The organism is Mesorhizobium sp. M0159 (assembly GCF_040322295.1).
Lineage (GTDB): Bacteria > Pseudomonadota > Alphaproteobacteria > Rhizobiales > Rhizobiaceae > Mesorhizobium.
In genome coordinates this window covers 113,356-168,337 of record NZ_JAMYTF010000010.1, presented here as the reverse complement: position 1 = coordinate 168,337, position 54,982 = coordinate 113,356, and the positions used below count along the sequence as shown (strand labels likewise).

Below are 54,982 nucleotides of genomic sequence, written 5' to 3'. Positions count from 1 at the left end.
TATAATAGCGCCGATGGATTCCACCACGCATTCTGCCGAAGGCAGCCGTCGCCGCGAGCTTGGCGCCTTTCTGCGTTCGCGGCGCGAAAGGCTGACGCCATCGGCCACGGGCATCTCGACCGGCCTGCGCCGGCGCACGCCCGGGCTGCGGCGCGAGGAGGTGGCGATGATCGCCGGCGTTGGCACGACCTGGTACACCTGGCTAGAGCAGGGGCGCGACGTCAGGCCATCAGTGGAGGTGCTGACGGCGCTCAGTCAGGCGTTGCGCCTGGACACGGCCGAGCAACGGCATCTGTTCATTCTTGCCGGCCGCCCGCAGCCGGAGCGTCGTCTCGATGCGCCGGAAAAAGTCGATGGCCCGTTGCTGCACATGCTGCAGAGCCTGGTCCTCCAGCCGGCCTATGTCCTTGGGCGGCGCTGGGACGTGCTGGCCTGGAATTCTGCCGCGGCAGCCGTGTTCGGCGACTATGGCCTGCTGGAGGGCGATGCCCGCAACATCGTCCATATGATTTTCACCAATCCACATCATAGGCGCCTGCTCGTCGACTGGGAGGAACTGGCGCGTGCCGTGCTGGCGTCATTCCGGGCGGAAAGCGCCAGATATGTCGGCGACCCGGATTTCGAGCGGCTGATCGCGCTGATGACACGTTCAAGCCTGGAGTTTCGGGCATGGTGGCCGCTGCGCGATGTGGCCCGCAACCTGTCGGGTGTGAAGCATGTCAGGCATCCGACGGCAGGCGCCATGGCGTTCGAGCATATGAGCCTGTCGATCGACGACGGCTCGGACATGAAGCTGATCGTCTACACGCCGCTCGCCGAGCAGAACTCGATCGCCAAGCTCGAACAGCTGCTGGAGACGCTTCCGGCCGAACGGCGCAGCGCGTGAACCCAGCTTCGTCATCCCAGGGCGTAGCAGCCGCGAAGCGGCGTCGCGGAGACCCTGGGATCCATGCCGTAACCTTAACGGCAGAGTGCAGCGGAGCAGAATCCTGCAGCGCAGGGGCGTTCTGGCGTAACGGCATGGATCCTGGGGTCTGCGCTGCGTCGCTCCGCTCCTTGCTGCGCCCCAGGATGACGAAGCGATGGGGGAGGTTTGCGACAGCCGAGCTGCCTCAGCCCTTCGGCTTCAGCCCGTCGATGAACAGTTGCTCGAGAAACCTTGCGGCGTCCTCGAAGCGGCCGTCGCCGCCGCGGTCGGGGCCGAGCACGGCGCGGACCTGGACGTCGAAATCGGCGTAATGCTGCGTTGTCGCCCAGATCGAAAAGATCAGGTGCCAGGGGTCGGTGCGGGCAATCTTGCCGGCGCGCATCCAGCCCTTGATGACGTTGGCTTTCTCGTCGACCAGCGTCTTCAACTCCCCTTCCAGCATCGGCATGATGCGCGGCGCGCCCTGCAGGATCTCATTGGCGAACAGCCGGCTCTCGCGCGGGAAATCGCGCGCCATTTCCAGCTTGCGCCTGATGTAGCTGCGCAGTTCGGTTAGCGGATCGCCGATGTCGTCGAGTTCGCGCAGCGGCGCCAGCCAGGTGTCGAGAAGCCGCTGCATCAGCGTCTCGTGGATGTCCTCCTTACGGCGGAAATAATAGAGCAGGTTCGGCTTCGACATGCCGGCGGCTTCGGCGATCTGGTCGATGGTCGAGCCGCGAAAACCGTTGGTGGAGAAGACTTCTAGCGCCGCCTCCAGGATGAGCTCGCGCTTTTCCAGCTGAATGCGGGTGCGGCGAGGAGGGGAGCTTTCGACCGCCCCCGTCACCCCGCAAAACCTTCGCCGTGAGGAGTGTCTGGACCAATTCTCTGGACCAGTTTTTCCTCGCCCTGTGGAGCGCACTTCGAAAGCCGCATTTCCGCTAGTAATCCCTTGACCGCTGATAAGGCGGTGCTAACGTTTGTCCAACCGGTCAAAAATTTGCGTAGCACGAAAACGTCGCGAAGACCAAGCGTTGGAAAGACCAAGCGTTAGCCGCACCGAAACAGGTTACAAGGGGAAGTCTTGGTCATGTCCAACCGGCTGAAAGTCACGCCGAACGATCTCAGCGCATTCTGGATGCCGTTCACGGCAAACCGGCAGTTCAAGCAGGCGCCGCGCATGATGGTGTCGGCCAAGGACATGCACTACACGACCAGCGACGGGCGCAAGGTGCTCGACGGCACCGCCGGCCTGTGGTGCGTCAATGCCGGCCACTGCCGCCCGAAGATCACCGAGGCGATCCAGAGCCAGGCGGCAGAGCTCGACTACGCACCCGCGTTCCAGATGGGCCATCCGATCGTGTTCGAGCTGGCGAACCGGCTGGTCGACATCGCGCCGAAGGGCATGGACCATGTGTTCTTCACCAATTCCGGCTCGGAATCGGTCGAGACGGCGCTGAAGATGGCAATCGCTTATCACCGCGTAAAAGGCGAGGGCTCGCGCACCCGTCTGATCGGCCGCGAGCGCGGCTATCACGGCGTCAATTTCGGCGGCATCTCCGTCGGCGGCATTGTCACCAACCGCAAGATGTTCGGCACGCTGCTCGGCGGCGTCGATCACATGCCACACACGCATCTGCCGGAAAAGAACTCTTTCACCAAGGGCGTGCCGGAGCATGGCGCGGAACTGGCGAACGAGCTGGAGCGCATCGTCGCACTGCACGACGCCTCGACCATTGCCGCCGTCATCGTCGAGCCGGTGGCCGGTTCCACCGGCGTCATCCTGCCGCCGAAGGGCTATCTCGAGAGGCTGCGCGAGATCTGCACCAAGCACGGCATCTTGCTGATCTTCGACGAAGTCATCACCGGTTTCGGCCGTCTCGGCACGCCGTTCGCCGCCGACTATTTCGGTGTCACGCCGGATATCATGACCACCGCCAAAGGCGTCTCCAACGGCGTCATCCCGATGGGCGCGGTGTTCGTAAAGAAGGAAATCCACGACGCGTTCATGACTGGGCCCGAGCACATGATCGAGTTCTTCCACGGCTACACCTATTCGGGCAATCCGATCGCCTGCGCGGCGGCGTTGGGCACGCTCGACACCTACAAGGAAGAGGGGCTGCTGACGCGCGGCGAGGAACTGGCGCCGTACTGGGAGGACGCGCTGCACTCGCTGAAGGGCGAGCCGAACGTCATCGATATCAGAAACATCGGCCTGATCGGCGCGATCGAGCTGGCGCCGATCACCGGCCAGCCGACGAAGCGGGCCTTCTCGGCTTTCGTCAAGGCGTTCGAGCGTGGTGCATTGATCCGCACCACCGGCGACATCATCGCGCTATCGCCGCCGCTGATCATCACCAAAGGTCAGATCAACGAATTGATCGACCATGTGCGCGAAGTGCTGAGGGCCGTGGATTGACGAATTTGCCGCAGCTTTCCCTCCCCCTCGAGGGGAGGGTGGCCGCGAAGCGGCCGGGTGGGGTCGGTGCGGCAGTGCGCCAGCCTGACCTTCGGCCGCATAGGTGCCTATGATGCCCCGGACCCGCGTGAGCTTCGAAATGCGCCAAAAGGCGCGCGCGCTTCGAGTTCATGCGACCAAAGGCGAATCCCTGCTGTGGTATGAACTGCGCGAATTGAAATCGGCCGGCATCAAGTTCCGCCGCCAGTGTCCGATCGGGCCTTATATCGTCGACTTTGCTTGCCTTGCGGTAAAGCTGGTCGTTGAAGTCGATGGTGATCTGCACGAACAGGAGAAGGGCAAACGGCACGACGCCGTCCGTGATGCCTATCTGCGATCGCTCGGGTTCGATATCTTTCGCGTCGATGAGCCCGATGTCATAAACAGCGCCTGGCATGTCGCACAGGTGGTCAAGGAGAAGGTCGCGCGCATGTCAGCCGACCCCACCCGACCGCTTCGCGGCCACCCTCCCCTCGAGGGGGAGCGGGACGCTGGCGTGCCACAACCAATGAGGTTTTAGAATATGGCCGCCCCCGGCGAGAATTTGCGAATCAATTCAGACCGTTTGTGGGATTCGATAATGGAGATGGCGAAGATCGGCCCCGGCATTGCCGGCGGCAACAATCGCCAGACCGTTACCGACGAGGACGGCGAAGGGCGGCATCTGTTCAAGCGCTGGTGCGATGAGGCGGGGCTCGAAATGGGCGTCGACGAGATGGGTACGATGTTTGCCCGTCGCGAAGGCACCGACCCCAGCCTGCCGCCGGTCTATGTCGGCAGCCATCTCGACACCCAGCCGACCGGCGGCAAGTATGACGGCGTGCTCGGCGTGCTCGGCGGCCTGGAGGTCGTGCGCTCGCTCAACGATCTCGGCATCAAGACCAAGCACCCGATCGTCGTCACCAACTGGACCAACGAGGAAGGCGCCCGCTTTGCGCCGGCGATGATGGCGTCCGGGGTATTCGCCGGCGTGCTCGACCAGGCCGACGTTTATTCGCATGTCGACAAGGACGGCAAGAAATTCGGCGAGGAGCTCGAACGGATCGGCTGGAAGGGCACCGAGCAAGTCGGCGAGCGCAAGATCCACGCTTTCTTCGAATTGCACATCGAGCAGGGCCCGATCCTTGAGGACGAGGGCATCGATATCGGTGTCGTCACCCACGGGCAAGGGTTGAAATGGCTGCAGGTGACGCTGACCGGCAAGGAGGCGCACACCGGCTCGACGCCGATGCCGAAGCGGCGCAATGCCGGGCTCGGCATGGCGCGGGTGATCGAACTGGTGCACGAGATCGCCATGGACTATCAGCCCGACGCCGTCGGCGCGGTCGGCCATATGGAGGTCTATCCGAACTCGCGCAACATCATCGCCGGGCGCACCGTCTTCACCATCGACATCCGCTCGCCGGAAAAGGAGGTGCTGGACGCCATGGACGGGCGCATCCGCGAAGGCATCGACACGATCTGCGACGCGCTCGACATCAAATATCAAATCGAGCAGGTCGGCCATTTCGACCCGGTCACTTTCGACGCGGGCTGCGTCAAGGCTGTGCGGGATGCGGCGGAGCGCCTGGGATATACGCATCGCAACATCGTCTCCGGCGCCGGCCATGACGCCTGCTGGATCAACCGCGTCGCACCCACCGCAATGGTGATGTGCCCCTGCGTCGACGGTCTCAGCCACAACGAGGCCGAGGAAATCACCAAGGAATGGGCAGCGGCCGGCGCCGACGTGCTGTTCCATGCGGTCGTCGACACGGCGGTGATTGTCGAATGATGGGATAGCCTCGCAACGCCGCTCACAAGAAGCGCGAAGAGAACAAAGGGAACATGAAAATGTCCAAAGTCATCAAGAATGGCACCATCGTCACCGCCGACCGCACCTGGAAGGCCGACGTGCTGTTCAAGCACGGCAAGATCATCGGCATCGGCTCGGATTTGCATGGCGACCATGAGTTCGACGCCAGCGGCTGCTATGTGATGCCGGGCGGCATCGACCCGCATACCCATCTCGAAATGCCGTTCATGGGCACCTATTCGGCCGACGACTTTGAATCCGGTACCCGCGCGGCCCTTGCCGGCGGCACGACGATGGTCGTCGATTTCTGTCTGCCGGCGCCGCAGCAGTCGCTGCTCGAGGCCCTGCAGATGTGGGACAACAAGACCTCGAAAGCGTCCTGCGACTATTCCTTCCACATGGCGATCACCTGGTGGGGCAAGCAGGTGTTCGACGAGATGGCCACCGTCGTCGACAGGGGCATTACCTCGTTCAAGCATTTCATGGCCTACAAGGGCGCGCTGATGGTCGATGACGACGAGCTCTATTCGTCGTTCCAGCGCTGTGCCGATCTTGGCGCGCTGCCGCTGGTCCATGCCGAGAATGGCGACGTGGTGGCGGCGCTGTCGCAGAAGCTGCTTGCGGCGGGAAATAGTGGTCCGGAGGGACACGCCTATTCGCGCCCGCCGGAAGTGGAAGGCGAGGCGACCAACCGCGCCATCATGATCGCCGACATGGCCGGCGTGCCGCTCTATGTCGTGCATGTCTCCTGCGAGCAGGCGCACGAAGCCATCCGCCGGGCGCGCCAGAAAGGCATGCGGGTATTCGGCGAGCCGCTGATCCAGCACCTGACGCTGGACGAGAGCGAATATTTCAACAAGGACTGGGACCACGCGGCGCGCCGGGTGATGAGCCCGCCCTTCCGCAACAAACTGCACCAGGATTCGCTGTGGGCCGGCCTGCAGGCCGGGTCGCTGCAAGTGGTGGCGACCGACCATTGTGCCTTCACCACCAAACAAAAGCGCAACGGCGTCGGCGACTTCACCAAGATCCCGAACGGCACGGGCGGGCTCGAGGATCGTTTGCCGGTGCTGTGGACGACCGGCGTTAAGACCGGCCGGCTGACGATGAACGAGTTCGTCGCGGTGACCTCGACCAACATCGCCAAGATCCTTAACATGTACCCGAAGAAGGGCGCCATCGTCGAAGGCGCGGACGCCGACATCATCGTCTGGGACCCGAAGCGCAAGAAGAAGATCACGGCCAAGAAGCAGCAGTCGGTGATCGACTACAATGTCTTCGAAGGTTTTGAGGTAACCGGCCTGCCGCGCTTCGTCTTCTCGCGCGGCGAACTGTCGATCGAGGAAAACGAGGTCAAGGCGAAGCCCGGCCATGGCGAGTTCGTCGCTCGCGAGCCGAACGCGGCGGTCAACCGGGCGCTGTCGACGTGGAAGGAAATTTCCGCGCCGCGCAAGGTGGAACGGACGGGCATCCCGGCGACGGGCGTTTGAGCTTGGCGAGCCACGGAGCGATTATCTCAATGGCCGCGGTGATCCTTGCCGCCGGGCCGGCGGCGGCTGACGTCCTTGCCGGCTCCTTTGGCAATGAGGTCGGTTGCGCTGGTGTACGGCTCGGTTATCAGGACAGCGACGATTATGTCGTGCTGACCGCCGACGGCGTCGAAACCTATGGCAGCGGCTGCCAGTTCGCACAGCGACTGACGACAGCGCCTGGCACCTTGTTGTTGAGCTCCACCTGTTTCGCCGAGGGCGAGGAGGGCACGACCACGGATGTCGTCAAGGTCATCAACAGAGGAGGGGACGGTTTCTTCGTGACCATTCCCGGCCTTGAGGAGATAGGGCCGCTGAAATCATGTTCGTGACGGTGCCGATGACGACCGCTGCCTCGATGCCGGCGTCAGGCGACCAACCCGTCCAGTTCCGGCAGCAGGACGACGCTTTCCTGTTCGTTGGGATCGGTTCGGGCAATGACCGCCGAGGCGGGGCCGTCGCTCAGATTGGCCGGCAGATGCGGCACGCCGGGGGGAATATAGAAAAGATCGCCGGCCTTGACCACGATATGCTGTTCGAGCCGGTCGCCATACCAGGTATGGACTTCGCCGGAGAGCACATAGATCGCGGTTTCATGGTTTTCGTGCATATGCGCCTTGGCGCGGGCACCCGGCGGCATGGTCAGCAGATGCATGCAGATGCCGGACGAGCCGACTGTTTCGGCGGCGATACCGGCGAAATAACTCAGGCCCTGCTTGCCTTCATAAGAGCTTTCAGGGCGGATAAGATGGCAAGTCGGTTTGGGCGACATCGGGGCAACTCCGGGCGTCTATCTGATGGGACAAGGGCGCGTAGAACTGGGGCGAGTAAAACTGGGGCGAGTAGAACTGGGGCGAGTAGGACTGGGCGAGTGGAAAGCAACATCAGGGTAAAATCAATGGGATTCCGGCCGGCGCCGCAGTGGCCGGAAGCGACAGGCTACGGCCGATGACGGGAGTATCGCCAGCCGTTGTTTCGGCAAGCAAGCTTGGCCTGACCTTCCAGACCAATGATGGTCCGGTGCAGGCGCTGTCGAATGTCGACCTGACCATCGGCAAGGGGGAATTCGTGTCCTTCATCGGGCCCTCCGGCTGCGGCAAGACGACCTTGCTGCGCGTCATCGCCGATCTGGAGAAGCCGACATCGGGAGCCATCTCCGTCAACGGCATGACGCCCGAGCAGGCGCGCCAGAGCCGCGCCTATGGCTATGTCTTCCAGGCGGCCGCACTTTATCCGTGGCGCACGATCAAGCGCAATGTGGCACTGCCGCTGGAGATCATGGGCCTGTCCAGGGCGGAGCAGGCGGCGCGCATCAAGCGCACTCTCGACCTTGTCAACCTCAGCGGCTTCGAGAAGAAATACCCCTGGCAGCTTTCGGGCGGCATGCAGCAGCGCGCCTCGATCGCGCGGGCGCTCGCCTTCGATGCCGACCTTTTGTTGATGGACGAGCCGTTCGGCGCGCTGGACGAGATCGTGCGCGATCACCTCAACGAACAGTTGCTGGAGCTTTGGGAGCGGACCAACAAGACTATCTGCTTCGTCACCCATTCGATCCCTGAGGCGGTCTATCTGTCGACGCGCATCGTCGTCATGTCGCCGCGCCCGGGGCGTGTCAGCGACGTCATAGAATCGACGCTGCCGAAAAAGCGGCCGCTCGATATCCGCGAGACGCCGGAGTTCCTGGCCATCGCGGCACGCGTGCGGGACGGGCTGAGGGCAGGGCACAGCTATGATGATTGAGGCGGCGGAAGATGAGCTCCCTCCTCTCCCCAACGGGGAGAGGGTGGCCGGAGCGAAGCGGAGGTCGGGTGAGGGGGCCTTGGCGGATCCGACCAAAAGAAAGATCGGGGCGACCGCTCGCGCTCGAAAGCTGCGGTTTGACGAGACCGAGGCTGAATACAGGCTTTGGGGGGAACTAAGAGGGCGCCATCTCAACGGCTACAAATTTGTGAGGCAAGTGCCGCTTGGGCCGTTCTTTGCAGATTTCGTCTGTCGTGAGAGCGCGCTGATCGTGGAAATCGACGGCAGCCAGCACGCGGAATCTCCAACCGATGCCGCGAGAACTGCTTGGCTGAATGGTCACGGGTATTCCGTTCTTCGGTTCTGGAACCATGAAGTCTTGGCCGAACGCCGAGCGGTCCTTGATACGATCTTGGCTTGCCTCGACGGAAAGATTTCTACCCCCTCACCCGGCCTCCGCTTCGCTCCGGCCACCCTCTCCCCGTTGGGGAGAGGAGGGCACCCATCCTGCGAGGCCTGCTAGATGGACTCGTTTCGCGACAAGATCGTTCCGGTGACCTCGATCCTCCTGGGCGTCGTCGTCGTCTGGTACGTCATGGCTGTCATCCTCAACGCGCCGTTCCAGCGCGATCTCGACCGCCGCGCCAATCAGACGCCGGGTTTTGTGGAATTCATCGGCAAGACGCTGGTACAGCCGAAGCCGACGCTGCCGGCGCCGCATCAGGTGGCGGTGAATTTTTTCGAAAACACCTTTCTGCGTAGCATCACCTCGAACCGCAGCCTTGTCTACAATGCCTGGGTGACGCTGTCGTCGACGCTGCTCGGCTTTGCTTTCGGCACGGCGCTCGGCATCGTCATCGCCGTCGGCATCGTGCATGTGGCGACGCTCGACCGCAGTCTGATGCCGTGGATCATCGCCTCGCAGACCATTCCGATCCTGGCGGTGGCGCCGATGATCATTGTCGTGCTGGCGGCGGTCGGCATCACCGGGCTTATCCCGAAGGCGCTGATCTCGACCTATCTGTCGTTCTTCCCGGTGGCGGTCGGCATGGTGAAGGGACTGCGCTCGCCCGAGCTCACCCATCTCGACCTGATGCACACCTATAATGCCAGTGCCTCGCAGACCTTCTGGAAATTGCGGGTGCCGGCCTCGGTGCCGTTCCTGTTCACCTCGATGAAGGTGGCGGTGGCCGCCAGCCTGGTCGGCGCCATCGTCGGCGAGTTGCCGACCGGCGCCGTCGCCGGCATCGGCGCCAAATTGCTCGCCGGCGCCTACTACAGCCAGACCATCGACATCTGGTCGGCTCTGGTTGCCGGGTCGGTGGTCGCGGCGCTGCTGGTGATGGTCGTCGGCATCGCCGGGCGCCTTGTCGACCGCGCCATGGGCGGGAGGCCGGCATGAGCTCCATCCTGAGCCTTTCCTCAATCACGCCTCGATGCTGGCAGGGGTATGCCGCGCTTGTCCTGCTTGTCGGCGCGCTGCTTCTTTGGCCGCTCGTCAGTGCTACGCCCGGTTACGGCATGGCGACTACGGTTTTGATTTTCATTTTGCTGCTCGTGGCAATCGAGGCCGACAACTTTCCACCGATGATCGGGGTGGTGTTGCTGTTCCTTGGCGCGCATGGCGCAGCGTGGATGCTGCTCGCCGGCATAACCGGCAATGAGGGCAGCGCTCGCGCATCCTTCTATCTGCTGCTCGTCGCGGCGTGGTTTTTGGCCTGGCGCTACGTAACGGTCCTGTCGTCGTTTCGCCCGACATCGCGCTGGGCGTCAACCGCCCTGCGCCTGATCATTCCGGCCATCTTCGGCGCCTGGATCCTGATCATCTGGGAGGCGGTGACGCGTGGTGCCGGCATTCCCTTCATCCTGTTGCCGCCGCCAAGCGCCGTCGGTGCACGCATCGTCGGATCGCTGCCGGTGCTGGGGGCCGATGTCAGGCAGACCATCTTCAAGGCGGTTATCTTCGGCTATGTGGTGGGGAGCAGCGCCGGCTTCCTCGTTGCCATCGCCGCCGACCGCGTGCCGTTCCTGCGGCGCGGGCTTTTGCCGATCGGCAATATGGTGTCGGCGCTGCCGATCATCGGCGTCGCGCCGATCATGGTCATGTGGTTCGGCTTCGACTGGCAGTCGAAGGCAGCGGTGGTCATCATCATGACCTTCTTCCCGATGCTGGTGAACACCGTCGCCGGGCTTGCCGCCTCCGGCCATATGGAGCGCGACCTGATGCGCACCTATGCCTCGAGCTACTGGCAGACGCTGTTCAAGCTGCGGCTGCCGGCGGCCGCGCCCTTCATCTTCAACGCGTTGAAGATCAATTCGACGCTGGCGCTGATCGGCGCCATCGTCGCCGAGTTCTTCGGCACGCCGGTGGTCGGCATGGGATTCCGCATTTCGACGGAAGTCGGGCGGATGAACATCGACATGGTGTGGGCGGAAATCGCAGTTGCAGCACTTGCGGGTTCGGTCTTTTATGGCGTGGTCGCTCTTTTCGAGAGAGCAGTCACGTTTTGGCATCCCTCTGTCCGTGGTGGATAGGGGCGGTGGGTTTAGGGCGCTAACTTCAGAGGGTAAAAACATGAAAAGACTTGTTGTTTCGATGCTGGCCGGCGCGATGTCGCTTGCCGCGTTCCAGGCGATGGCCGCGGACAAGGTGACGCTGCAGCTGAAATGGGTCACCCAGGCACAGTTCGCCGGCTATTATGTCGCCAAGGCCAAGGGCTTCTATGACGCCGAGGGCCTCGACGTCGACATCAAGCCCGGCGGACCGGACATTGCACCGGAGCAGGTTATTGCCGGCGGCGGCGCCGACGTCATCGTCGACTGGATGGGCGGTGCGCTGGCTGCGCGCGAGAAGGGCGTGCCGCTGGTCAACATCGCCCAGCCGTTCAAGAAGGCCGGCATGGAGCTGGTCTGCCCGAAGGACGGTCCGATCAAGACGGAAGCCGACTTCAAGGGCCACACGCTCGGCGTCTGGTTCTTCGGCAACGAGTATCCGTTCTATGCCTGGATGAACAAGCTTGGCCTCAAGACCGATGGCGGGCCGGACGGCGTCACCGTGCTCAAGCAGAGCTTTGACGTGCAGCCGCTGATCCAGAAGCAGGCGGATTGCATTTCGGTCATGACCTATAACGAGTACTGGCAGCTCATCGACGCCGGCTACAAGCCGGAAGAGCTGACCGTCTTCAACTATTCCGCCATGGGCAATGATCTGCTCGAAGACGGGCTCTATGCCCTGGAGGACAAGCTCAAGGATCCGGCCTTCGAGGATAAGATGGTGCGTTTCGTGCGCGCTTCGATGAAGGGTTGGAAATACGCCGTCGACAATTCCGACGAAGCGGCCGGCATCGTCATGGACAATGGCGGCCAGGACGAGAATCACCAGAAGCGCATGATGGGGGAAGTCGCCAAGCTGATCGACAATGCCGATGGCAAGCTCGATCCGGCGACCTACGAGCGCACCGCCAAGGCGCTGCTCGACCAGAAGATCATCAGCAAGGAGCCTACCGGCGCCTACACGACGGCGATCACCGACAAGGCCATCAAATAGGGCTGTCAAACTGGCTTGTAGCGGAAAAGGGGCGGGCGACCGCCCCTTTTTAGTGGGAGGTAAAATGAACGTTACCGGCGGAAACATCCGCTCGCAAAATCGTTGTGCCGGTGCACCCGCCCAAGGGTGTCACAACGGAGGTTTCCATGCGCATCCAGTCCTTCACGCCGATGCTTTCGGCGCTGGCCATTTCTGCAGCCATCTTCTCTGCTTCACCGGCCTTGGCCGAAACCATAAAGATGACGGCGACGCTCGATGGTGCTCAGCAGAACCCGCCCGTCACCACGAAGGGCAAGGGCACCGCCACGCTCAGGTTCAACACCGCCACCAAGAAACTCAGCTGGACCGTGAGATATTCCGGCCTCAGCGGGCCGGCGAAGGCCGCACACATTCACGGCCCAGCGGAAAAGGGTCAAAACGCCGATCCAGTGGTGCCGTTCGAAGGCAAGCTGAAGAGCCCGATCAAGGGTTCGGCGACATTGACTGATGCCCAGGCCACCGATCTTGAGGCTGGCAAATATTACGTCAACATCCACACCGCGGCCCACGCGGACGGCGAGATCCGCGGCCAGATCGAGAAGGCCAAATAGGCAGATCACGACGACAAAACAGGGCAATCATCCTGTTTTGTCAGGCCTTGTCGCGAATCTGGGTCATCGTGCGGGTCGGCGTGATGGCTTCAGGGTCGAGCCTGATCTCTACGATCGACGGCTTGCCGCTGGCCCGCGCTCGCTCGAAGGCCGCGGCGAAGTCGGCGGTCTTTTCCACCGTCTCGCCATGGCCGCCATAGGCACGGGCCAAAGCAGCAAAGTCGGGATTCTTCAAGTCCGTGGCGACGACACGGCCGGGATATTCGCGCTCCTGATGCATGCGGATGGTGCCGTAGATGCCATTGTTGACGACGATGACGATGATCGGCAGCCCGTATTGCACGGCGGTGGCGAATTCCTGGCCGTTCATCAGGAAACAGCCGTCGCCGGCGAAGGCGATCACGTCGCGGTCGGGGAAAAGCTGCTTGGCGGCGACCGCCGCCGGCGTGCCGTAGCCCATCGAGCCGGATGTGGGTGCTGCCTGCGTGCCGAAACGCCGGAAGCGATGGTAGCGATGCACCCAGGTGGCGTAGTTGCCGGCGCCGTTGGTGAGGATGGCGTCGTCCGGCAGCATCGTTTCGAGATAATTCATGATCGGCCCCATCTGGACGGCGCCGGGGCCGCTCTCCGGAGGCGTCGACCAGTCGAGATAGGCGGCGTGCAGCTTCGCTGCCTCAGCCGCCCACACCGGCGTTGCGGCCGGCTTGCGTCTGGCAAAGGCTTCGACGAAAGCGGCAGGCGAGGCATTGATCGCCAGCGCCGGCCGGTAGACGCGGCCGAGTTCGCCGGCGTCGGCATGGATATGGACCAGCGTCTGGTCGGGGTAGGGACTCTTCAGCAGCGTGTAGTCGGATGACGGCATCTCGCCCATGCGGCCGCCGATCAGCAGCACAAGGTCGGCCTGCTTGATGGCGGTTGCTACCTTGGGATTGATGCCGATGCCGACATCGCCGGCATAGTTCGGGTGGAGATGGTCGAACAGCATCTGGCGGCGGAAGGAGCAGCCGACCGGCAGCGACCAGGCTTCGGCTATCGTCCGCATCCGTGCAACGGCCTCCGCGTCCCAGCGCGTACCGCCGAGGATGACGAAGGGCCGCTTTGCCTTGTTGAGCAACACTTCCAGTGCGTCGAGCTCGACTTCGCCAGGCCGCGTCTCGACAGGGGTATAATGCCGGGCGTCCGGTGCCTCGGCGAGGCTGGTCAGCATGTCCTCGGGCAGCGAGATGACGACCGGGCCCGGGCGACCGGACGTCGCCACCGCAAAGGCGCGTGTGACGAATTCGGGTATGCGTGCGGCGTCGTCGATCTCGACCACCCATTTGGCGATATCGCCGAAGAACCTGACGTAGTCGACCTCCTGGAAGGCCTCGCGCCCCTTGGCGTGGCTGGCGACCTGGCCGATGAACAGGATGAGGGGGACTGAATCCTGCATCGCGATGTGGATGCCGGCCGAGGCATTGGTGGCGCCTGGGCCGCGGGTGACAAAGCAGATGCCGGGCCTGCCGGTCAGGCGGCCGTGGCAGTCGGCCATCATTGCGGCACCGCCCTCCTGGCGGCAGACGATTGTGCGGATCGGTGAATCATGCAGCGCGTCGAGCACCGCCAGATAGGATTCGCCAGGTACGCAATAGATACGGTCCGTTCCGTTGGCTTCGAGCGCATCGACGATGAGTTGTCCGCCGGTCTTCATTTTCCTGACCTCTCCAGTTCGGCAAGGATTTCTTGGGTGTGTTCGCCGAGACGCGGCGACGGGCGCTCATAGACCAGCGGCGTGCCGGACATGACCATCGGCGCCCGCACCGAGGGCAAGAGATTGCCATGGCCGTCATCGAGGTCGAGCCGCATGCCGCGCGCTATGGTCTGCGGGTCGGCAAACATCTGGCCGATGTTGTTGATCGGGCTGGCCGGCACTCCGGCAGTCTCAAGTCTGGCCAGCAACGGGTCGCGATCGAAGGCTTTCAGCGCCTCGATCATATGCTCGCGCAGCTTCGCCCGGTTGGCGACGCGGGCGGGATTGGTGGCGAAGTCAGGGTTCGACGCCAGCTCATCGAGGCCGACGGCAGCGCAGAACTTTGCGAACTGGCCGTCATTGCCGACCGCCAGGATGATGTGGCCATTTTTCACCGGCGCCACTTCGTAGGGCGCGATGTTCATATGCGCATTGCCCATCTGCACCGGCGACTGTCCGGAGACGAGATAGTTGAGGTTCTGGTTGCCGAGCGTCGAGATCTGGGTGTCGTAGAGCGCCATGTCGATATGCTGGCCTTCGCCGGTCTTCTCGGCATGGCGAAGCGCCGCCTGGATGGCGATGACCGAATAAAGCCCGGTGAAAACATCTGAAATAGCGACGCCCGCCTTTTGCGGTTCGCGGCCGGCTTCGCCGGTGATCGACATCATGCCGGCCATGCCCTGGATGATGAAATCATAGCCGGCACGCGGCGCATACGGTCCCGACTGGCCAAAACCGGTGATCGAGCAATAGATCAGCCGCGAGTTGATTTTCCTCAGGCTGTCATAGTCGAGGCCGTATTTCTTCAGTCCGCCGACTTTGAAGTTTTCGATCAGCACATCCGATGTCGCGACCAGCCGGCGCACCGTCTCGGCACCCTCGGGCGTCGAGAAGTCGATGGCGATGGAGCGCTTGCCGCGGTTGCAGGAATGGTAATAAGCGGCCGAAAGGTTCTCGCCGTCATGGCCGATGACGAAGGGCGGTCCCCATTTGCGGGTGTCGTCGCCGCCGTCCGGGCTCTCGACCTTGATCACGTCGGCGCCGAGGTCGGCAAGCAGCTGTCCGGCCCATGGCCCGGCGAGGATGCGTGCGAGTTCGATGACGCGGATGCCTTTGAGCGGAGGCTCAGTCATGGATCACCGTGGTTGATCGAAAGCGCAGCCTCTATCAATCCCGCGCGCCGCTGTCACGGCCCTTGCAATGGGCCAGTATCACTGTGCCCTCAGCACGCGGTCGGCCCAGGCGGCAAAATCCTCCATGATGATGTCTCGGTTGATCTCGTTCAGGCTTTCGTGGCGGGTTTTGGCGTAAACCTTTGAAACGAGATTCGAAAAACCCATCATGTGCATCCGGCCGGCAAGATGGCTGACCGCCTTGCCGCCGTCCGAGGCCGGATCTTGCTCGCCTCCGACCAGATTGACGAACAGGTCGCGCCGCACGCCGGAAAAATTGCGGTCGCTGCCGCAATGCAGCGTCATCATGACGATGTCCTGCCACATCGACACCGATGCGTCCCAGCCGCAAAGCGGGTCGGCGATGTATTTCTCGACTTCAACGGCATCGCGCGACAGCCAGTCGAACGGCGTCCGGTGATTGGGCACCGCCTTGCCCCAGGCCCGGAACGTCAGCCGGGGCAGCAGGCGCGACGGCACGTCTGAGCCAAGCCGGAACTTTTCCCAACCAAGCATGGCCAGCGCGATTTGGCCGAGCAGTCCGGCCGAGAAATTGCCGTTCCAGATCGCGGCGGCATGGATGCGCGCCGAGTGGCGGAGGACAAAGTTCAGCGCGACCGACGCGCCCAAGGAGTGACCGAAGACGATGACCGGCAGGCCCGGCTGTTCCCTGGCGATGAGATCATGGACGGCGGCGACATCGGCGATGACCTTGGCACCGCCATCCACATCGGCGAACCTGCCAGGTGGCGCGTCGGGCGCCTTGGTGGCGCCGTGGCCACGGTGGTCGTGCGCGTAGACCTGGTAGCCGCGCTCGCCAAGGAAATCGGCGAAACGGGCATAGCGCGCCGCGTGCTCGGCCAACCCGTGATTGACCTGGACAATGGCGCGCGGTTGGCCGATGGCGTGTTTCACATAAAGGTTGAGCTCGGCGCCGGTCGGCGATGCCAGCATCCTCTGCTTGTCAAATGGCATGTCTCGCTCCCGTCGGCGACTGTTGGGCGACGCAGCGATCGACGTCAAGGGACGTAGGTACCCATTCGACGGTAGTTGACAGCATGCTGTCAATGTGATTACATGACAGCATACTGTCAAATGGTCAGCGGCAGATTGGGGGTATGACTATGAAAACCACCGGGGCCATTTCGCGGCGTGCAATCTTGCTGGCGGGCTTCGCCTTCACGACGACCACCCTGTTGTCAGGGATTGCTGCGTTCAGTCAGGAAACCAGGGAGATGACCATGATGACGTCCACTGTTCCAGGCCCGCAAGGCCAGCTTGCCACTTATAGGATCAACGCCGGCAATGGCCTGCCGATCATGTTCCTGCATGGAGATTGCAGCCGCGCTTCCCACTGGGACCGGGTGATGCAGCTCTCCGTCGAAGGCCGCGAGGCGGTAGCCTTCGATTTTCGCGGTCATGGCGCCTCCGCGCCGGCGCAGGACGGTGACTATGGTTATGACGGTCGTGCAATGGATGTCGGTGCCGTGGCCGACGCGTTTGGCCTGAAGCGGTTTCTCATTGTCGCGCACAGCGGCGGCGGTGGCGTGGCGCTCGCTTATGCCGCCAGCCATGCCGACCGGGTCGCCGGTGTCTTGCTCGTCGACCCGGCGACCGATCCTCGTGCGCTGCCGCAGGCGATTCGTGACGGCTTTGTCCGCGATCTGGCCGGTCCGCAAGGCCGTGATGTCCTGAACGCCTATTACACGTCGATTGCCGGCCCTAACGCGGCTGTTCGCCAGCGTGTTCTGGCCGATGCGGCAGTGGTCGATCCGGCGGCGAGGGCAAGTGTCGGCAAGGCACTGGCCGAATGGAACCCGGAGCCGGCACTCGATGCGTATCGCGGGCCTATGTTCGTATTGGCTACCGAGGCCAGTGACACTCCAGCCGCGCTCTACCGGCTGCGCACGGACATTCCGCGCCAGATCGTGGCGGGCAGCGGCCATTGGGTGATGCTTGACAAGCCCGAGGTCGTAGCCGAAGCCGTTAATAATTTCGTCGCGACCATCGAGGCCGGCCAGAAATGACGACCAGGACCGAAGCGGCAAATGTGCTCACCGAACTGGTGCTTGCCGTGTTCAGGATGAGCGGCAGTTTTCTGGATGCGGCCGACCGGCTGGCCGCTCCAACCGGGCTGACGGCAGCGCGCTGGCAGGTTTTGGGTGCAGTTTTGAAGGAGCCGAAATCTGTGGCCGACATCGCCCGCGACATGGGTCTCGCCCGTCAGAGTGTACAGCGGCTGGCCGACATACTGGCTGCGGAGGGGCTTGCCGCCTACGCCGACAACCCGGCGCATCGCCGCGCCAAGCTGTTGTCGATAACCGATGCCGGCCGGGCAGCGGTCAAGAATATCGGCACACGCCAGCATGTTTGGGCGAACCGCGTTTCGGAGGGTATGGACGCCGACGCGCTGAAAGCCTCGCTTGATCTGCTGCGCACCCTGACGGAACGGGTGGAGGCGGGCGGATCCTGATCGACCGCGCGGGAGCCGTCTCAATGCGCTGGCGATTGTTTTTACGGCCGGCGAAAGAAATCGTAATTCTGACATGTCGCAAGTTTCTAGCTTGCGGCGTGAATCACGAGGAGTGCCGGAATGCGGATTTGGGCGATATGGGGGGCGGTGTTTGTTGCGTTTGCTGGCGCAAGCGCGGCGCGGGCCGATGTGAAGATGACCGGCTCTTTCGTCGCCGATGCCGCCTGTCCGGCAACGCAGGCGATCAAGAGCGGCAAGAATCCCGGCAATGTCTCGACCGCGGCTGGTCAGAGTTATGATCTGCTGGCCGGCAACAAGGACGCGCCCACGCACTATCTCATTCGCGTGCCGGGCGCCGATCCGGAGCGCCGCTGGGTTAAGATCAGCTGCGGTCGTGTTTCGGGCGGCAGCGCGTCGACGATGCCGGCTGCACCGGCGCCTGCCGAGCCGAACAAGCCATCGGCGTCCGGAAAGCCGGAATATGTCTTCGCGCTGAGCTGGCAGCCGGCTTTCTGCGAGACCAAATCCAGCAAGGCCGAATGCCGTGCGCAGACCGCCGCCGGTTTCGAGGCGACCCACTTCACCTTGCATGGGTTGTGGCCGCAGCCGAACGGAAATTTCTATTGCCAGGTCGCCGCAAGCGACAAGGCGAACGACGATCCGGCGCACTGGCGAGACTTGCCGCCGGTCACCCTTGACCCGAAAACGCGAGCGGAACTCGACCAGGTGATGCCGGGCACCGCATCCGCCCTCGAAAGGCATGAATGGATCAAGCACGGCACCTGCTACGGCAAGAGCCAGCAGGAGTATTTCGCCGTCGCTTTGAACCTGATGCGCGCGATGAATGCGTCGCCGGTGCGCGATCTCTTCATCAAGAACATCGGCAAGCAACTGACATCCGATCAGATCCGCAGCACCTTCGACAGTGCCTTCGGCAAAGGCGCGGGCGACCGGGTCCGCGTGTCCTGCGTGGTCGATCCTTCGAACGGCAGGCGGCTGATCGGCGAACTGACGCTCGGCCTGACCGGCCCGATCGCTTCGAACGCTTCGCTCGGTGCCCTGCTGCTTGCCTCGGCGCCGACAGCCAAGGCTGGCTGCCCGAAGGGCGCGGTCGATGCCGTCGGGTTCCAGTAAACAGGCCGTACGCGACTGTCGCTTTGCACCGGGGATGGTATGATCCCGGGGGCATCATTCATAGGGGGTGGCGATGAGTGGTATGACGGGCGGCGCGCTGGCGCGGCTGGCGTTCTGGGCCAAGGGCATGACGGCGATCCGCGACGGCCATATGGAGTGGCCGGGCTTTTCCTACACCGAAGTGGAGTGGGCGCGCATGACCACGCTCGCCAAACCCGTCGGCGGCGGCACCTACCAATTGTTCACGCTGGTCAACGCGGCGATCTTCATCGCCATTGCCGCGCTCGGGATATTCTGTGTCTTCCTGCCGCTGGCGGCGCTGCTGTTCCCGGTACCGGCCGAAACCAGTGCGATCAAGTTTTCGCTGCTCCTGGCGGCATGCGCCTTCCTGATCATCGGCATCGGCCTGCCGATTTCGCTGCGTCTTTCGACCACGCTGGTGGCGCCGAAGGCAATGCGGGCCGCGCTTGTCGCCGTGCCCGGCGACCAGGCGCTTGCGGCAAAAGTGTCATGGCAGATCAACCGGATCACGCTCGTGCTCTGCGGCCTGCTGGTACCGGGCATTCTTCTGTTCATTGCCTACGACATCGAAGCCGGCCCGATTATTACCGCGTTGAAATGGCTGGCGATCGCGCTGATGGCGGTTTCGGTTGCGATCGGCGGATGGCAGCGGCGCAAACAATCCTGATTGAGCCAATCGCAGGCCTGGGCAGCGTTACGCGCCGGCGCTGCGCTCCGGCCTGGTCCATGTGTTGCGGGCGTCTGCTTCGTTGCCGCCCGGTTCGCCGACAACGCGATCGCGTCCCGTGGATTTGGCCTTGTAGAGACGCTGGTCGGCCAGCGCAAAGAGATCGGCAAGGCAACGGGTCGTCTCGCTGACCGTCGAGATGCCGGCGCTGACGGTAATGTCGAACCGGCTGGTGCTCGCGGACGTCTTGACCGCTTGCCTGACGGTTTCGCCCAGCAGTCTGGCGAGCGGCTGCGGACGCCAGCCGAGGATGGCGAATTCCTCACCGCCGATCCTGAACAATTGATCTTCGGTCCCGACAAGTTCGCCAAGCAAAATTGCCAGGGCTTTCAGCACCTTGTCTCCCTCGGCGTGGCCGAAGCGGTCGTTGATCGATTTGAAGTGGTCGACATCGATGATCAGCAGGCTGAGCGCCCTGGCGGTCCGCAGGCTGGCGGCGACGGCGGCCTCGCCATCGCTGTCGAAGCGCCCCCTGTGCAGGAGGCCGGTGAGGCCGTCGCGACCGACATGCTCGACCAGCGCCTCGTAGCGCTCGCGATAGGTCAGCGTGTCGAAAATGTCGGAAAGCCCGCGCGCCGCCGGCACCTGCCGCGCCTCGAACCACCTGATATAGCCGACCAGCATGGTGCTGTAGACCAGGGCCGCTGCCATCTTGGCGAACCAGCCGCCGAAGAACACCGCGACCGGCGCGCCGGTGACGAAATGCAGCGCCGTGAAAAAGCCTGCCTGGTCGAAGGTGAGCACGCAGGCGACGGAGACCAGGATGCGGGTGAAAAGCGCCTTGCGCAGATATTTGCCGAGCTTTTCATAGAGCAGAATGATCAGGATGGCGTCGACGAACAGCAGCGTCGTGCCCCACACCATCAGCCAGCCCATCTCGTCGATGAAGCCGATGTCGGGAAGCTTGCCGTCGGGCAGCGGTGCGATGTCGTGCAGGCGCAGGATCAGCACGAGCCCGATCATCAGGGCATTGCCGAGCAGCAGGCCATAAATCGGCTGCCGGACAGTTGCCGCGTCCTCCTTGATGTAGAGCAGGAGCAGCATGACCAGCTTGCCGGAAAACAGCACGGCCGAACCCGGCGATACCATGCCGAACGGCAGCGCGACGTAGAAGACGCTGGCGAGATAGGTTTCCAGGAAATGCATGACGCCAAGGGCGCAAACAAAGACGCCGAGGCCGATGCGGCCCCTGAACCGGAAAAGCGTGACCATGATGCCGAAATAGAGAACCGCTTCGGCAAAAAGCAGGAAACTGTTCAACACGGCCCGATCTCTCTCCCCGAAATCGCGGCTGCCAGCGATTTCCCATCCAACATTGTTTGACGCGGAATGGTTAACCGGAGCTTTCGCCTGGGCGCCGGCACGAAATGAAGCGGCTAAGCGTTTGTGGGTGCGACCAAATCCGCTTGGGGCCAAAACTGTTTGCCGTTCGCGGCCGCATCGCTTACATAGCCCCCAACTTCCATTCAATCCGACATCAGTCGACTTTTCAGGGAAAGCGCGCGTGGCACGCCAGTTCATCTATCACATGGCCGGCCTCAACAAGGCCTACGGCACCAAGAAGGTGCTCGAGAACATTCATCTGTCCTTCTATCCGGACGCCAAGATCGGCATCCTCGGTCCCAACGGCGCCGGCAAGTCGACGATCCTCAAGATCATGGCCGGCATCGACAAGGAGTGGAGCGGCGAGGCCTGGCTGGCCGAGGGTGCTACCGTCGGTTACCTGGCGCAGGAGCCGGCGCTCGATCCGAACAAGAACGTGTTCGAAAACGTCATGGAAGGCGTCGCCGCCAAGACCGCCATCATCGAGCGCTACAACGAATTGATGATGAACTATTCCGACGAGACGGCGGACGAGTCGGCCAAGCTGCAGGACGAGATGGACCGGCTCAACCTCTGGGATCTCGAACAGCAGGTCGAGATGGCGATGGAGGCACTCGGCTGCCCGCCCAAGGAGGCCGATGTCACCAAGCTGTCGGGCGGCGAACGCCGTCGCGTCGCGCTTTGCCAGCTTTTGCTGCGCCAGCCCGACCTTCTGCTGCTCGACGAGCCGACCAACCATCTCGACGCCGAGACGACGGCGTGGCTGGAAAAGCATCTGCGGGCCTATCCGGGCGCGGTGATGATCATCACCCACGATCGCTACTTCCTCGACAATGTCACCGGCTGGATCCTCGAGCTCGATCGCGGCCGCGGTATCCCGTACGAAGGCAACTACACCAAATATCTCGAAGCCAAGGCCAAGCGGCTCAAGCAGGAAGGCCGCGAGGACGATGCGCGCCAGCGGGCGATCGGCCGCGAGCGCGAGTGGATCCAGTCCAGCCCGAAAGCCCGGCAGACCAAGTCGAAAGCCCGTATCCAGGCGTTCCAGGATCTGCTGGATGCAGCCGACAAGCGGCGTCCGAGCGACACCCAGATCGTCATTCCGCATGGCGAGCGGCTCGGCAATGTGGTGATCGAGGTCGAGGGCTTGTCGAAGGGCTTTGGCGACACGCTTTTGATCGACGATCTCGAATTCAAGCTGCCGCCCGGCGGCATCGTCGGCGTCATCGGCCCGAACGGCGCCGGCAAGACGACGCTGTTCCGCATGATCACCGGCCAGGAAAAGCCCGATGCCGGCACCATCCGCGTCGGCGAGACGGTCAAGCTCGGTTATGTCGACCAGAGCCGCGACGCGCTCGACCCGACCAAGACGGTCTGGGAAGAGATCTCGGGCGGCGCCGAAGTGGTCAAGCTCGGCAAGTTCGAAGCCAACACCCGCGCCTATTGCGCGTCGTTCAATTTCCGCGGCGGCGACCAGCAGCAGAAGGTCGGCAACCTGTCCGGCGGCCAGCGCAACCGCGTGCATCTGGCCAAGATGCTGAAGACCGGCGGCAATGTGCTGCTGCTCGACGAACCGACCAACGATCTCGATACCGAAACGCTGGCTGCACTTGAAGACGCGCTCGAGAGCTTCGCCGGCTGCGCCGTCATCATCTCGCACGATCGCATGTTCCTCGATCGCCTGGCGACGCACATCCTCGCCTTCGAGGGCGACAGCCACGTCGAATGGTTCGAAGGCAATTTCGAGGATTACGAGCAGGACAAGATCCGCCGCCTCGGCCCGGACGCGGTCAATCCGCACCGCATGACGTATAAGCGGCTGACGCGGTAAGACATTTACAGGGCGGCGAATTCTCAAATGATCTGAGGAACCAAGATGGCCGACTGGTCCGCCGCCCTCTACCTGAAATTCGAGGACGAGCGCACCCGCCCCGCGCGCGATCTCGTTGCGCAGGTGCCGGTGCCGGAACCACGCCGGGTGGTCGACATTGGCTGCGGGCCGGGCAATTCGACCGAATTGCTGGTCGAGCGCTGGCCGCAGGCGCAGATCAGCGGCTTCGATACCTCCCTCGACATGATCGAGAAGGCGAAGGCGCGCCTGCCCGGCGTCACCTTTGCCTTGGCGGATGCGGCGGCGTGGCAGCCGAACGAACCGGTCGACGTGATCTTTGCCAATGCGGTGTTTCAATGGCTGCCGGAGCATCCGGCGGTCTTCCAGCGGCTGATGGGATTTTTGGCGCCCGGCGGCGCGCTTGCCGTGCAGATGCCGGACAATATGGCCGAGCCTTCGCACCGGCTGATGCGGGAGACCGCGGCCGAGATGCCGTTTGCCGAAAAGCTCGAGCGCGCGGCCCGCGCGCCGCTGCCGCCGGTCGCGTTCTATTACGACCTTTTGTCGCCATTCTCGGATCGGCTCGATATCTGGCACACGATCTACAACCATCCGCTGGCCGATGCCGAGGCGATCGTCGAATGGGTGAAGTCGACGGGGCTGAAGCCGTTCCTCGATCCGCTCGACGAGAACGAGCGGCAGCTTTTCCTGAAGCGCTACACGGCCAGGATCAGCGAAGCCTATCCGAAAACGGCAAGCGGCAAGGTATTGCTGCGCTTTCCCCGTCTCTTCATCGTGGCGCGGCGTTCTGCTTAGAAGCTCTTAGCTACACCCAAAAACAGCCAGCAGCGGATGCTTGACCGGCTTTCGCCGTCATGCGCATCTCGCTGGGGCAGGGATAAGGCCCTTCATGGGCCATGGGGATGGATGATGACACTGAAAAAGATGGGTTTCGGCGGCAGCGTTTGTGCGGCCGCTGTGCTTGCCTTGTCTATATCGGCGGAGGCCAAGCGAGCGCGCTGCTTCACCAGCGACGACGGCTATTTCTCGTGCAGCTATCGGGCGCTGGACGATGCCGGCAGCTTTCGCATCTCGGCGCCGGGTTATCCGACCTACGTCCTGGAAATCGACGGACCGGGTTTTGCCTATGGCTATGTCAATCTCGGCCGCCGCAACGTGCCGCTGCCCGGGCAATTCGTGCGCAGCCGCGATGACGGTGCCTGCTGGAACAACCCGCAGACCAATACCAAGCTCTGCGCCTGGTAAAGACCCGTCCCAGGGACTTGATTTAAGCCGGCATAAACTGGCTAGGTGCAAAAGAGGTTGCGCCGAGCTTTTTGCGGCGTCGACATGAAGCCGCAACGCCTGCGCACGGGACGAACTGGAAATGCATCGCGTCATCATCAGCGGCATCGGCGTTGAAATCCCCGAAGCTTCGATCACCAATGAGGAACTCGTCGCCAGCTTCAACAGCTGGGTGGACATGGAGAACATCCGGCGCGAGGTGTCGGGCGAGCCGCTGGTACAGAAATCGGACAGTGCCTTCATCGTCCATGCCTCGGGCGTCCAGACCCGCCATGTCATCGAACGGGAAGGCATCCTCGACCCGACCCGCATGGCGCCGCGCTTCCCGGCGCGGCCCGACGATGCGCTGTCGCTGGAGGCCGAGTTCGGCATCGCTTCGGCCGGCAAGGCGCTCGATCATGCCGGGCTGAAGCCGGGGGATATCGACCTGGTGATCTGCTCGGCCTCGCACCATCAGCGGCCCTATCCGGCGATCGCCATCGAAATGCAGCAGGCGCTGGGGACGAAAGGCGCCGGCTTCGATATGGGGCTTGGCTGCTCTTCGGCAGCGGCGGCGTTGCACATCGCCGTCAATCTGGTGCGGGCAGGGGCGCACAAGCGCGTGCTGGTGACGACGCCGGAGATCATCACCGGGCATCTTAATTTTCGCGACCGGCAGACGCATTTCATCTTCGGCGACGCTTCCGTGTCGATGATCGTCGAAGGGCTTGCCCAGGGCGAGAAGCGGCCGGGGCGCTTCGAGGTGCTCGACACGCGCGCCTGGACGCAGATGTCGAACAGCATCCGCACCAATCTCGGTTACTATACCCGCGCCACCCAGGACGATCCGTATATGATCGATCTGGAAGGCAATCTGATCAAGCAGATCGGCAACAAGGTGTTCAAGGAAGTCACCGTTGCCGGCCACAAATTCATCGTCGAATTCCTGGCCGAGCACGGGCTGACGCCGCAAGCGATCCGGCGCTTCTGGCTGCATCAGGCCAATGCGCGGATGAACGCCATGATCCTGAAACTGTCGTTCGGCCATGACGTCGACCACGACCGCGCGCCGATGGTGCTGGAGCGCCTCGGCAACACCGCCGCCGCCGGTGCCATCATCGCCCTGTCGGAGAACCATGCCGACATGAAGGCCGGCGACTACGGCCTGCTCTGCGCCTTCGGCGCCGGCTACTCGATCGGCGGCGCGCTATTGCGCATGCTTTAGATTTTGTTTTACGCATGTCGTTGTCCCAAAACCGCTGCACACCCTCGGTTCAAGCCCGAGGGCATGCTTTTGGGCGACATGCATTAGCTCGGCGCGAACGGCACCAGCATCGGAACGCGCCTGGCATAGTCGCATCAGCCGTCTTGATCGGAGCATCAGCGCTTTCGACTGGACCTGATGAGCTGACCGCGGCTAATTGCGCGTATCACGCGAGGCACGAACCCATGCTGGATCTTTTTCCCGAAGCCGAAACTCCGGTCGAGATCGTCCCGTCGCGAAAACTCGCCGCCAGGGTGGCAGCGCTTTACCTCGCACCGTTCGATCGTTTTGAGACACGAGCGGTGGATACGCTGCAACTCGGTTTCGACGGCATTGAAGGCGATTTCCATGCCGGCACGACGCGGCGCTCCGGCGGGCGGGAACCCTGGTATCCGCGCGGCACCGAGATGCGCAACGAGCGGCAATTGTCGATCGTGGCAGCGGACGAACTGGCAATCGTCGCCGAACGGATGGGCATCGCCGAGATCAAGCCGGAATGGATCGGCGCCAATCTCCTGATCGAAGGCCTGCCGCACCTCTCGATGCTGCCGACCGGCACGCAGCTGTTCTTCAAAGGCGGCGCGACCGTCAAGATCGACGCGCAGAACGGGCCTTGCCGGATCGCCGGCCGGTCGGTCGCCGAAAATGCCGGGATGCCCGACCATGAGGCCGGAGCGCTGCTGTTCCCGAAGGCGGCGAAGCGCTTGCGTGGGCTCGTCGCCTGGGTCGAGAAGCCCGGCACGATCGCGGCCGGCGAGGAGATTTCGGTACGCGTGCCGGAGCAGTGGATTTACCGGGCCTAGTTGTTTTCCAGGCAAGGCGGCATTGCCAGTCAAAGCCGCGTTCCTTCGTGCCCCGCTATCCTGCAGGGCAGGGAGGCACTGTCCCTCGACCTCTGAGAACCTGGGTTCCTCGCCCACCGCGAAGCGGGGGAGAGGTGGCCGCTAAGCGGCCGGAGAGGGGCCTTCGTAGAGCGCGGTTCCCCCTCTCCGTCTCGGCTTCGCCGAGCCACCTCTCCCCCACTTTCGTGGGGGCGAGGAACCCAAGCTGGAATGAAGCCGCGATGCCAACCTGAAGCGATTTCCCTAAAACACAGCAAGTTTGTTCTTGCTTTGTGCCGGCAGCTATGCTACTAATTTCGGTATGGTGCCAATTGGCTCCAACGACCCGCCCACCGAGGCGGGTTTTTTTGTTTTGAGATTCCGAAGTTGCCGACGTGAGGCGGGACAGCGCCCTGGACAGCCCCTCTCTGTCCTGCCGGACATCTCCCCCACTTGGGGGGAGATTGGCCGTCACCTCTCGATTTCGCTAATCACAGCGGTGAAGAGCGCAGAACTCGACGCGTGTGCCTGCCATTCTCTACGCCTCATCCTCATCGTCGAGCAGCCGGGTGGCGCGCCAGCGGGTCAGCACGATGTTGGTCTGTTCGATGACGAAGAAGCGCGCGGAATCGCGGTCATAGCCTTCGGCCAGCAGCTTTTCGTAGTCGGTGAGGGCGTGGCGAATATGCGCAATCGTCGCCAGCCATACGGCAATGCTCGGCGGCAAGCTCTTCATGTGCACGGCGCCGGCATCGGCACGGATATTTTCCATGTCGGCATAGGGCGCCAGCGGCAGGAGCGCTGTCAGCGCCTTGGCGATAGCGCGGCGGCGGCCGGTCGGCGCGCTCACTGCTCATCCCATCTGGGGGGCTCGCCCGATCTGGACGACTCGTCCCGCCCGGACATGGTCGCCTCGGCGAAGGCATCGGTCGAGGCGAAATAAGGCTTGATGTCGATGACCGGCGTGCCGTCGAGCACGTCGATGGCATCGAGATCGAGGCGGCCGGTGTCGATGTCGACGGCAACCAGCCTGGCGACATGCAGCCCAATTGGGTTCGGCCGGGCAGGGGAGCGCAGCGAAAAGACGCCTTTTGGCTCCGTGGCATGGCGGGGTTTCTGGACAATCAGTTGCCGCGGCGCATGGTGCAGCCAGGACAGGATGATGACGTGGCTAGCGCGTTCCAGCCCAAGCAGGCCGTCCCGATAGAGCGGATCGATCGTGAGAACCGCCGGCTGTCCCATCTCCCGCGCTGCCTTCATGTTCTTGGGGCAGGTCTCCCGCGTGACCCAAGGCGAAGCGATGCGGCCGATGAAGACGACATGGCCATCCGGCGGCATCGTTGCCGGGTCGGTTTCCAGAAGCTTTTCGCCGCTGCGCGTTTCGAACATGGGTCTCGCCTCGATCATGCTTCCGACTTTGCGCGATCCGCCACGCATGCGTCATTTTCTTGTCCGGAAGCGACATAGCGCTTGCAAGCCCATCAAAATCGACATAAACATATGTTTATATCTTTTTCAAAGAGAATGCTCGCATGCATGTCGCTCTCGACACGATGGTAGATACATTGAAGGCGGCTGCCGAATCCAGCCGGCTGCGCATATTGGCGCTGCTGTCGCGCGGCGATCTGACCGTTTCAGATCTCACCGAAATCCTCGGCCAGTCGCAGCCGCGCGTCTCGCGCCATTTGAAATTGCTGCTGGAGGCAGGGCTGATCGGCCGCTACCAGGAGGGCTCGTGGGCTTTCTTCCGGCTTTCGGATTCCGACACGTCGCGCGATTTTGTGCTCAGGCTGGTCTCCGGCATCCGCGGCGCCGATCCGCAGGTCGAGCGTGATCTCGAACGGCTGGCCGCGGTCAAGCGCAAGCGGCAGGACCGGGCTGCCGAATATTTCTCGGTAAACGCCGCAAGCTGGGACCATATCCGCTCGCTGCATGTGCCGGATCGCGCGGTCGAAGCAGCTCTCATCAAGCTCGTCGGCAAGCGGCCGTTCCAGTCGATGCTCGATCTCGGCACCGGCACCGGACGGCTGCTCGAGATCTTTTCGCCGCTCTATCGGCGCGGTGTCGGCATCGACATGTCGCGCGAGATGCTGACGGTGGCGCGGGCCAATCTCGACAAGGCCGGCGTTTCGAATGCGCAAGTGCGCCAGGGCGACATTTTTGCGCCACCGGTCGAACGCGACGCCTTTGATCTCGTTACCATCCATCAGGTGCTGCATTATCTCGACGATCCCGCCCGCGCCATCCGCGAGGCGGCACGTCTGTTGCGCCCGGCCGGCCGGCTGGTGATCGTCGATTTCGCGCCGCACGCGCTGGAGTTCTTGCGCGAGGAGCACGCGCATATGCGTCTCGGCTTTTCCGACCGGCAGATTGGCGACTGGTTTTCCGAGGCCGGGCTCGACCTTGAGGACAGCCAGGAATTCGAGCCACGCGGCGGCAACGAGGCCAAGCTCACCGTCAAACTCTGGCTCGGCCGCGATCGGCGCATGCTGATTGCCGAGCCTTCCAACGACAGACAACCGGCCAATGCGTATCCGATAGGGGAAACCGCCTGATGAACCAGTTCCGCTTCTCCCGCCGCCCCGACATCGGCGACAAGGTCAGGGTTTCGTTCGAGTTCTTTCCGCCGAAAAACGATGAGATGGAAGCAAGGCTGTGGGACACGGTCACCCGGCTTGAGCCGCTCAAGCCGAAATTCGTCTCGGTCACCTATGGCGCCGGTGGTTCGACCCGCGAGCGGACGGCCCGCACCGTCAAGCGCATCCTCAATGAAACGACGCTGACGCCGGCGGCGCACATGACTTGCGTCGATGCTGCGCGTCACGAGGTCGATGCGGTGATCCGGGAGTTCGCCGATATGGGCGTCAAGCGTTTCGTCGCCCTGCGCGGCGATCCGGCAGAGGGCGTCGGCGCGGCTTACCGGCCGCATCCGGAAGGCTATGCCAATGGCGCCGAACTGGTCGATGCGCTGAAGGGCGCCGGCGATTTCGACATATCGGTCTCGGCCTATCCGGAAAAACATCCGGAGAGTCCTGATTTCGCCACCGACTTCGACATGCTGAAGCGTAAGGCCGACAACGGAGCGACGCGGGCGATCACCCAGTTCTTCTTCGACAACGATCTCTATGAGCGCTATGTCGAGCGGGCACGGCGGGCCGGCATCTACATACCGATCGTGCCGGGCATATTGCCGGTGCACAATTTCACCCAGGTCGCCAACTTTTCGGCGCGGTGCGGCGCCTTGGTGCCGGCATGGCTGGCCGAGCGTTTCGATGGGCTGCAGAACGATCCGCAAACGCATGCGCTGGTGGCATCTGCCGTGGCCGCCGAGCAGGTGCTGGACCTTGTCGAGCGCGGCGTCGGCGATTTCCACTTCTACACGATGAACCGGGCCGATCTGGTCTTCGCCATCTGCCACATGATCGGCATCAGGTCGCACGAAGTCGAGGCGGCGGGATCGGCCGCGGCGTAAGGCGGCAAGCTCCTTTTTGAAATGTCAAAGATCGGGGAAATGCAAAAGGCCGGGCAAAATGCCCGGCCTTTTCAATGGTTTGGAATATTCGGTGCTGGTCTTCCCCCGCTCAGCGGCCTTATGGAAGGACGCCCATAATGAGGGCGCCGATGAATGCAAACGCAGCACAAATCATCAATGCGTTGATCGGCCTCGTCAGTCCCATGTCATAGCCTCCTCTTAAAGAGCTATGGCGAGAGTCTAGGGTCATTTGTGCCACAGGCAAGCAGAAACTTTGCTGCAATGCGACGAGATTGTGGAATTTGCGACCTGCCGTTTGCCGTTAGGCATTGAAAATCTTTGTCAAAAGCCGGCTCGGGACCTGTGAATAATTTGTGGCAAAGCCGGGGCAGTAACGAGAATGGCAGCGCTACCGCGGCAGAAATCGGAAATCGATTTTCGGACCGACTGAAGATTCGAAGCGTCGGAGCGTCCTTTGCATATCCAACCGGGTGCTGCACTGCGATGGGCAGCAGCGCGTTGCGAGGATAGCCCAGGACTTGAATATGCTGCCAATTGGCAGTATGTTGCCTGCCAAGTGATGGAGGTCGGAATGAGTGTCGCTTATGCGGTTCGCGATCCTGCAAATCAGGCTTTGCCGGCAAATCTGGCGGATGCCTCGGCACGGGCGCGGATCACGCCAGCTGCTGTTGCCGGCATCGTCAGGCTCGCAGACATCTGGCATCTGACCAGCACCGAGACCTGTACCTTGATTGGCGACGTGTCGGAGAGAACCTGGTTCCGCATGAAGAAAGGCGAGTGGGAGGGCGTTCTCTCCCAGGATTCGCTGACACGCATCAGCGCCCTGATCGGCATCTTCAAGGGACTGCGGCTTCTGTTTTCCGAAGGGCTTGCCGATGAATGGGTGCGGTTGCCGAACAAAGGGCCTCTTTATGGTGGCCGGCGCCCCCTGGACGTGATGATCGAGGGCGGCATTCCGAGGCTGCTGCAGGTTCGCCAACATATCGACGCTTTGCGCGGTGGACTTTGAATGCAGATCCCATCACGCGCGGACATTTCCCAGCGCGACACGATCCGGCTGATTTCGACAGGCAGGCTCAAGGAACCGGTCCTGATGCCGTTGGCCAGGAATCATGGAGATTTGGAGGACCTTGCGGAGCTCGAAGGAGCCACCAGCGGCCGCCTTCAGGCGCAGCAAGGGGGATTGCCCGACCTCGATCCGCGCGAACTGGTTTTCGGGAGACCGGGCTACACCTTCATCAATGCGGCGTTCGCTTACACCCGTCCGGGCGGCAATCGTTTCAACGATGATGCCAGGGGCGTCTGGTATTGTGGGTTCGATGCGGAAACCGCGCTCGGCGAGGTCTCGTTTCATCTGACGCGCGAGCTTGCCGCGATCGAACGGTTCGAAAACGTCACCGACTACGCGGAGCTCGTTGCCGACTTCATAGGCTCGTTTCACGATCTGCGCGGTGCTGAGTTCAGCAAGGACCCGGTGCTCGATCCGGATACCGCCTTAGCCTATCCTGCCGGTCAGGCGCTGGCGAAGCAACTCCGCAAGCAAGACGCCGCGAGCGGTCTTGTGTATCCTTCCGTGAGACATGTCGGCGGGACCTGCCTTGCCGCCTTCCTTCCCGATCTCGTTCAGAATCTCCGGCAAGGCGGTATCTGGCGTCTGGAATGGCAGGGTTCATCTGTTCCCGCGATCACGCCCAAATAGCGCACGATCGGGAGCGACAACTTCGCTGCGCCATCTCTAACGCCGCCCGAACAGGCGACCGTCGATGGTGACGAGGCCGAGGGCGATCAGCGCCATGCCGCCGAGTTCGAACAGTTCGAGCCGCTCGCCCAGGAACAGGAAGCCGAGCAGGATGGCACTGGCCGGCACGATGAGCGTGACCAGCGAGGCGTTGGTGGCGCCGGTCGAGGCGACGAGATTGAAATAGAGGATGTAGGCGAAGGCCGTCGACAGCAGCGCCAGTGCCAGCACCGCCGCCCAGACCGGCGGCGAGGCCGAAAACAGATTGGCGGCATCATAGGTGAACAGAACGACCGGGATCATGATGATGGTCGAGCAGGTCAATTGTCCGGCGGCAATGACCGGTGACGGCACGCCCTTGAGGCGGCGGGCAATCATCAGTGCAGCCGCATAGGATAGCGACGCTCCGATGAGCGCGAATTTCGCCCAGACCGGACCGCCGAGCCCGGCGACGAGGCCGGGGCCGATCATCACCGCCGTTCCCGCGATACCAAGGGCGATGCCGGCAAGCTTGTTCCACGACAGCTTTTCGTCGCTGGTCAGGGCGTTGGCGAGGATCAGCGTCCAGAACGGCGTCGTCGAATTGAGCACCGAGGCGACACCGGCGCCAAGCTCGGTCTGGCCGGCAAAGATCAGCGAGAAAGGAATGACATTGTTGGCGAGCGCCAGCAGGAAGAACAGGCCGGCATGCGGCAAGGCGAGGCGAAACGACGGGCCGCGGACCGCAAGATAGAGCTGCAACGCGATCGCAGCGATGGTGACGCGAAACAGCACCAGCACCAGCGGCGGAAGTTCCGCCACCGCAATGCGGGCAAAGAAGAACGAACCGCCCCAGACGGCGCCGAGCAGCAGAAGCTGCGCCCAGTCCTTGAGCACCATCGGACCGCGCATCGTGGTGGTGGCAGCTATCGCCATTGGTCGTCCTCCCAGACGAGATGCCTTGCTCTTCAGGCGTCTGTTCACGCCATACCCGATCCGGCCGCAAGGGCCACCCGAAACCTGAGCGATGGCCTAGCTCGCTCATAACCGGCCTGCAGCACCGGCGTAGCGCCGCGAAGCCAGGGCGGCGAGACATAGAATTGTTTTCATTAGCCGCTAGCTTGGATTAATTGTGCGCAGCCTCAGTCAAGGGATTCGTCCATGCAGCGATTCGAAAATGCCCGCGAGGCAGCGCTGGCGCTTCGCCCGGACGATCCGATCTATTGCTTCCGCCCGCAGGTGCTGAAGGCGGACGCCAAACAGTTCATGGGCATGTTTCCCGGCAAGACCGCCTATGCGGTCAAGACCAATGGCGAGCGGATCGTGCTCAACGCCCTGGTCGAGGCCGGCGTCGGTGCCTTCGATGTGGCCTCGCCCGGCGAATTCGCCGCCGTGCGCGCCGTCTCGCCGGACGCCGAGATGCTCTACATGCACCCGGTGAAGGCGCAGTCGGACATCAGGCTGGCGCTGGAAAAATACGCCATCCGCGTCATTTCGCTCGACCATGAGGACGAGGTCACCAAGCTGACCAGGGTGGTGCGGGCGCTCGACATCGATCCGGGCGCCATCACCGTGTTCGTGCGCATCCAGACGAAAGGCTCGGCGGCCTACGAACTGTCGAAGAAGTTCGGCGCCGGACCGGCCAATGCGGTCGAACTGGCCGAACGGCTGAACCGGACGGGCTACAAGGTCGGGCTGTGCTTTCACGTCGGCAGCCAGATCGAGGATCCCGACACCTATGAGCGGGCGCTGGCCTCCGCCGACTGGGTGCGCAACCGCGTCGGTTTCGACATTGCCGGGCTCGATGTCGGCGGCGGCTTTCCCGCCGAATACGGTCATGATCCGAACAGCCGCAAGCCGGAAATGCCGTCGCTCGGCCAGATCATGTCGCGGCTGTCGGGCGACCTCCAGGAGTATCAGTTCGACCAGATGCCGCTGGTGGCCGAGCCGGGCCGGGTGATCGTGGCGCGCTGCCTGTCGCTGATCGTGCGCGTGCTGCTGCGCAAGGGCAAAAGGCTCTACATCAATGACGGCATCTGGGCGTCGCTGTCGGATTCATGGACCGGCAAGATCACGCTGCCGGCACGCTTCATCCCCGATCCGGCGATCCGCTCGCGCAATGGCGAGGACAAGACCATCGTGCCGTTCAAGGTCTGTGGCGCGACTTGCGATTCCGTCGATATATTGTCGCGGCCGTTCTGGCTGCCCGAAACCGTCGATACCGGCGATTGGATCGAGATCGGCCATATCGGCGCCTATTCGCTGTCGCTCCGAACACGGTTCAACGGCTTCTATCCCGACACTTTCGTCGAGGTGGCGACGCCATTCGACGAAGGCGATGCGCCGCAGGGGTTTGCCAGCCTGGAGACGATGGCGGATTAGTGAATGGTGAATAAGTAAAATAGTGAATAGTGAATAGTGAATAGTGAATAGAAGTAGTTCTTGCGTTCCGTCCGCTTCGGTGAATTGTCACCATTCACCATTCACCATTCACCATTCACCATTCAGTCAGGCTACTCCGCCGCCGGCCTGGATATTCTCGCCGGTCAGCCAGCGAGCTTCGTCGGAAGCCAGGAAAACCGCGACATCGGCGACGTCGTGCGGTGCTCCGATCCGGCCGAAGGGCGACATGCCGGCGGCCACGGCGCGGTCCCGTTCGGGGAGCAGGTCGGTGTCGGTGAAGCCTGGTGAAAGCGCATTCACGGTAACGGAGCGCGGGCCGAGTTCGCGCGAGAGGACGCGGACGAACTGCTCGACGGCGCCCTTGCTGCCGAGATAAAGCGCCGTCTGCGTGAAGAACATCCTGGTTCCGCCGGTGGAGACGGCAATGATGCGGCCACCGTCGCGAACGCGGCGCGCCGCTTCCTGAAGCGTGAAGAAGGTGCCCTTGGCATTGGCGCCGAAGACATGATCGAAATCCGCTTCGGTGGCCTCGACGAGCGGCTTTATGACGGCGACGCCGACATTGGCGACGACGATGTCAATCGGCCCCATCTGCCTTTCGGTTTCGTCGAACAACTTGCGAATGTCGGGAATGCTGGAGACATCCGCCTGGATGGCAACGGCTTTTCCGCCATTCCCTTCAATAGAGGCAACCACTTCCCTGGCGGCCTTCTCGTTGCCGACATAGTTGACGACCACGGCAGCACCCTTGGCCGCGAGCCCCTCGGCGATGGCGCGTCCGATGCCGCGCGAGCTGCCGGTCACAAGTGCGGTTTTGCCTTCGAGTGGACGATGCATGGCTGTTCCTTCCGTCTGATTACGGCCGCCTCGATCGAGCGGCGTTCCAGGGAAAGCTATGGGCATGGTATTGCTCAGAGAATAGCCTATTATCTTACTGACTTGTTAAGCCTGGGGTACATAATGCGCGGAACCGAGTTTTCCGAACTCACGGCATTTGCAGCAATCATCGAAGAGGGCAGCTTCGTCCGCGCCGCGGCCAAGCTCAGGATTTCGCCTCCAGCACTCAGCCAGACGATACGCGGGCTGGAAGAGCGTCTCGGTGTCCGCCTGCTCAACCGCACCACGCGCAGCATGTCGCCGACGGCTGAGGGCGAGAAGCTGTTTGCCCGCATCGCACCGGCGTTCAGCGAACTGGAAGGGGCCGTCGCCGACGCGCATGCATCACGCGGCCGGCCGGCAGGCTCGCTGCGCATCAATGTTCCGCGCATTGCCGCCACGCGTTTCATCGCGCCGATCCTCGGCGATTTCCGCCGCGCCTATCCCGATATCGCCCTCACAATCATTGTCGACGACATGCTCACCGACATCGTCGAGGGCCGCTTCGATGCCGGAATCAGATTGGGTGAGCGGCTGCACAAGGACATGGTGGCGGTGAAACTCAGCGAGGAACTCGAGATGGCCGCAGTGGCGGCGCCGAGCTATCTGGAGCATCACCCGATACCGCGTCACCCCGCGGACCTGCATCACCACCAGTGCATCAATTTCCAGTGGCCCAGCGGCGGCAACATCTACCGGTGGGAGTTCGCCCGAGGCCAACGTGCTTTGGAAGTGGCCGTCAGCGGCGGCCTGACGATCAACGATACGGAACTGATGATCGGGGCGGTTCTGGATGGGGTCGGCGTGGCGTACATGCTGGAATATCAGGTCCGGCCATGGATCGAAGCGGGAAAGCTCATCCGCTTTCTCGACGCCTGGTCGCCGAGATTTCCGGGTTTTTATCTATATCACGCGAGTTCCCGCCAGGTTCCGGCGCCGTTGCGAGCGTTCATCGATTTCCTGCTTGCCAGGCGGTGATGTGAATAGTGAATAGTGAATAGTGAATAGTGAATAGTGAATAGTAGTAACCTCTGGTGCTCAGTGCGGCTCCGGTGCTATTCCTTTTCACCATTCACCATTCACCATTCACCATTCACCATTCACCATTCACCATTCACCACCCTCACAGCCTGTCGAGCAGCTCCGGCGTCGGCCAGCCGTCGACCGGCAGGCCCAGCCGCTTCTGCTCCTTGCGGATCGCTTCGCGGGTGTTGGTGCCCAATATGCCGTCGACGGTGCCGACGTCATAGCCTTTCGCCTCGAGCTTGGTCTGCAGCACCTTCATCTGGTCGCCGTTGAGGCCGGGTTCGGGGTTGCGCGGATCGAATCGCGGCGCGCCCCCCAGCCGGGCGGCAAGATTTGCCGCGGTCAGGGCATAGGTGAAGGACTGGTTCCACTCGAGATAGACGTCGAAATTGTCGTAGGTCAGGAAGGCTGGCCCCTTGCGACCCATGGGCAGCGCCAGGCCGGCCTTCAGGCCGTTGTCGAGAAGCGGCGTACCGTCGGGCCTGGTAACGCCCCACTGCGCCCACTGCGTCAACGGCAGCTTGTTGGTGCGCCCCGTCTGCTCCCACGGCAAATCGTCGGGCACACGGACTTCCTCGATCCAGGGCTGGTCGCGCTTCCAGTCGCGCGACTGGATCTTGCTGGCCGTGCTCATGATCACATCAGGCGCGCTGCCGCGCAGGTCGACCAAGCCATCGCCGTCGCCGTCGACGCCGTGGCCGAGATAGTCGGAAGGCAACATCTGCGTCTGGCCGATCTCGCCGGCCCAGGCACCGGTCACGTCGGCCGGCACCACGCCGCGATCGATCAACATCAGCAGCGGGACGATCTGCGGCCGGAACAGCTGCGGGCGGCGGCAGTCATGCGAGAGGCTCACCAGCGCGTTCAGCGTATGAAAATCGCCCTGCACGGCGCCAAAATCGGTTTCCAGGGCCCAGAAAGCGGCGATGACCGGCGCCTGCACGCCGTATTCGCGATCGGCGCGGACAAAGACCTCGGCATATTTTTGCAGATTGGCCGCACCTTGCTTCAGCCGATGGGACGAGATCATGCGGTTCGAGAATTCGATGAAGGTCTGGGTGAAGACCCCCTGGGCACGGTCGCGTGCCAGCGCCTTTTCATCGAGGGTGGCGTTTTCCAGCGCAGAAAGGCCGGCAGCGCCGACGCCGGCCGCCCTGGCCTCCGCCGCCACGCCCTGCTTCCATGCCTCGAAATCGCCGCCGCATTGCTGTGCCGCGGCCGGCACGGCGCTCAGGAGCAGCGCCGCGAGAAGTCCAAAGCGCGATCGCATCGCCATCCTTCCGAGAAGATTACCAGCGGTTGCGGGCATCCGTCATTGGCTGTGTCGAAAAGCAGGCGGCAGGCCTGGTGTCAACGGGTGTTCTGCCGCAACCACTTCTTCCACGCGGCTTCGGAGCCGTTGAAGACGCTGATGTCGGCGTTTCCGGCCATGCCCGGCACGACACCCGTTCCGGTATACTGCCAGAAGGTGAAGGGATGGCTGCCGTATTTCTGGTGCGGGTGCCCGGCGACGGAGCGCAGCCAGTAGGGGTAGCCGCGGAAGCCCGATAAACCATTATCTTCGAAGAAGTCGACCGACGTGTAGATGATCGGCTTCTTGCCGTAGTGTTTTTCGACGATTTCGAGGAATGTGCTCATCTCGCTGCGTACCGTGGCGGCATCTGGCCGCAGCTTGCAGGTCGGCGATTTCGGGTTCCATTCCATGTCGAGAACCGGCGGCATCGCCGAACCGTCTTTGGGCACGTTCTGGATGAACCAGCGCGCCTGGGTAGCGGCCGGCGTGCAAAAGTAGAAAAAATGATAGGCGGCACGGGGGATGCCCGAGGCCCTGGTGCGGCTCCAATGCTCGTTGAAAGCTTCATCGAAACGGTCTCCGCCTTCGGTTGCCTTGATAAAGGCGAAGGAGATGCCGCTGGCCCTGGCCGCCGGCCAGTTGATCGATGTCTGGTATTTGGAGACGTCGGTACCGTGGACGGCATAGCTCCACGGTGCGCCGCTATCCCATTCATGCGGGTCGGAATCGGCAAAACGCGGCGCGCGTACCGCAACCGTCGGGGCGCTGGACGACGACAGCGATGGCGTCAGATCCTCGACCGTCGAGCAGGCGCCAAGCAGCATCAGCGTGATGAGGACCGCGAAACGGCGCATCGCTACTTCCCGAGCCGGTTTCAGCCGGCCGCTGATGGGTCTTTCCGCGGGTGCCCCCTCGACCGGGCGCAGCGTGTCTGAAACCGACTTACGCGACGCGCCTGGATCTTCGTTTCATGCATTCCCAAACCGTTATGCAGTTTTGGGACGCATGCATTCAAGCCCCGCCGGACGGTCACCCCACAGGATCGCCCGGTCTGTCCTAAGCGCGTCGCTTCGACGCGCTTAGCTCTTTTGTCTATGCATGTCGTTGTCCCAAAACCGCTGCGCACTTCTGGGCGACATTCACCTGTGATCGCCGATCATGGTTGATATTCGGTTGACGGCGCTCGACAAGAGCCGCGATTTTGCCGAAACAATGGCGGCAAATCGATGACATAGATCGAGCGCGCCCGGGGGAACTCAAAATGCAGATCCTTTTGAAGTTCGTCAAATGGCTGCTCGGCTTGGCTGTGCTGGCCGCCGCTGTACTCGCCGGCTGGCTGTATTTTGCGCCGCCGGAACTGATCCGCGTCGGTTCCGGCTATGCGGCCAAGATCGTCTGTTCGAACGTCTTCATCGCCGGGCGAGACGCCGACGATGTGCTTGCCGTCGATGTGCAGGCGCCGGGTCATCCGCTGCTGAAGCTGATGAGAGTGTCGGTCGACAAGGAGAAGGGAACGGTTTCGGCCGGCCTGTTCGGTGTGCTCGGCAAAAGTGTCGCGGTTGCGCGCGACGGGCTCGGCTGCGCCTCGGTTCCCGACGGCGATATTGCCGCCGCCAAGGCTATCGCGGGAGCCGCGCCAGCGGCGGCGCCGCTGCCCGATCTGATCTGGCCGGAGGGCGACAAGGCCGATGCCTCGCAGGATCCCGAGGTCGCGAAAGTCCTCGACGATCCAGCGTCGACCGGCGCCGGCATGCGGGCGGTCGTGGTGGTCAAGAACGGCCGCATCGTCGCAGAGCGCTATGGCGACGGCTTTTCCGAAAAGACGCCGCTACTGGGCTGGTCGATGACCAAGACGGTGAATGCGGCGATCGTCGGCACGCTGGTGAAGGACGGCAAGCTGGCGATGACCAACCAGCGGCTGTTCGGACCCTGGCAAGCAGATGGCCGTGCCGTGATCAGCCTCGCCGACATGATGGCGATGTCGAGCGGGCTGGAATTCAACGAGGATTACGGCGACGTCGCCGATGTGACGCGCATGCTCTACCTCGAACCGGACATGGCCGGCTTTGCCGGATCCAAGCCGCTGACCGGCGAGATCGGCAAGGTGTTTTCCTATTCGAGCGGCACGGCGGTGATGCTGTCCAGGCTGTGGCAGGACGCAATCGGCGACAAGGACAAGGCACTGGCGTGGCCGAGGACCGCGCTGTTCGATCCGCTCGGCATGCAGAGCGCTGTGCTTGAGGCCGACGAGCACGGCACCTTCGTCGGCTCGTCCTATCTCTATGCCACGGCATGCGACTGGGCGCGCTTCGGCCAGTTCCTGCTGCAGGGCGGCGTCTGGAACGGCCAGGAGATCCTGCCCGCCGGCTTCGTCGACTGGATGCGGGAACCGGCAACTGCTTCGAAAGTCTACGGCAAGGGGCAATTATGGATAGAAGGACCGGGCGACGAAGAAAACCCCGGCGCCGGCACTGCCGCCGGCCTGCCCAAGGACACCTATTGGATGGAGGGGCATGATGGGCAAACGGTTGCCATCATCCCCTCGGAGCAGCTGGTTGTGGTGCGGCTCGGGCTGACGCCGGCCAGGCTCGGCTATCGGCCGCAGGCGATGGTGGCGGCGCTGATCAAGGCGCTGCACTGAGGAATGCGGCGGTCGCAGTCTTGTCTATGCGGCTGTCGCCAAAGGCTTGGCGCGATCAACACGCGCCCGCTCGTCGGGTGAGTTCATAACCGTCCAAAGATCATTACGGCGCTGGACGTTCAACCAGAAATCCGGGCTGTTGCCAAACACCCGCGCCAGAATGAGCGCGGTAGCCGCCGTCACGTTGCGGCGGCCGTTGCACAATTCGTTCACATGCTTGCGCTGGACGCTCATAGCTTCGGCCAAAGCCGCCTGTGTCAGGCCGAGTGGTTGCATGAATTCTTCCGTAAGAATTTCGCCAACCGTTGCCGGCTTGCGTGCGGTCATCAACATGTCTCACCTCACTTATATATAACTGTGGTCGTCGAGATAGATGTCCGACGCCTCGCCCCGGCCCCCGTCCCAGCGGAAGACCAGCCGCCATTGTTTGTTGACACGGATCGAATGGAAACCTTCGAGATTGCCGCGCAACTTCTCGAAATGGTTGCTGGGCGGCACACGCAAATCCTGATCGATCGCCGCGTCGTCAATCATCTGGAGCTTGCGGAACAAGCGGCTTTCGAGATCGGACGGAATATTGCGGGAGTGGGTGTCGTCCACGAAGAAAGCCCGCAGCCATCCATCTCTAAATCCGATGATCATCCCATGCTTCCGGCGAGGAGATAATGTACCACTCCTTGGGTCACATGGCAATGTGTGATTTAGCCAAATTAACTGATTTCAGCCACGGCCCCCATTTAGGATTGGAGCCCCAAAACCTTCCACGCCAAAATTGATATTAGATGGCGATCTTGATCACGGCGAGCCAGCTGTAGCCGCGATAAAGTGTTCTGAATCGAAGGCTTGCACCAACTCTCGCAGATTCCGATTCCAGAACGTCGCGCAGGGCTTCACGCGGCTGGACATGGAATTTTCTCAACCAGCCGCGCAGCAGCGTGCGGAACCAGCCGGGCAGGGCCTCCTGCTGGCCGAAATCGACGACGTGCAGCGAGCCGCCCGGTGACAGGGCAGCAAGAGCCGCGAACACTGTCTTCTCCCAGCCGGGAATCATCGACAGCGAATACGAGACAAAAATGCGGTCGAAACTTTTGACGCCGAACAGTGCTTTCGCGTCGAAATCCGTGGCGTCGCCGCGCGCCAGCGTGACGCGGCCGGAGAGGCCTTCGCGCGCGAGGGCGGCAGTGGCCGTCTCCAGCATCTCGGCCGAAATATCGAGGCCGAAGAAGCGCGCGCCGGGATAGCGGCGGGCGGCGAGGATGATGTTGCGGCCGGTGCCGCAGCCGAGCTCGAGCACGGTGCCGCCGGCCGGCACATCCAGTCCGGCGATAAGCCGGTCGCGGCCCAGCAAATAATATTTGCGGGTCAGGTCGTAGATATGACGCTGCCAGCGGTAGACGCCGTCCATCAGTTCGGCATGGCTGGCCGGCAAGTCGGTCGTGCTCATGCGGACCGCTTCACATAGAGATGGAAGCCGCCATAGATGGCCGAGCGGTCGCGCGCCGAAAACTCGCGCGAGGCGTCGTTCTCGTAGCGCCACTGATCGAGCAGCGAATTCGAGACGCGGCCGGGCAGCAGGCTGGGTTCCGCTGCGGTGCGGAAGATGACGCGGGCGCCGGTGGAGGCGGTTCGGGTGATCTCGGCCCACAACTCGTTGAGCTGGTCGTCGGTCATCCAGTCCTGTGCATCGAGCAGCACGAAGCGATCCACCGAGCCGGCATCCTTGCGGGCAAGGAACTCGATCAGATTGGCGTGGTGGATGGCAACGCGATCGACATTGTTGCGGATCGTCTTGTAGTTGCGCTTTTCGAGATAGGCGGGCAGGGCGGCCTCGCCCGGATCAGGGTAGCGGCGGGCGAAAGCCTGCCAGGCGAAATAATTGGTCTTCAGCGGAAAATCGCAGGCGAGCTTTTCCAGTCGTGCCTTCAGCACGCTGGCCATGGTGCCGTCACCCGAGGTGATCAGCGAATCGTACTGGGCCGGCGGAATGCCGAGGCCGAACAGCGAAGCCTTTCGCGAGGTCGCCCATTTCAGCAGCGGTTTTTCGAAGACCGGCGCCAGCTCTTCGTCGAAGAAGCGGCGCTGATCGGCGATGGTCTTGGCGTCCATGATTCCGGCCGGGTCGACGCCGAAGAATTTTGCGGTGCGATGGCCGATCGCAATGAACAGGCCAAGCAGGCCGGTCTGGTAGAAATTGCGGTCGAAGACGGCGATGCGGCGACGGCCGCGCCAGTTGCGGCGCTCCCAATAATGGCGGCTGACCGGGTCGAGATGCGGTGCGATGAAGCGATCGTAGGCCTGTGAATTGTGCCCGGTCTCAGCCGCGCCGAAGAAACGGAACAGGTCGCCCTGCGACGGCAGGTGACGGACGGCTTCGAGCTTCATGCGGTTCAGCGCGATATGGGCAGCGTTGAGGTCGACGGCATCGATCCTTTCCGGCGAGCGGGTGAGATAGGCAAGGATGTTACAGCCGCCGGAGGCAATGGTGACGATGCGGTGGCCCGTCCCGAGCTGCATCGCGTCCATGTCGATTTCGGGGTCTTCCCAGATCTGCGGATAGACGAGGCCGGAGAACAGGAAGGCGAACAGGCGCTCGGAGATGCCGGCTTTCGACAGCGGGCGGTTCTGGTAGACGGCCTTGCCGACTTCCTTGCCGCGGCGAAAAACCAGGTCCCCAGAAATGTCCGTCATGGCAAGGCGATTCCCCGTTTGCTTTGCCGCAAGCGGGTAGCGCAGGGTGATGACAGGCCAGTGACAGCCTGTTGACGCGAGTTCAGGCCTTGCCAAATCCACCTGGGGTCGGCGTCGTCACGATGACCGCCTCGCCAGCGTCGAGGATGGTCTGATCGCAGGCTTTCAGCGTCTCGATCGCGCCGGTCTTGCGGCGGACCTTGGTCGAACCGGCCTCGCCATCCCCGCCTCCGTCCAGTCCCCGCGGCGGGCGGTTGCGATGCGAGGACAGGATCGCGCATTCCATTTTTTCGAGGAAGCGGATGGTGCGCCTGGTGCCGTCGCCGGCATTCCATTTGCCTTCGCCGCCGGAGCCTTCGCGGATATGAAAATCCTCGAGCAATACCGGGAAACGCAGTTCCAGCACTTCCGGATCGGTCAGGCGCGAATTGGTCATATGGGTGTGGACGCCGGAGGTGCCGGCAAAACCGCGGCCGTCGTTCATCCGGCCGGCCGGCGAGCCCGAGCAGATCGTCTCGTAATACTGATACTGCTTGTTGCCGAAGGTGAGATTGTTCATCGTGCCTTGCGCATTGGCCATCGCGCCCATGGCGCCGAACAGCGCGTTGGTGACGTGTTGCGAGGTCTCGACATTACCGGCGACGACCGCCGCGGGATAGGCGGGTTTCAGCATCGAGCCGTCGGGAATGATGATGTTGATCGGCCGCAGACATCCGGCATTCATCGGGATGTTGTCTTCGACCATGACGCGAAAGGCATAAAGCACCGCGGCACGGGCGACAGGCTCTGGCGCATTGAAATTGTTCTTCATCACGGGCGACGTTCCGGTGAAGTCGACGGTGGCTTCGCGCTTCCGCCGGTCGACCGATATCTTCACCTTGATCATTTGGCCGGTGTCGGTCGGATATTCGTATTCCGAACTGTCGGGCAGCCGCTCCAGAACGCGGCGCACGCTTTCGGCGGCATTGTCCTGGACATGGCCCATATAGGCTTCGACCACATCGAGGCCGAAATGCGCGACCATCTTGCGCAGCTCGGCGACGCCCTTTTCGTTCGCGGCGATCTGCGCCTTGAGGTCGGAGATGTTCTGGTGCGGATTGCGCGCCGGGTAGGGGTGGTTGGTGAGCAGCGTCTCCAGGTCCTTCTCGCGGAACCGGCCGCGATCGACGATGCGGAAATTATCGAACAGCACGCCTTCCTCGTCGACGGTTGTGGCAAGCGGCGTCATCGAGCCGGGCGCGGTGCCGCCGATGTCGGCATGATGGCCACGCGAGGCGACGTAGAAGAGGATCTCCTCCCCCCTCGAGGGGGAGGTGGCGGCGAAGCCGCCGGAGGGGGTCGTTGCGGCAGTGCTCGACGCACTTGTGGTGCCTTCTGCGAGGACCCCACCCGGCCGCTTCGCGGCCACCCTCCCCTCCAGGGGGAGGGAAAACACCGGTGTCACCACTGTGATATCAGGCAGATGGGTGCCGCCATTGTAAGGCGCATTCAGCGCAAAGACGTCGCCGGGGTGAATGTCGCCGGAATTGAGCCGGATGATGGTCTCCACCGAGCGGTCCATCGAGCCGAGATGCACCGGCATATGCGGTGCATTGGCGACCAGCGCGCCATCCCGGTCGAAAACCGCGCAGGAGAAATCGAGCCGCTCCTTGATGTTGACGGAATAGGCGGTGTTTTGCAGCGTTACGCCCATCTGCTCGGCGATCGACATGAACAGGTTGTTGAAGACCTCCAGCATCACCGGATCGGCTTCGGTGCCGAGTGCGGCCTGTCGGCGCTTCTTCTCGACGCGCCGCATCAATACGTGGTCCTTGGCGGTGATCTCGGCCTGCCAGCCCGGCTCGACGATAATGGTCTGGTTCGGCTCGATGATCAAAGCAGGGCCGGCGATCTTGTTACCAGGCTTCAGCGTTTCGCCAGGGAAGATGCCGGCGTCGCGCCAGACGCCGTCGACAAAGATTTTCCGGTTCCCGGAAGGACTTGCGGCCATGTCTTCAACAACTGAATCGCTTTCGTCGCGGCCGGTGCCGCCGGTATCGGTACCTTCGACGCCGATCGATTCGACGATCATCAGCTTGTCGTCGTAGACAAAGCCGAACTGCGCCTTGTGCGCCAGTTCGAAGTCCGCCTTGGCCTGCGCAATCGAGCCGTGCCCGAAGTTCACAGGCAGCGCGGTATCGGTGCCGTCGTAGCGGATCTGCAGCACCGGTCTCGAGGCGACCGCGTCTTCGCTGATGCCTTGCGCGGCGAGTTCGTCGATGACGGCTTTGCGCAGCGTCGCGATGAGTTCATCGATCGCTGGCCCGGAATTGTCCGCCAGCGGCTTCAGCAGCGCCTGCTGGCGTGACGCAAATACAGAGGATAGGCCGATGCCGTATGCCGAGAGCAGGCCTGAGAAGGGATGGATCAGCACCGCCTCCATGCCGAGCGCATCGGCGACCAGGCAAGCGTGCTGGCCGCCGGCGCCGCCGAAGCAGTTCAGGAGGTATTCGGTGACATCGTAGCCGCGCTGCACGGAAATCTTCTTGATGGCATTGGCCATGTTTTCGACGGCGATGGTGATGAACCCTTCGGCGACGGTTTCCGGGGAGCGGCCGTCGCCGATCTCGGCGGCAAGGGCCGCGAATTTTTCGCGAACCGTCTGGACGTCGAGCGGTTCGTCCTGGCCCGGTCCAAAAATAGCCGGGAAGAACTCGGGCTGCAGCTTGCCCAGCATGACATTGGCGTCAGTGACGGCCAACGGGCCGCCGCGCCTGTAGGCGGCCGGGCCGGGATTGGCGCCGGCCGAATCCGGCCCGGCGCGAAAGCGGCCGGCCTCGTAATGGAGTATCGAGCCGCCGCCTGCAGCGACGGTGTGGATGCGCATCATCGGCGCGCGGATGCGCACGCCGGCGACCTCGGTGTCGAAGGCGCGCTCGTAGTCGCCATCGTAATGGGCGACATCGGTGGAGGTGCCGCCCATGTCGAAGCCTATGACTTTGCCGAAACCGGCGAGTTTTGCCGTCTCAACCATGCCGACGACACCGCCGGCCGGGCCGGACAACAGCGCATCCTTGCCCTGGAACATGTCGGCGGCGGTGAGGCCGCCCGACGACATCATGAACATGAGGCGAGGGTTTTCCTTCCCCCTTGAAGGGAGGGTGGCGGCGAAGCCGCCGGGTGGGGTCGGCTCGACTGGGTTCGACACTCTGGCGGTGCCTTCTGAGATGACCCCCTCTGGCTGCTGCGCAGCCATCTCCCCCACGAGGGGGGAGATTGGCGCGGCACCCAGTTCCGCCGCAACCCTTTGCACATACCTTGCCAGGATCGGCGACAGATAGGCGTCGACCACGGTGGTGTCGCCGCGGCCGACCAGCTTGATCAGCGGCGAGACCTCGTGACTGACCGAGACCTGCGAAAATCCGAGTTTTCTGCAGACCTTCGCAACTGCCTTTTCGTGATCGGGATGTTTCCAGGCATGCATGAAGACGATCGCGACCGCATCGATGCCGTCCGCCTTGGCTTGCTCAATAGCCGGGCGTACGGAAGCAATGTCGAGCAGGCGCTCGACACTGCCGTCGGCGCGAACCCTTTCGTCGATCTCGACGACACGCTCATAGAGCTGTTCGGGAAGGATGATCTGCTTGGCAAAGATATCGGGCCTGGCCTGATAGGCAATCCTCAGCGCATCGCGGAAGCCTTTGGTGATGAGCAGCAGCACACGGTCGCCCTTGCGCTCGAGAAGCGCATTGGTGGCAACCGTGGTGCCCATCTTGACATCGCCGATCAGAGCGGAGGGGATTGGAGCGCCGGGTTGGACGCCGAGCAGCTCGCGAATGCCCTGGATGGCAGCGTCGGCATAGGCTTCGGGATTTTCCGAAAGGAGTTTCCTTGGATGCAGCCCGCCTTGCGGGTCACGGCCGATGACATCGGTGAAGGTGCCGCCACGGTCGATCCAGAAATCCCATTTTGCGGTCATGGCAGTGGCTCCCGGGATTTTTCCCTGTTCGATCTGTTAGCTTGCGAGGCCCTGACCGGCAATCGTCAAATGATTGGAATATGTTACAGGCAGAAATGCAACGTTACGAAACTCATGCGCAGCTTACGCATTGTGTCCTCGACCGCCGCCGGTAACGGAGGCGTGATTAGAGGAGAGATATCATGAAGAAACTCATTCTTGCGTCGGTGTCGGCGCTTGCGTTGCTTGGCCTTGCCGCCTGCAGCAACAGCGGCACCGACAACACCACGACGCAGAGCACCAACCCGCCGGCATCCGACCAGACGATGAAGCCGGCTGCTCCTGACGCAAACAAGCCTGCCGAGCCGGCTCCGGCTCCGGCGCCTGCGCCGGCTGCTCCGGCTCAGTAGTCAATGTGACAACCAAGGAAAGGCTGGCCTCACAGGCCGGCCTTTCTGCTGCTTACGAGACCAGCGCCTGGCGGCCGAGTGCGACGACGTGAGCGCTGGCGCCAGCCGCCTCAGGCAAATCGATTGGGCCAGCCCCTGCGGCACTGTCTTGGCTTGATAGCGATGGGTGGTTGGCCCTATGAAGCCCCCATGTCGATTTGGGACCGCCTTGGCGACTTCGTCGCACGCGTTTCATCTTCAGCGTCGTCAGGCGTCGCCGAAGTGGTCGAGGCCGTGCGCACGGTTTTCTCCGGCGATGCCGATCTGCGCCGGCGCGTCGCCTTCTCGGTGGCGATGATCGCCCTGTCGGCCAAGATGGCCAAGGCAGACGGCATCGTCACGCAAGACGAGGTGCGCGCCTTCCAGGAAATATTCGAGGTGCCGAAGGAACAGAGGCGCAATGTGGCGCGGCTCTACGATTTGGCCAAACGCGACATTGCCGGTTTCGAGACCTATGCCGAGCGGATGGCGCAGCTTTGCGGTTCGGGCCATTCGAACTGCCTGATGCTCGAGGACATACTCGACGGGCTGTTCCACATCGCCAAGGCCGACGGGCTGGTGCATGAGCGCGAGGGCCAATTCCTGCATCGCATCGCCGAGATATTCCGCATCGATGAGGCGCATTACCAGAGCATCCTGGCCCGGCATGTCGATCTGGGTGCGGCCGATCCTTATATTGTGCTCGGCATCGAGCGTGGCAAGCCGTTCGAGGAGGTCCGCAGGCGCTACCGCAAGCTGGTCTCCGACAATCATCCGGACCGGCTGATCGCACGCGGCCTGCCGCAGGAATTCATCAAGATCGCGACGACCAGGCTGGCGGCGATCAACGCGGCCTATGAAATGATCGAGCGAGGCCTGCGGCACGCATGAGCGGCTTTCCGCCCGATGAGCCGAGCGCCGAGGTCAGGGTATCGCCGAATTTCGGACCACGGCGCGGGACGCTCGGACCCGATATGATCGTGCTGCACTACACCGGCATGGCAACCGGCGCCGGTGCCGAGGAATGGCTTTGCGATCCGGCAAGCGAGGTCTCGTCGCACTACCTGGTCCATGAGGGCGGCCGCATTGTTCAGATGGTAAGGGAAAGCGACCGCGCCTGGCATGCCGGCAGGAGTTCGTGGTTCGGGCTGAACGACGTCAACTCCTGTTCGATCGGCATCGAGATCGTCAATCCGGGGCATACGCTCGGCTATCGCAACTTTCCAAAACCGCAGATCGACGCGGTGATCGGCCTGTGCGCCGGCATCGTCGAGCGCCATTCCATTCCGGCGCAGCGGGTGCTTGCCCATTCCGACGTGGCACCGGGGCGAAAGGTCGATCCAGGCGAGAAATTTCCATGGAAGGCCTTGTTTGCTGCCGGTATCGGCCATGTTGTGCCGGCAGCACCGATCCGGCGCGGCGCCGTGCTGAAGCCAGGCGATACCGGCGCCGAGGTAGAGGCGCTGCAGTCGATGCTGGCGCTCTATGGTTATGGCGTCGAGATCACCGGCACTTTCGACCGGCAGACCGAAATCGTGGTCGAGGCATTTCAGCGGCATTTCCGGCTGCGCCTGGTCGATGGCATGGCTGACGGATCGACGATCCGCACGCTGGAAAGGCTGCTCGCTTCCGTAAGGATAGCCTCTCTCAAATAATCTTTTGCCAGCTTAAAAGTTACAATCTGTTACTCAAAGTGACTTGCGCCGCCTTCTTTGGCGCCAATTCCGTCGTCAAAGGCGATCCGTACAGATTGTCGGACGTCTATCCCCCCACATGTTCCGATGTTGATTGAGGGTATCTGCGCGAAGTTCTTTGTGCAGATCAAACAGAACAGGATCACATGCAGAAATTGACCGTTTTAACGGCAGCCATTGCTGCCGGCGTAATGACTTTTGCCTTCAGTGCGGCGAACAGCGCACCGCTGAGCCAGCGGGCCGATCAGGGCTTCAGTGCCGCAGCCGGCAAAACCGCCATGCCGAAGGGTGGTGCAAAAGTAGAGAAGACCGCCACCGCAAAAGTGGAAAAAGCGGCCGCGGTAAAGACGAAAAAGCCAGTCTCCGCGAAAAGGCCAACCGCTGCGAGAAAGACAATCGCCAAACAGCATGTGAAGCGTAACCGCAAACGCATCGACCGCATGGCAACGGCGTCAGTCGCTCCGAAGAGCAGGCCAGCGCCTCAGGCGGCGGTAGTCGGCGGCAGCGGACAGTATTCGGCGATCATTGCGCGTTATGCCGCCAGCTATGGCGTCCCGGTGTCGCTCGCCAACGCCGTCATCAAGATCGAAAGCAACTACCAACCGAACCAGGTCGGCAGCGCCGGCGAGATCGGCCTGATGCAGATCAAGCCGGCGACGGCAAGGATGATGGGCTATAGCGGTTCGGTTCAGGGTCTCTACGATCCCGATACCAACATCAAATACGGCATGAAGTACCTTGCCATGGCGCGGGATCTCGGCGGCGGCACGACCTGCGGCACGATCCTGAAATACAATGCCGGCCACGCCGCCACACGGATGAACCCGGTGTCCGCAGCCTATTGCGGCAAGGTCAAGGTGCAGCTGGCAGCACTTGGAGCGCCCGCCTGACAAGCGACAACTTGCTTTTTCGTTTGCGTTTTCGGGCCTGAACCCCTTTATACGCCTTGCCAGCTGGCCGGGCGGCCGCACCCGCGAAGCCGAAAGGCTGCGGGTGAGGAAAGTCCGGGCTCCATGGAGACACGGTGCCGGTTAATGACCGGCGGGGGCGACCCCAGGGAAAGTGCCACAGAAAGCAAACCGCCACGATCCAATCGTGGCAAGGGTGAAAGGGTGGGGTAAGAGCCCACCGCGCGACTGGCAACAGGAGCGGCACGGTAAACCCCACCGGGAGCAAGACCGAATAGGGGCGGTGCGAGGGGAAACCCTCGAGGGCTGTTTCCGGCTCACCGTCCGGGTAGGTTGCGTGAGGCGCATGGCAACATGCGCCCAAGATGAATGGCCGCCACGTTCTCGCCCCGTAAGGGGCGAGGGCCATACAGAACCCGGCTTACAGGCCAGCTGGCAGTTTTCCCCGATAAAAGGAAATCTCCTGATATCAGCAGGTTGCGTCTTCGGGCGCAGCCGTTGATTCACTTTCGACCCCTGCAGCCGAGCGCGACAATCCTTGAAATTGGTACGATTTAATCGTACCATTGAGAGATTGATCAGGAGTGCGCCATGGGCCACGTTGACAAACGCAGCATCACGCTATCGCCGGAACTGGCGGCGGCGGTCGACGACGTGGTCGCCGCCGGCGAATATGCCTCGGCGAGCGAGGTGATCCGCGACGCGCTGCGGCAATGGAAGGACCGGCGCGACCTGCTCGGCTACACGGTCGAGGAATTGCGCAAGCTGGTGCAGGAGGGGATCGACAGCGGACCGGGACGGTTTGCGTCGATCGACGAAATAAAGGCCGAAGCGCGGAGACGATTGAAACCCGACAGCGCGGCATGAATTTGCTGCCCATCATCCGAACCGCAAATGCGGAAGAGGATTTGATCGCGATCTGGCTTCATGTTGCGCAAGACAGCGAGGCTGCGGCCGATCGATTGCTCGATCGGATCGAAGCCCGCTGGCAGCAAGTGGCCACTTATCCCTTCTCAGGTGCCCCGCGCGAAGACATCGCGCCCGGCATCCGTCACCTGATCGTCGGCGTCGAAGAGGCGATCGAAATCGTTCGCGTCCTCCACGGCCGGCGCAAGATCGACGCCGATTCAGCCACCGATTGCGTCTAGCGACGCCTCGATCGCCTGCCAAAGCTCTTCCACCGGCTCGCAGCCGATCGACAGGCGAACGAAGCCGGGCGGAACGGCATCTCCCCTTTTTGATCGCCGTTCGGCCGAAGTGTGCACGCCGCCGAACGACGTCGCTGCCTGCATCAAGGCGCAATTGTTGATGAAATCCTCGGCCCTGTCCTCCGAGGCGAGCACGAACGAGATGAGAAAGCCGAAGCGCTCCATCTGGGCGCGGGCAAGATTGTGCGATGGATCGCTCTCCAGTCCCGGAAAGCGCAAGCCGCTGATCGCGCGATGGTTTTTCAGCCGTCGCGCTATCATTTCGGCGGAAGCGCACATGCGGTCGAAGCGCACGTCCAGCGTTTCGAGGCCGCGATGCACCAGCCATGCCTCGAACGGCCCGGGGATAGCGCCCGACGCCTCGCGCCAGTCGGTCACCCTCGAGATAATGTCCGCGTCGCGGCTGGCGACATGGCCGAACAGCACATCGGAATGGCCGTTTGGTGCCTTGGTGTCGGCGGCAATGACGATATCTGCACCGAGATCGAGCGGGCGCTGGCCGAAAGGCGTCATCGTCGTGTTGTCGACCACAAGCACCGCACCCGCTCTATGCACGGCCTCGGCGACGGCTGCGATGTCGCATATGTCCAGTCCTGGGTTGGCGGGCGTTTCGACGAAGGCAAGCCGATACCTATCGAAGCCGCCGTCGAGGAAGCTCGATGTTGGCCGGACATCATAAGCGACGCCGAAGGACTTCAGGAAGCGCTCTGCCAGCGCTCTCGTCGTGTGATAGCCGTCGGACGGCAGCAGGATACGGTCGCCGGCTTTGAGCAGGCCGAAAAATACCGCCGAGATGGCAGCCATCCCCGAGGGGAAGGCGACGCATGGGGCGTCTTCCAGATGCGCCAGCATGTGCTCGACCGCATCCCAGGTCGGATTGCTGAAGCGGCCATATTGATCGTAGCCGGTGGCGTCGCCGGGCGCATGAAAGATGGCGGCCATGGTCAGGGGCAAGGGGATCGGGTCGCCCTTGGCAAGCCTGCCGCGATACAGATGGGGAAGTGCCGCGGCGCGCGACTTGGCTGTTTCGGACATGGTTTCAACCTCGTTACTGACCGGAAAAGGAGATGCCGAGGCTATGCGCGGCAGCGATCCGCAGCAAGCCGGCTCCGGTTGGGCCACACGGCTCTAAACGCTTCGTTAGGCTTAATAGACGATAAAGACGGGAGTGCCGTCAAAGCTGCTCTCCCCAGTCGTGGCAGGCGCGTTTTGAAGACTGTTCCCGTTGACGCCCATAACACCCCATGATATCCCATTCCGATACTCAAGCCTTCGTTCCGTGTCAGGGTGAAGCGTACGCCAATCGGGCAGCCGCGGCGGCAGCGCGTTTGCCTGCGTTCGCCCTTCACAACGAAGCGGGTTTTGGACGTCGACCGGGCCGGGGCGGCGCGGACAGGAAGATGCAGAGGGGTGCGGCGGCGCAAGCGGCCGTAACGCGTAATGGACCGGTTTCTGTCGAACGCGGTGAACAGGATCGATGCGAAGGGACGGGTGTCCGTGCCGGCGCATTTCCGTGCCGTTGTGCAGAAACGCGGCTATTCGGAACTTTATGCGCTACGCTGCCTGGATCGCCCGGCGATGGATGTCGGTGGGCTCGACCTGCTCGATCGCTACGAGCAGCGTATCGCCCAGGAAGACCCGTTCCTGCAGACGGCGGACGATATGTCGTTCTTCTGCCATGGCGATGGAACGTTTCTGAAGCTCGACCAGGACGGCCGTATCACGATGAGCGATTTCATTCGCGAGCATACCGGCATTTCAGCGGAAGTGGCCTTCGTTGGCCGCGGCAATTTCTTTCAGATCTGGGAGCCGGGACGGCTCAGCGCCTATGGGACGGAAGCACGCGCCCGGCTTTTGCAGCTTCGGCAGGGGACGAAGCCCGAGGAGCGGCCGGAATGATGGCGGGCGACGGCGATGAAGTTCATGCCGTTGGCGGACCAGCCCGTCACATTCCGGTCCTCCTTGCCGAAGTTCTGGAGGCGCTGGCGCCGACAAAAGGCGAGGTGATCGTCGACGGCACGTTCGGTGCCGGCGGCTACACCAAGGCCATTCTGGCAAGCGGAGCCTCGGTCGTCGCCATCGACCGCGATCCGGATGCGATCGCGGCGGGGCGGGCCCTTGAACAGCAGTCCGGCGGCAAGCTCAGGCTTGTCCAGGCACCGTTCTCGACGCTCGACGAGCAGGTTGAAAGTGCCGATGGCGTCGTGCTCGACATCGGCATCTCCTCCATGCAGATCGACCAGCCGGAGCGCGGCTTTTCATTCCGGGCCGATGGACCGCTCGACATGCGCATGGCGCAGGCGGGCCTGAGCGCCGCCGACGTCGTCAACACCTTCAAGGTGGGCGATCTTGCCCGCATCTTCGGTTTTCTCGGCGAGGAACGCCATGCCGGGCGCATCGCCCGCATGATCGAGAGCCGTCGCGAAAGACGCCCCTTCGAGCGCACGCTCGACCTTGCCGATGCCATCGAGACGCATATCGGTCGCGCGCCGAAAGACAAGATCCATCCGGCCACCCGCGTTTTCCAGGCGCTGCGCATCTTCGTCAATGACGAACTCGGCGAACTGGCCAAGGCACTGTTTGCCGCCGAGCGCGTGCTGAAACCGGGCGGGCGGCTTGTCGTGGTGACCTTCCATTCCCTCGAGGACCGCATCGTCAAGCGCTTCATCGCCGACAGAGCCGATTCAGCGACCGGATCGCGGCACCTGCCCGAGGCGCAGGCGCGCACCGCCACCTTCACCAAGAAGGGCGGCGGCGTGACGCCTGGCGATGCCGAGATATCGGCAAATCCGCGGGCGCGCTCGGCAAGGCTGCGCACTGCAATCCGTACAGAGGCGCCGGCGCGTGCCGGCGATTTTTCGATCTTCGGCCTGCCAAAACTGCCTGGCCCAAAGCTTCCCGGCGCCGATCGACCGGGAGAGAGGTGAGCACGTGTTTCGTACCAGCGACATAGTCCTGATCGCCGTCATGGTTTCGGCGGCTGCCCTGACCTACAAGACCAAGCGCGAGGCCGAGGAGCAACTGGCGGCAGTGCACAAGATCCAGGCGCAGATCCGTTATGAGGAGGACACGATCGACCTGCTCAAGGCGGACTGGAGCCTGCTTACCCAGCCGTCGCGCCTGCAGAAGCTCACCGAAATCTACAAATCGCAACTCGGACTCGAGCCGGTCAATGCGCGCCAGATCGTCGGGCTGGACGATCTGCCGGCGAAACCCGTCAACATCGAGGACCTTTCATCGCAGCGGCTGGGCGGCATGGCCGATATCGGCGGCAAGGATCCCGTGGTGACCGGAGGCATCGTCCAATGATCACCGGATTTCCAATGGCTGCCAGATTTCCAAAGATTGGCAGGCTGCTGAAGCGCGGTTCGAAGCCCGGCGCGGGCGGATCGATCGTGGTCGAAGGTGCCCGCAAGGCGACCGGTGGCAAGGGCAGGACCCGCATCGTCATGACGATGGCGGTGTTCTTCGGCATCTATTCGACCATTGCCGGGCGGCTGGTCTATCTGGGTTTCCAGAATCCCGACCTGTCGGGCGGGCCGCAGAGCCGGGTGACGGCATCGCGACCCGACATCGTCGACCGTAACGGCGAAGTGCTGGCGACCGACATCAAGACCGCGTCGCTGTTTGCCGAACCGCGCCGCATCGTCGATGCCGACGAGGCGATCGAAAAGCTGTCGACGGTGCTTCCCGAGATCGACTACGAGCAGACATATAACAAGCTGAAGAGCGGCGCCGGGTTCGTCTGGCTGCAGCGGCAACTGACGCCGAAGCAGCAGGCCGACATCATGCAACTCGGCATCCCCGGATTCGGCTTTCGCACCGAAAAGCGCCGGTTCTATCCGGCCGGCGAAACCTCGTCCTACATTGTCGGCCTCACCAACATCGACAATCAGGGCATCTCCGGCATGGAGAAATACATCGACGAACAAGGCTTGAGCGACCTTCAGGCGTCGGGTCTGGCGGTGGCCAAGGATTTGAAGCCAGTGCAGCTCTCGATCGACCTGCGCGTCCAGCATATCGTGCGCGACGAGGTCGCCACCGGCATGGAAAAGTACCACGCGATCGCGGCGGGCGCCGTTGTGCTCAACGTCAAGACCGGCGAGGTGCTGGCGATGGCGTCGGTTCCGGATTTCGATCCGAACAACCCCTATAACGCGCAGGACAAGGACCGGCTCAACCGTATGTCGGCCGGCCTCTATGAAATGGGGTCGACCTTCAAGAGCTTCACCACCGCCATGGCGCTCGATTCCGGCAAGATAACGCTGCAAAGCCGTTTCGACGCGTCGCGCCCGATCAGGATCGGCCATCAAACCATCCATGA

56 protein-coding genes and 1 other RNA gene (1 of these 57 cut by a window edge) are annotated in these 54,982 nt (G+C 62.7%); 39 read left to right on the top strand and 18 right to left on the bottom strand.

Going from position 1 to position 54,982, the window contains the following annotated elements; genetic code table 11:
• The first annotated feature begins 13 nt into the window (after positions 1-13).
• Positions 14-886: a helix-turn-helix transcriptional regulator gene (locus NKJ32_RS13735; RefSeq protein WP_352827819.1), complete on the top strand. Its 873-nt coding sequence runs from the start codon at positions 14-16 to the stop codon at positions 884-886.
• A 226-nt stretch (positions 887-1,112) separates the two neighbouring features.
• Here NKJ32_RS13735 and NKJ32_RS13730 read toward each other — a convergent pair whose 3' ends face one another.
• Positions 1,113-1,754: a TetR family transcriptional regulator C-terminal domain-containing protein gene (locus tag NKJ32_RS13730; RefSeq protein ID WP_023675865.1), complete on the bottom strand. Its 642-nt coding sequence runs from the start codon at positions 1,752-1,754 to the stop codon at positions 1,113-1,115.
• Positions 1,755-1,997: 243 nt separating this feature from the next.
• Here NKJ32_RS13730 and aptA point away from each other — a divergent pair, with 243 nt between their 5' ends.
• The 5 genes from aptA (at position 1,998) to NKJ32_RS13705 (ending at position 7,021) form a co-directional block, all read left to right on the top strand.
• Positions 1,998-3,326 (top strand): omega-aminotransferase AptA, encoded by a 1,329-nt coding sequence (gene aptA / locus NKJ32_RS13725; RefSeq protein ID WP_352589376.1) that lies wholly within the window; start codon positions 1,998-2,000, stop codon positions 3,324-3,326.
• A gap of 127 nt (positions 3,327-3,453) precedes the next feature.
• Entirely contained in the window at positions 3,454-3,885 is a 432-nt protein-coding gene (locus NKJ32_RS13720) for an endonuclease domain-containing protein (protein ID WP_352827815.1), read from the top strand.
• Positions 3,886-3,888: 3 nt separating this feature from the next.
• Positions 3,889-5,139, top strand: coding sequence for a Zn-dependent hydrolase (locus NKJ32_RS13715; protein ID WP_352827812.1), 1,251 nt, complete (start codon positions 3,889-3,891; stop codon positions 5,137-5,139).
• A gap of 59 nt (positions 5,140-5,198) precedes the next feature.
• Complete coding sequence (gene hydA / locus NKJ32_RS13710; protein WP_352621211.1) at positions 5,199-6,650, top strand: dihydropyrimidinase; 1,452 nt, start codon at positions 5,199-5,201, stop codon at positions 6,648-6,650.
• Between the two features lie 29 nt (positions 6,651-6,679).
• The gene (locus NKJ32_RS13705; RefSeq protein ID WP_031211553.1) at positions 6,680-7,021 is read left to right on the top strand and encodes a hypothetical protein; all 342 of its coding nucleotides are present in this window, start codon (positions 6,680-6,682) and stop codon (positions 7,019-7,021) included.
• 35 nt (positions 7,022-7,056) lie between these two features.
• Here the strand turns inward: NKJ32_RS13705 and NKJ32_RS13700 are convergent, their stop codons facing one another.
• Positions 7,057-7,461 carry a cupin domain-containing protein gene (locus tag NKJ32_RS13700; protein WP_023675871.1) on the bottom strand — a complete coding sequence of 135 codons (405 nt, stop codon included), beginning with the start codon at positions 7,459-7,461 and terminating at the stop codon, positions 7,057-7,059.
• 176 nt (positions 7,462-7,637) lie between these two features.
• On the opposite strand from NKJ32_RS13700, the gene NKJ32_RS13695 reads away from it, so the two are divergent.
• From NKJ32_RS13695 to NKJ32_RS13670, 6 genes are all read left to right on the top strand, one after another.
• Entirely contained in the window at positions 7,638-8,429 is a 792-nt protein-coding gene (locus tag NKJ32_RS13695; RefSeq protein ID WP_352589388.1) for an ABC transporter ATP-binding protein, read from the top strand.
• Positions 8,419-8,952: an endonuclease domain-containing protein gene (locus tag NKJ32_RS13690; protein WP_352724781.1), complete on the top strand. Its 534-nt coding sequence runs from the start codon at positions 8,419-8,421 to the stop codon at positions 8,950-8,952. Before NKJ32_RS13695 ends, NKJ32_RS13690 begins: the two co-directional genes overlap by 11 nt.
• Positions 8,953-9,831 (top strand): ABC transporter permease, encoded by an 879-nt coding sequence (locus tag NKJ32_RS13685; protein WP_352827808.1) that lies wholly within the window; start codon positions 8,953-8,955, stop codon positions 9,829-9,831.
• Complete coding sequence (locus tag NKJ32_RS13680; protein WP_352589391.1) at positions 9,828-10,964, top strand: ABC transporter permease; 1,137 nt, start codon at positions 9,828-9,830, stop codon at positions 10,962-10,964. Before NKJ32_RS13685 ends, NKJ32_RS13680 begins: the two co-directional genes overlap by 4 nt.
• 40 nt (positions 10,965-11,004) lie before the next feature.
• Positions 11,005-11,976: an ABC transporter substrate-binding protein gene (locus NKJ32_RS13675; RefSeq protein WP_023675876.1), complete on the top strand. Its 972-nt coding sequence runs from the start codon at positions 11,005-11,007 to the stop codon at positions 11,974-11,976.
• 146 nt (positions 11,977-12,122) lie between these two features.
• Positions 12,123-12,566, top strand: coding sequence for a CHRD domain-containing protein (locus NKJ32_RS13670; protein WP_352700630.1), 444 nt, complete (start codon positions 12,123-12,125; stop codon positions 12,564-12,566).
• 40 nt (positions 12,567-12,606) lie between these two features.
• Here NKJ32_RS13670 and NKJ32_RS13665 read toward each other — a convergent pair whose 3' ends face one another.
• From NKJ32_RS13665 to NKJ32_RS13655, 3 genes are all read right to left on the bottom strand, one after another.
• Positions 12,607-14,256, bottom strand: a complete 1,650-nt coding sequence (locus NKJ32_RS13665) for a thiamine pyrophosphate-binding protein (RefSeq protein ID WP_023675878.1) — start codon at positions 14,254-14,256, stop codon at positions 12,607-12,609.
• Positions 14,253-15,428 (bottom strand): CaiB/BaiF CoA transferase family protein, encoded by a 1,176-nt coding sequence (locus NKJ32_RS13660; protein WP_352827804.1) that lies wholly within the window; start codon positions 15,426-15,428, stop codon positions 14,253-14,255. The genes NKJ32_RS13665 and NKJ32_RS13660 overlap by 4 nt, the downstream gene beginning before the upstream one ends.
• Before the next feature lie 78 nt (positions 15,429-15,506).
• Entirely contained in the window at positions 15,507-16,442 is a 936-nt protein-coding gene (locus tag NKJ32_RS13655; RefSeq protein WP_023675880.1) for an alpha/beta fold hydrolase, read from the bottom strand.
• A 266-nt stretch (positions 16,443-16,708) separates the two neighbouring features.
• On the opposite strand from NKJ32_RS13655, the gene NKJ32_RS13650 reads away from it, so the two are divergent.
• The 4 genes from NKJ32_RS13650 to NKJ32_RS13635 all read left to right on the top strand — a co-directional run bounded on the left by NKJ32_RS13650 (position 16,709) and on the right by NKJ32_RS13635 (position 19,762).
• A complete protein-coding gene (locus NKJ32_RS13650; protein ID WP_198023545.1) occupies positions 16,709-17,494 on the top strand; it encodes an alpha/beta fold hydrolase in 786 nt (261 codons plus the stop codon).
• A complete protein-coding gene (locus tag NKJ32_RS13645; protein WP_352827801.1) occupies positions 17,491-17,940 on the top strand; it encodes a MarR family winged helix-turn-helix transcriptional regulator in 450 nt (149 codons plus the stop codon). Before NKJ32_RS13650 ends, NKJ32_RS13645 begins: the two co-directional genes overlap by 4 nt.
• Positions 17,941-18,060: 120 nt before the next feature.
• The gene (locus tag NKJ32_RS13640; protein ID WP_352621201.1) at positions 18,061-19,074 is read left to right on the top strand and encodes a ribonuclease T2 family protein; all 1,014 of its coding nucleotides are present in this window, start codon (positions 18,061-18,063) and stop codon (positions 19,072-19,074) included.
• A 73-nt stretch (positions 19,075-19,147) separates the two neighbouring features.
• Positions 19,148-19,762 (top strand): hypothetical protein, encoded by a 615-nt coding sequence (locus tag NKJ32_RS13635; RefSeq protein WP_156937311.1) that lies wholly within the window; start codon positions 19,148-19,150, stop codon positions 19,760-19,762.
• A 27-nt stretch (positions 19,763-19,789) separates the two neighbouring features.
• Here NKJ32_RS13635 and NKJ32_RS13630 read toward each other — a convergent pair whose 3' ends face one another.
• Positions 19,790-21,085, bottom strand: coding sequence for a GGDEF domain-containing protein (locus NKJ32_RS13630; protein WP_352571800.1), 1,296 nt, complete (start codon positions 21,083-21,085; stop codon positions 19,790-19,792).
• Between the two features lie 241 nt (positions 21,086-21,326).
• Here NKJ32_RS13630 and ettA point away from each other — a divergent pair, with 241 nt between their 5' ends.
• The 5 genes from ettA to NKJ32_RS13605 all read left to right on the top strand — a co-directional run bounded on the left by ettA (position 21,327) and on the right by NKJ32_RS13605 (position 26,327).
• Positions 21,327-22,976 (top strand): energy-dependent translational throttle protein EttA, encoded by a 1,650-nt coding sequence (gene ettA / locus NKJ32_RS13625; RefSeq protein ID WP_292659428.1) that lies wholly within the window; start codon positions 21,327-21,329, stop codon positions 22,974-22,976.
• 45 nt (positions 22,977-23,021) lie between these two features.
• On the top strand, positions 23,022-23,792 hold the full coding sequence (tam, locus tag NKJ32_RS13620) for a trans-aconitate 2-methyltransferase (RefSeq protein WP_352637259.1): 771 nt from the start codon (positions 23,022-23,024) through the stop codon (positions 23,790-23,792).
• A gap of 114 nt (positions 23,793-23,906) precedes the next feature.
• Positions 23,907-24,242, top strand: a complete 336-nt coding sequence (locus NKJ32_RS13615) for a hypothetical protein (protein ID WP_023675887.1) — start codon at positions 23,907-23,909, stop codon at positions 24,240-24,242.
• 121 nt (positions 24,243-24,363) lie between these two features.
• The gene (locus NKJ32_RS13610) at positions 24,364-25,485 is read left to right on the top strand and encodes a beta-ketoacyl-ACP synthase III (RefSeq protein ID WP_352827797.1); all 1,122 of its coding nucleotides are present in this window, start codon (positions 24,364-24,366) and stop codon (positions 25,483-25,485) included.
• A gap of 224 nt (positions 25,486-25,709) precedes the next feature.
• Positions 25,710-26,327 (top strand): MOSC domain-containing protein, encoded by a 618-nt coding sequence (locus NKJ32_RS13605; RefSeq protein WP_352465185.1) that lies wholly within the window; start codon positions 25,710-25,712, stop codon positions 26,325-26,327.
• 556 nt (positions 26,328-26,883) lie between these two features.
• Here NKJ32_RS13605 and NKJ32_RS13600 read toward each other — a convergent pair.
• Positions 26,884-27,195, bottom strand: coding sequence for a DUF2293 domain-containing protein (locus NKJ32_RS13600; protein WP_352827796.1), 312 nt, complete (start codon positions 27,193-27,195; stop codon positions 26,884-26,886).
• A complete protein-coding gene (tsaA, locus tag NKJ32_RS13595; RefSeq protein ID WP_352827794.1) occupies positions 27,192-27,734 on the bottom strand; it encodes a tRNA (N6-threonylcarbamoyladenosine(37)-N6)-methyltransferase TrmO in 543 nt (180 codons plus the stop codon). The genes NKJ32_RS13600 and tsaA overlap by 4 nt, the downstream gene beginning before the upstream one ends.
• Before the next feature lie 143 nt (positions 27,735-27,877).
• Here tsaA and NKJ32_RS13590 point away from each other — a divergent pair, with 143 nt between their 5' ends.
• The 4 genes from NKJ32_RS13590 (at position 27,878) to NKJ32_RS13575 (ending at position 31,537) form a co-directional block, all read left to right on the top strand.
• Positions 27,878-28,900 (top strand): ArsR/SmtB family transcription factor, encoded by a 1,023-nt coding sequence (locus tag NKJ32_RS13590; RefSeq protein ID WP_352570504.1) that lies wholly within the window; start codon positions 27,878-27,880, stop codon positions 28,898-28,900.
• Entirely contained in the window at positions 28,900-29,817 is a 918-nt protein-coding gene (gene metF, locus NKJ32_RS13585) for a methylenetetrahydrofolate reductase [NAD(P)H] (RefSeq protein ID WP_023676795.1), read from the top strand. The genes NKJ32_RS13590 and metF overlap by 1 nt, the downstream gene beginning before the upstream one ends.
• Before the next feature lie 592 nt (positions 29,818-30,409).
• Positions 30,410-30,847 carry an antitoxin Xre/MbcA/ParS toxin-binding domain-containing protein gene (locus NKJ32_RS13580; protein ID WP_352638496.1) on the top strand — a complete coding sequence of 146 codons (438 nt, stop codon included), beginning with the start codon at positions 30,410-30,412 and terminating at the stop codon, positions 30,845-30,847.
• A gap of 111 nt (positions 30,848-30,958) precedes the next feature.
• Positions 30,959-31,537 carry an RES family NAD+ phosphorylase gene (locus NKJ32_RS13575; protein WP_352638498.1) on the top strand — a complete coding sequence of 193 codons (579 nt, stop codon included), beginning with the start codon at positions 30,959-30,961 and terminating at the stop codon, positions 31,535-31,537.
• 36 nt (positions 31,538-31,573) lie between these two features.
• Here the strand turns inward: NKJ32_RS13575 and NKJ32_RS13570 are convergent, their stop codons facing one another.
• Positions 31,574-32,491 (bottom strand): DMT family transporter, encoded by a 918-nt coding sequence (locus NKJ32_RS13570; protein ID WP_352638499.1) that lies wholly within the window; start codon positions 32,489-32,491, stop codon positions 31,574-31,576.
• A gap of 225 nt (positions 32,492-32,716) precedes the next feature.
• On the opposite strand from NKJ32_RS13570, the gene NKJ32_RS13565 reads away from it, so the two are divergent.
• Positions 32,717-33,937: an alanine racemase gene (locus tag NKJ32_RS13565; protein WP_352456188.1), complete on the top strand. Its 1,221-nt coding sequence runs from the start codon at positions 32,717-32,719 to the stop codon at positions 33,935-33,937.
• A 126-nt stretch (positions 33,938-34,063) separates the two neighbouring features.
• Here the strand turns inward: NKJ32_RS13565 and NKJ32_RS13560 are convergent, their stop codons facing one another.
• Positions 34,064-34,795 (bottom strand): SDR family oxidoreductase, encoded by a 732-nt coding sequence (locus NKJ32_RS13560; RefSeq protein ID WP_352638500.1) that lies wholly within the window; start codon positions 34,793-34,795, stop codon positions 34,064-34,066.
• Positions 34,796-34,918: 123 nt separating this feature from the next.
• On the opposite strand from NKJ32_RS13560, the gene NKJ32_RS13555 reads away from it, so the two are divergent.
• Positions 34,919-35,812: a LysR family transcriptional regulator gene (locus NKJ32_RS13555; protein ID WP_352589424.1), complete on the top strand. Its 894-nt coding sequence runs from the start codon at positions 34,919-34,921 to the stop codon at positions 35,810-35,812.
• Between the two features lie 145 nt (positions 35,813-35,957).
• On the opposite strand, the gene NKJ32_RS13550 is transcribed toward NKJ32_RS13555, so the two are convergent.
• A complete protein-coding gene (locus NKJ32_RS13550) occupies positions 35,958-37,130 on the bottom strand; it encodes a lytic murein transglycosylase (protein WP_352638501.1) in 1,173 nt (390 codons plus the stop codon).
• A gap of 80 nt (positions 37,131-37,210) precedes the next feature.
• Positions 37,211-38,008 (bottom strand): glycoside hydrolase family 25 protein, encoded by a 798-nt coding sequence (locus NKJ32_RS13545; protein WP_352638503.1) that lies wholly within the window; start codon positions 38,006-38,008, stop codon positions 37,211-37,213.
• A gap of 407 nt (positions 38,009-38,415) precedes the next feature.
• Between NKJ32_RS13545 and NKJ32_RS13540 the strand changes: the two genes are divergently transcribed.
• Complete coding sequence (locus tag NKJ32_RS13540; protein ID WP_352638505.1) at positions 38,416-39,795, top strand: serine hydrolase domain-containing protein; 1,380 nt, start codon at positions 38,416-38,418, stop codon at positions 39,793-39,795.
• A 24-nt stretch (positions 39,796-39,819) separates the two neighbouring features.
• Here NKJ32_RS13540 and NKJ32_RS13535 read toward each other — a convergent pair whose 3' ends face one another.
• From NKJ32_RS13535 to NKJ32_RS13515, 5 genes are all read right to left on the bottom strand, one after another.
• A complete protein-coding gene (locus NKJ32_RS13535; protein WP_352453138.1) occupies positions 39,820-40,128 on the bottom strand; it encodes a HigA family addiction module antitoxin in 309 nt (102 codons plus the stop codon).
• 12 nt (positions 40,129-40,140) lie between these two features.
• Complete coding sequence (locus tag NKJ32_RS13530) at positions 40,141-40,437, bottom strand: type II toxin-antitoxin system RelE/ParE family toxin (protein WP_352456184.1); 297 nt, start codon at positions 40,435-40,437, stop codon at positions 40,141-40,143.
• Positions 40,438-40,573: 136 nt separating this feature from the next.
• Entirely contained in the window at positions 40,574-41,239 is a 666-nt protein-coding gene (locus tag NKJ32_RS13525; protein WP_352638507.1) for a class I SAM-dependent methyltransferase, read from the bottom strand.
• Entirely contained in the window at positions 41,236-42,483 is a 1,248-nt protein-coding gene (locus NKJ32_RS13520) for a BtaA family protein (protein WP_023676782.1), read from the bottom strand. Before NKJ32_RS13520 ends, NKJ32_RS13525 begins: the two co-directional genes overlap by 4 nt.
• A gap of 82 nt (positions 42,484-42,565) precedes the next feature.
• A complete protein-coding gene (locus tag NKJ32_RS13515) occupies positions 42,566-46,441 on the bottom strand; it encodes a hydantoinase B/oxoprolinase family protein (protein ID WP_352755748.1) in 3,876 nt (1,291 codons plus the stop codon).
• A gap of 182 nt (positions 46,442-46,623) precedes the next feature.
• On the opposite strand from NKJ32_RS13515, the gene NKJ32_RS13510 reads away from it, so the two are divergent.
• The 7 genes from NKJ32_RS13510 to NKJ32_RS13480 all read left to right on the top strand — a co-directional run bounded on the left by NKJ32_RS13510 (position 46,624) and on the right by NKJ32_RS13480 (position 50,598).
• The gene (locus NKJ32_RS13510; RefSeq protein WP_023676780.1) at positions 46,624-46,830 is read left to right on the top strand and encodes a hypothetical protein; all 207 of its coding nucleotides are present in this window, start codon (positions 46,624-46,626) and stop codon (positions 46,828-46,830) included.
• A 189-nt stretch (positions 46,831-47,019) separates the two neighbouring features.
• Positions 47,020-47,739: a TerB family tellurite resistance protein gene (locus tag NKJ32_RS13505; RefSeq protein WP_352755750.1), complete on the top strand. Its 720-nt coding sequence runs from the start codon at positions 47,020-47,022 to the stop codon at positions 47,737-47,739.
• Positions 47,736-48,503 carry an N-acetylmuramoyl-L-alanine amidase gene (locus NKJ32_RS13500; protein ID WP_023676778.1) on the top strand — a complete coding sequence of 256 codons (768 nt, stop codon included), beginning with the start codon at positions 47,736-47,738 and terminating at the stop codon, positions 48,501-48,503. Before NKJ32_RS13505 ends, NKJ32_RS13500 begins: the two co-directional genes overlap by 4 nt.
• A 185-nt stretch (positions 48,504-48,688) precedes the next feature.
• The gene (locus NKJ32_RS13495; RefSeq protein ID WP_352755752.1) at positions 48,689-49,432 is read left to right on the top strand and encodes a lytic transglycosylase domain-containing protein; all 744 of its coding nucleotides are present in this window, start codon (positions 48,689-48,691) and stop codon (positions 49,430-49,432) included.
• A gap of 59 nt (positions 49,433-49,491) precedes the next feature.
• Positions 49,492-49,890: RNase P RNA component class A (rnpB, locus tag NKJ32_RS13490), an RNA gene on the top strand.
• 151 nt (positions 49,891-50,041) lie between these two features.
• Positions 50,042-50,317 (top strand): type II toxin-antitoxin system ParD family antitoxin, encoded by a 276-nt coding sequence (locus NKJ32_RS13485; RefSeq protein ID WP_023676776.1) that lies wholly within the window; start codon positions 50,042-50,044, stop codon positions 50,315-50,317.
• Positions 50,314-50,598, top strand: coding sequence for a type II toxin-antitoxin system RelE/ParE family toxin (locus tag NKJ32_RS13480; RefSeq protein ID WP_352636619.1), 285 nt, complete (start codon positions 50,314-50,316; stop codon positions 50,596-50,598). Before NKJ32_RS13485 ends, NKJ32_RS13480 begins: the two co-directional genes overlap by 4 nt.
• Here NKJ32_RS13480 and NKJ32_RS13475 read toward each other — a convergent pair.
• A complete protein-coding gene (locus tag NKJ32_RS13475; RefSeq protein WP_352636620.1) occupies positions 50,578-51,693 on the bottom strand; it encodes a cystathionine gamma-lyase in 1,116 nt (371 codons plus the stop codon). The two genes, NKJ32_RS13480 and NKJ32_RS13475, sit on opposite strands and share 21 nt — an antisense overlap.
• A gap of 405 nt (positions 51,694-52,098) precedes the next feature.
• Here NKJ32_RS13475 and mraZ point away from each other — a divergent pair, with 405 nt between their 5' ends.
• The 4 genes in view from mraZ to NKJ32_RS13455 are tightly spaced (at most 14 nt apart) and all read left to right on the top strand, a layout consistent with a single transcriptional unit that may run on beyond the window.
• Entirely contained in the window at positions 52,099-52,557 is a 459-nt protein-coding gene (gene mraZ / locus NKJ32_RS13470) for a division/cell wall cluster transcriptional repressor MraZ (protein ID WP_352456172.1), read from the top strand.
• Positions 52,554-53,585 carry a 16S rRNA (cytosine(1402)-N(4))-methyltransferase RsmH gene (gene rsmH / locus NKJ32_RS13465; protein WP_352755755.1) on the top strand — a complete coding sequence of 344 codons (1,032 nt, stop codon included), beginning with the start codon at positions 52,554-52,556 and terminating at the stop codon, positions 53,583-53,585. Before mraZ ends, rsmH begins: the two co-directional genes overlap by 4 nt.
• 4 nt (positions 53,586-53,589) lie before the next feature.
• Positions 53,590-53,967 carry a cell division protein FtsL gene (gene ftsL, locus NKJ32_RS13460; protein ID WP_023676771.1) on the top strand — a complete coding sequence of 126 codons (378 nt, stop codon included), beginning with the start codon at positions 53,590-53,592 and terminating at the stop codon, positions 53,965-53,967.
• 14 nt (positions 53,968-53,981) lie between these two features.
• A protein-coding gene (locus NKJ32_RS13455) for a peptidoglycan D,D-transpeptidase FtsI family protein (protein WP_352524267.1) crosses the window boundary here: on the top strand, positions 53,982-54,982 show its 5' portion. The gene runs 727 nt beyond the window's last position; 1,001 of the gene's 1,728 nt are visible here — the first part of the coding sequence; it begins with the start codon at positions 53,982-53,984; its stop codon lies beyond the right edge, outside the window.

Bases quoted from the DNA above. Each gene is read 5' to 3' on its own strand.
- NKJ32_RS13735 (WP_352827819.1), top strand. From the start codon at position 14: ATGGATTCCACCACGCATTCTGCCGAAGGCAGCCGTCGCCGCGAGCTT.
- aptA (WP_352589376.1), top strand. From the start codon at position 1,998: ATGTCCAACCGGCTGAAAGTCACGCCGAACGATCTCAGCGCATTCTGG.
- NKJ32_RS13715 (WP_352827812.1), top strand. From the start codon at position 3,889: ATGGCCGCCCCCGGCGAGAATTTGCGAATCAATTCAGACCGTTTGTGG.
- hydA (WP_352621211.1), top strand. From the start codon at position 5,199: ATGTCCAAAGTCATCAAGAATGGCACCATCGTCACCGCCGACCGCACC.
- NKJ32_RS13705 (WP_031211553.1), top strand. From the start codon at position 6,680: ATGGCCGCGGTGATCCTTGCCGCCGGGCCGGCGGCGGCTGACGTCCTT.
- NKJ32_RS13700 (WP_023675871.1), bottom strand. From the start codon at position 7,461: ATGTCGCCCAAACCGACTTGCCATCTTATCCGCCCTGAAAGCTCTTAT.
- NKJ32_RS13695 (WP_352589388.1), top strand. From the start codon at position 7,638: ATGACGGGAGTATCGCCAGCCGTTGTTTCGGCAAGCAAGCTTGGCCTG.
- NKJ32_RS13690 (WP_352724781.1), top strand. From the start codon at position 8,419: ATGATGATTGAGGCGGCGGAAGATGAGCTCCCTCCTCTCCCCAACGGG.
- NKJ32_RS13685 (WP_352827808.1), top strand. From the start codon at position 8,953: ATGGACTCGTTTCGCGACAAGATCGTTCCGGTGACCTCGATCCTCCTG.
- NKJ32_RS13680 (WP_352589391.1), top strand. From the start codon at position 9,828: ATGAGCTCCATCCTGAGCCTTTCCTCAATCACGCCTCGATGCTGGCAG.
- NKJ32_RS13675 (WP_023675876.1), top strand. From the start codon at position 11,005: ATGAAAAGACTTGTTGTTTCGATGCTGGCCGGCGCGATGTCGCTTGCC.
- NKJ32_RS13670 (WP_352700630.1), top strand. From the start codon at position 12,123: ATGCGCATCCAGTCCTTCACGCCGATGCTTTCGGCGCTGGCCATTTCT.
- NKJ32_RS13665 (WP_023675878.1), bottom strand. From the start codon at position 14,256: ATGAAGACCGGCGGACAACTCATCGTCGATGCGCTCGAAGCCAACGGA.
- NKJ32_RS13660 (WP_352827804.1), bottom strand. From the start codon at position 15,428: ATGACTGAGCCTCCGCTCAAAGGCATCCGCGTCATCGAACTCGCACGC.
- NKJ32_RS13655 (WP_023675880.1), bottom strand. From the start codon at position 16,442: ATGCCATTTGACAAGCAGAGGATGCTGGCATCGCCGACCGGCGCCGAG.
- NKJ32_RS13650 (WP_198023545.1), top strand. From the start codon at position 16,709: ATGATGACGTCCACTGTTCCAGGCCCGCAAGGCCAGCTTGCCACTTAT.
- NKJ32_RS13645 (WP_352827801.1), top strand. From the start codon at position 17,491: ATGACGACCAGGACCGAAGCGGCAAATGTGCTCACCGAACTGGTGCTT.
- NKJ32_RS13640 (WP_352621201.1), top strand. From the start codon at position 18,061: ATGCGGATTTGGGCGATATGGGGGGCGGTGTTTGTTGCGTTTGCTGGC.
- NKJ32_RS13635 (WP_156937311.1), top strand. From the start codon at position 19,148: ATGAGTGGTATGACGGGCGGCGCGCTGGCGCGGCTGGCGTTCTGGGCC.
- tam (WP_352637259.1), top strand. From the start codon at position 23,022: ATGGCCGACTGGTCCGCCGCCCTCTACCTGAAATTCGAGGACGAGCGC.
- NKJ32_RS13615 (WP_023675887.1), top strand. From the start codon at position 23,907: ATGACACTGAAAAAGATGGGTTTCGGCGGCAGCGTTTGTGCGGCCGCT.
- NKJ32_RS13610 (WP_352827797.1), top strand. From the start codon at position 24,364: ATGCATCGCGTCATCATCAGCGGCATCGGCGTTGAAATCCCCGAAGCT.
- NKJ32_RS13605 (WP_352465185.1), top strand. From the start codon at position 25,710: ATGCTGGATCTTTTTCCCGAAGCCGAAACTCCGGTCGAGATCGTCCCG.
- tsaA (WP_352827794.1), bottom strand. From the start codon at position 27,734: ATGTTCGAAACGCGCAGCGGCGAAAAGCTTCTGGAAACCGACCCGGCA.
- NKJ32_RS13590 (WP_352570504.1), top strand. From the start codon at position 27,878: ATGCATGTCGCTCTCGACACGATGGTAGATACATTGAAGGCGGCTGCC.
- metF (WP_023676795.1), top strand. From the start codon at position 28,900: ATGAACCAGTTCCGCTTCTCCCGCCGCCCCGACATCGGCGACAAGGTC.
- NKJ32_RS13580 (WP_352638496.1), top strand. From the start codon at position 30,410: ATGAGTGTCGCTTATGCGGTTCGCGATCCTGCAAATCAGGCTTTGCCG.
- NKJ32_RS13570 (WP_352638499.1), bottom strand. From the start codon at position 32,491: ATGGCGATAGCTGCCACCACCACGATGCGCGGTCCGATGGTGCTCAAG.
- NKJ32_RS13565 (WP_352456188.1), top strand. From the start codon at position 32,717: ATGCAGCGATTCGAAAATGCCCGCGAGGCAGCGCTGGCGCTTCGCCCG.
- NKJ32_RS13560 (WP_352638500.1), bottom strand. From the start codon at position 34,795: ATGCATCGTCCACTCGAAGGCAAAACCGCACTTGTGACCGGCAGCTCG.
- NKJ32_RS13555 (WP_352589424.1), top strand. From the start codon at position 34,919: ATGCGCGGAACCGAGTTTTCCGAACTCACGGCATTTGCAGCAATCATC.
- NKJ32_RS13550 (WP_352638501.1), bottom strand. From the start codon at position 37,130: ATGCGATCGCGCTTTGGACTTCTCGCGGCGCTGCTCCTGAGCGCCGTG.
- NKJ32_RS13545 (WP_352638503.1), bottom strand. From the start codon at position 38,008: ATGCGCCGTTTCGCGGTCCTCATCACGCTGATGCTGCTTGGCGCCTGC.
- NKJ32_RS13540 (WP_352638505.1), top strand. From the start codon at position 38,416: ATGCAGATCCTTTTGAAGTTCGTCAAATGGCTGCTCGGCTTGGCTGTG.
- NKJ32_RS13535 (WP_352453138.1), bottom strand. From the start codon at position 40,128: ATGTTGATGACCGCACGCAAGCCGGCAACGGTTGGCGAAATTCTTACG.
- NKJ32_RS13530 (WP_352456184.1), bottom strand. From the start codon at position 40,437: ATGATCATCGGATTTAGAGATGGATGGCTGCGGGCTTTCTTCGTGGAC.
- NKJ32_RS13525 (WP_352638507.1), bottom strand. From the start codon at position 41,239: ATGAGCACGACCGACTTGCCGGCCAGCCATGCCGAACTGATGGACGGC.
- NKJ32_RS13520 (WP_023676782.1), bottom strand. From the start codon at position 42,483: ATGACGGACATTTCTGGGGACCTGGTTTTTCGCCGCGGCAAGGAAGTC.
- NKJ32_RS13515 (WP_352755748.1), bottom strand. From the start codon at position 46,441: ATGACCGCAAAATGGGATTTCTGGATCGACCGTGGCGGCACCTTCACC.
- NKJ32_RS13510 (WP_023676780.1), top strand. From the start codon at position 46,624: ATGAAGAAACTCATTCTTGCGTCGGTGTCGGCGCTTGCGTTGCTTGGC.
- NKJ32_RS13505 (WP_352755750.1), top strand. From the start codon at position 47,020: ATGTCGATTTGGGACCGCCTTGGCGACTTCGTCGCACGCGTTTCATCT.
- NKJ32_RS13500 (WP_023676778.1), top strand. From the start codon at position 47,736: ATGAGCGGCTTTCCGCCCGATGAGCCGAGCGCCGAGGTCAGGGTATCG.
- NKJ32_RS13495 (WP_352755752.1), top strand. From the start codon at position 48,689: ATGCAGAAATTGACCGTTTTAACGGCAGCCATTGCTGCCGGCGTAATG.
- NKJ32_RS13485 (WP_023676776.1), top strand. From the start codon at position 50,042: ATGGGCCACGTTGACAAACGCAGCATCACGCTATCGCCGGAACTGGCG.
- NKJ32_RS13480 (WP_352636619.1), top strand. From the start codon at position 50,314: ATGAATTTGCTGCCCATCATCCGAACCGCAAATGCGGAAGAGGATTTG.
- NKJ32_RS13475 (WP_352636620.1), bottom strand. From the start codon at position 51,693: ATGTCCGAAACAGCCAAGTCGCGCGCCGCGGCACTTCCCCATCTGTAT.
- mraZ (WP_352456172.1), top strand. From the start codon at position 52,099: ATGGACCGGTTTCTGTCGAACGCGGTGAACAGGATCGATGCGAAGGGA.
- rsmH (WP_352755755.1), top strand. From the start codon at position 52,554: ATGATGGCGGGCGACGGCGATGAAGTTCATGCCGTTGGCGGACCAGCC.